The 57671-nt window shown below is 32.8% G+C and carries 54 protein-coding genes and 1 other annotated feature (2 of these 55 running past the window's edge); of the genes, 16 read left to right on the forward strand and 38 right to left on the reverse strand.

The features are described from left to right. The 11 genes from EDD66_RS18855 to EDD66_RS06260 form a co-directional block, all read right to left on the reverse strand. Nucleotides 1–111 carry the beginning of an aldolase/citrate lyase family protein gene (locus tag EDD66_RS18855; RefSeq protein WP_330510883.1) on the reverse strand. 1338 nt of this gene lie to the left of the window's left edge, so the window shows 111 of its 1449 coding nt (coding positions 1–111); it begins with the start codon at nt 109–111; the stop codon falls past the left edge of the window. A 136-nt stretch (nt 112–247) separates the two neighbouring features. Next, nucleotides 248–2080: a polysaccharide biosynthesis protein gene (locus tag EDD66_RS06215; protein WP_123608696.1), complete on the reverse strand. Its 1833-nt coding sequence runs from the start codon at nt 2078–2080 to the stop codon at nt 248–250. A gap of 12 nt (nt 2081–2092) precedes the next feature. Further along, entirely contained in the window at nt 2093–2815 is a 723-nt protein-coding gene (locus tag EDD66_RS06220) for a tyrosine-protein phosphatase (RefSeq protein ID WP_123608697.1), read from the reverse strand. Then, on the reverse strand, nt 2808–4211 hold the full coding sequence (locus EDD66_RS06225; RefSeq protein WP_170164265.1) for a polysaccharide biosynthesis tyrosine autokinase: 1404 nt from the start codon (nt 4209–4211) through the stop codon (nt 2808–2810). The genes EDD66_RS06220 and EDD66_RS06225 overlap by 8 nt, the downstream gene beginning before the upstream one ends. A 170-nt stretch (nt 4212–4381) precedes the next feature. Then, on the reverse strand, nt 4382–5689 hold the full coding sequence (locus EDD66_RS06230; RefSeq protein ID WP_123608699.1) for an MATE family efflux transporter: 1308 nt from the start codon (nt 5687–5689) through the stop codon (nt 4382–4384). Between the two features lie 214 nt (nt 5690–5903). Beyond that, nucleotides 5904–6593 (reverse strand): hypothetical protein, encoded by a 690-nt coding sequence (locus EDD66_RS06235; RefSeq protein WP_123608700.1) that lies wholly within the window; start codon nt 6591–6593, stop codon nt 5904–5906. A gap of 43 nt (nt 6594–6636) precedes the next feature. Continuing rightward, a complete protein-coding gene (locus EDD66_RS06240) occupies nt 6637–7275 on the reverse strand; it encodes an NAD(P)H-dependent oxidoreductase (RefSeq protein WP_123608701.1) in 639 nt (212 codons plus the stop codon). Then, entirely contained in the window at nt 7272–7775 is a 504-nt protein-coding gene (locus EDD66_RS06245; RefSeq protein ID WP_123608702.1) for a flavodoxin family protein, read from the reverse strand. Before EDD66_RS06245 ends, EDD66_RS06240 begins: the two co-directional genes overlap by 4 nt. 162 nt (nt 7776–7937) lie before the next feature. Continuing rightward, the gene (locus EDD66_RS06250; RefSeq protein ID WP_123608703.1) at nt 7938–8855 is read right to left on the reverse strand and encodes a DMT family transporter; all 918 of its coding nucleotides are present in this window, start codon (nt 8853–8855) and stop codon (nt 7938–7940) included. A gap of 212 nt (nt 8856–9067) precedes the next feature. Then, nucleotides 9068–9496, reverse strand: coding sequence for an Hsp20/alpha crystallin family protein (locus EDD66_RS06255; protein WP_123608704.1), 429 nt, complete (start codon nt 9494–9496; stop codon nt 9068–9070). A gap of 321 nt (nt 9497–9817) precedes the next feature. Beyond that, nucleotides 9818–10147 carry a LysM peptidoglycan-binding domain-containing protein gene (locus tag EDD66_RS06260; protein WP_170164266.1) on the reverse strand — a complete coding sequence of 110 codons (330 nt, stop codon included), beginning with the start codon at nt 10145–10147 and terminating at the stop codon, nt 9818–9820. A 244-nt stretch (nt 10148–10391) separates the two neighbouring features. Between EDD66_RS06260 and lexA the strand changes: the two genes are divergently transcribed. Next, nucleotides 10392–11009 carry a transcriptional repressor LexA gene (gene lexA / locus EDD66_RS06265; protein WP_123608706.1) on the forward strand — a complete coding sequence of 206 codons (618 nt, stop codon included), beginning with the start codon at nt 10392–10394 and terminating at the stop codon, nt 11007–11009. Between the two features lie 85 nt (nt 11010–11094). On the opposite strand, the gene rsfS is transcribed toward lexA, so the two are convergent. From rsfS to rplU, 8 genes are all read right to left on the reverse strand, one after another. Further along, nucleotides 11095–11451: a ribosome silencing factor gene (gene rsfS / locus EDD66_RS06270; protein ID WP_123608707.1), complete on the reverse strand. Its 357-nt coding sequence runs from the start codon at nt 11449–11451 to the stop codon at nt 11095–11097. A gap of 19 nt (nt 11452–11470) precedes the next feature. Beyond that, on the reverse strand, nt 11471–12052 hold the full coding sequence (gene yqeK, locus EDD66_RS06275) for a bis(5'-nucleosyl)-tetraphosphatase (symmetrical) YqeK (protein ID WP_123608708.1): 582 nt from the start codon (nt 12050–12052) through the stop codon (nt 11471–11473). A gap of 35 nt (nt 12053–12087) precedes the next feature. Further along, nucleotides 12088–12702, reverse strand: coding sequence for a nicotinate-nucleotide adenylyltransferase (gene nadD, locus EDD66_RS06280; RefSeq protein ID WP_123608709.1), 615 nt, complete (start codon nt 12700–12702; stop codon nt 12088–12090). 10 nt (nt 12703–12712) lie between these two features. Then, nucleotides 12713–13000, reverse strand: a complete 288-nt coding sequence (gene yhbY, locus EDD66_RS06285; RefSeq protein WP_123608710.1) for a ribosome assembly RNA-binding protein YhbY — start codon at nt 12998–13000, stop codon at nt 12713–12715. A gap of 117 nt (nt 13001–13117) precedes the next feature. After that, on the reverse strand, nt 13118–14404 hold the full coding sequence (obgE, locus tag EDD66_RS06290) for a GTPase ObgE (RefSeq protein WP_123608711.1): 1287 nt from the start codon (nt 14402–14404) through the stop codon (nt 13118–13120). 294 nt (nt 14405–14698) lie between these two features. Continuing rightward, entirely contained in the window at nt 14699–14986 is a 288-nt protein-coding gene (gene rpmA, locus EDD66_RS06295; protein ID WP_123608712.1) for a 50S ribosomal protein L27, read from the reverse strand. 44 nt (nt 14987–15030) lie between these two features. Beyond that, nucleotides 15031–15351, reverse strand: coding sequence for a ribosomal-processing cysteine protease Prp (locus EDD66_RS06300; protein ID WP_123608713.1), 321 nt, complete (start codon nt 15349–15351; stop codon nt 15031–15033). A 12-nt stretch (nt 15352–15363) separates the two neighbouring features. Beyond that, nucleotides 15364–15672 (reverse strand): 50S ribosomal protein L21, encoded by a 309-nt coding sequence (rplU, locus tag EDD66_RS06305; RefSeq protein WP_123608714.1) that lies wholly within the window; start codon nt 15670–15672, stop codon nt 15364–15366. A gap of 228 nt (nt 15673–15900) precedes the next feature. On the opposite strand from rplU, the gene EDD66_RS06310 reads away from it, so the two are divergent. Beyond that, nucleotides 15901–16266: a desulfoferrodoxin family protein gene (locus EDD66_RS06310; protein ID WP_408632103.1), complete on the forward strand. Its 366-nt coding sequence runs from the start codon at nt 15901–15903 to the stop codon at nt 16264–16266. A 208-nt stretch (nt 16267–16474) separates the two neighbouring features. Further along, entirely contained in the window at nt 16475–17713 is a 1239-nt protein-coding gene (locus EDD66_RS06315) for an alanyl-tRNA editing protein (RefSeq protein WP_123608716.1), read from the forward strand. Between the two features lie 143 nt (nt 17714–17856). On the opposite strand, the gene ybaK is transcribed toward EDD66_RS06315, so the two are convergent. The 6 genes from ybaK to EDD66_RS06345 all read right to left on the reverse strand — a co-directional run bounded on the left by ybaK (nt 17857) and on the right by EDD66_RS06345 (nt 25443). Further along, on the reverse strand, nt 17857–18336 hold the full coding sequence (ybaK, locus tag EDD66_RS06320) for a Cys-tRNA(Pro) deacylase (protein ID WP_243115313.1): 480 nt from the start codon (nt 18334–18336) through the stop codon (nt 17857–17859). Between the two features lie 6 nt (nt 18337–18342). After that, complete coding sequence (locus EDD66_RS06325) at nt 18343–19536, reverse strand: ribonuclease E/G (RefSeq protein ID WP_123608717.1); 1194 nt, start codon at nt 19534–19536, stop codon at nt 18343–18345. Beyond that, nucleotides 19537–20313, reverse strand: a complete 777-nt coding sequence (locus tag EDD66_RS06330; protein ID WP_123608718.1) for a TIGR03936 family radical SAM-associated protein — start codon at nt 20311–20313, stop codon at nt 19537–19539. It abuts the gene before it with no gap. After that, nucleotides 20291–22165, reverse strand: coding sequence for a TIGR03960 family B12-binding radical SAM protein (locus EDD66_RS06335; RefSeq protein WP_123608719.1), 1875 nt, complete (start codon nt 22163–22165; stop codon nt 20291–20293). The genes EDD66_RS06330 and EDD66_RS06335 overlap by 23 nt, the downstream gene beginning before the upstream one ends. 222 nt (nt 22166–22387) lie before the next feature. After that, nucleotides 22388–24535 (reverse strand): polyphosphate kinase 1, encoded by a 2148-nt coding sequence (ppk1, locus tag EDD66_RS06340; RefSeq protein ID WP_243115314.1) that lies wholly within the window; start codon nt 24533–24535, stop codon nt 22388–22390. A 2-nt stretch (nt 24536–24537) separates the two neighbouring features. After that, nucleotides 24538–25443, reverse strand: a complete 906-nt coding sequence (locus tag EDD66_RS06345) for a Ppx/GppA phosphatase family protein (RefSeq protein WP_123608720.1) — start codon at nt 25441–25443, stop codon at nt 24538–24540. Between the two features lie 214 nt (nt 25444–25657). On the opposite strand from EDD66_RS06345, the gene EDD66_RS06350 reads away from it, so the two are divergent. After that, a complete protein-coding gene (locus tag EDD66_RS06350) occupies nt 25658–25840 on the forward strand; it encodes a DUF6472 family protein (RefSeq protein ID WP_123608721.1) in 183 nt (60 codons plus the stop codon). A gap of 38 nt (nt 25841–25878) precedes the next feature. Here the strand turns inward: EDD66_RS06350 and EDD66_RS06355 are convergent, their stop codons facing one another. Together EDD66_RS06355 and EDD66_RS06360 are read right to left on the reverse strand one after the other, a co-directional pair. After that, nucleotides 25879–27933, reverse strand: coding sequence for a thioredoxin domain-containing protein (locus EDD66_RS06355; RefSeq protein ID WP_123608722.1), 2055 nt, complete (start codon nt 27931–27933; stop codon nt 25879–25881). A 175-nt stretch (nt 27934–28108) separates the two neighbouring features. After that, nucleotides 28109–29740, reverse strand: coding sequence for an alkaline phosphatase (locus EDD66_RS06360; RefSeq protein ID WP_123608723.1), 1632 nt, complete (start codon nt 29738–29740; stop codon nt 28109–28111). 322 nt (nt 29741–30062) lie between these two features. Here EDD66_RS06360 and EDD66_RS06365 point away from each other — a divergent pair, with 322 nt between their 5' ends. Continuing rightward, a complete protein-coding gene (locus EDD66_RS06365; RefSeq protein ID WP_123608724.1) occupies nt 30063–30539 on the forward strand; it encodes a hypothetical protein in 477 nt (158 codons plus the stop codon). 210 nt (nt 30540–30749) lie between these two features. Then, a complete protein-coding gene (locus EDD66_RS06370; RefSeq protein WP_330510894.1) occupies nt 30750–30926 on the forward strand; it encodes a VOC family protein in 177 nt (58 codons plus the stop codon). 119 nt (nt 30927–31045) lie between these two features. Here EDD66_RS06370 and EDD66_RS06375 read toward each other — a convergent pair whose 3' ends face one another. Then, nucleotides 31046–31918 (reverse strand): AraC family transcriptional regulator, encoded by an 873-nt coding sequence (locus EDD66_RS06375; RefSeq protein WP_123608725.1) that lies wholly within the window; start codon nt 31916–31918, stop codon nt 31046–31048. A gap of 269 nt (nt 31919–32187) precedes the next feature. Between EDD66_RS06375 and EDD66_RS06380 the strand changes: the two genes are divergently transcribed. The 4 genes from EDD66_RS06380 to EDD66_RS06395 all read left to right on the forward strand — a co-directional run bounded on the left by EDD66_RS06380 (nt 32188) and on the right by EDD66_RS06395 (nt 35212). Continuing rightward, nucleotides 32188–32634 (forward strand): MarR family winged helix-turn-helix transcriptional regulator, encoded by a 447-nt coding sequence (locus tag EDD66_RS06380; RefSeq protein WP_123608726.1) that lies wholly within the window; start codon nt 32188–32190, stop codon nt 32632–32634. Nucleotide 32635: 1 nt separating this feature from the next. Continuing rightward, the gene (locus EDD66_RS06385; RefSeq protein WP_123608727.1) at nt 32636–34012 is read left to right on the forward strand and encodes an MATE family efflux transporter; all 1377 of its coding nucleotides are present in this window, start codon (nt 32636–32638) and stop codon (nt 34010–34012) included. After that, nucleotides 33996–34502, forward strand: a complete 507-nt coding sequence (locus tag EDD66_RS06390) for a GAF domain-containing protein (RefSeq protein WP_123608728.1) — start codon at nt 33996–33998, stop codon at nt 34500–34502. Before EDD66_RS06385 ends, EDD66_RS06390 begins: the two co-directional genes overlap by 17 nt. Nucleotides 34503–34609: 107 nt before the next feature. Beyond that, nucleotides 34610–35212, forward strand: coding sequence for an FMN-dependent NADH-azoreductase (locus EDD66_RS06395; protein ID WP_123608729.1), 603 nt, complete (start codon nt 34610–34612; stop codon nt 35210–35212). Nucleotides 35213–35374: 162 nt separating this feature from the next. On the opposite strand, the gene EDD66_RS06400 is transcribed toward EDD66_RS06395, so the two are convergent. After that, entirely contained in the window at nt 35375–35914 is a 540-nt protein-coding gene (locus tag EDD66_RS06400) for a hypothetical protein (RefSeq protein ID WP_123608730.1), read from the reverse strand. Between the two features lie 228 nt (nt 35915–36142). Here EDD66_RS06400 and tyrS point away from each other — a divergent pair, with 228 nt between their 5' ends. Then, nucleotides 36143–37378, forward strand: coding sequence for a tyrosine--tRNA ligase (tyrS, locus tag EDD66_RS06405; RefSeq protein WP_123608731.1), 1236 nt, complete (start codon nt 36143–36145; stop codon nt 37376–37378). Between the two features lie 46 nt (nt 37379–37424). Then, nucleotides 37425–38234, forward strand: a complete 810-nt coding sequence (locus EDD66_RS06410; RefSeq protein ID WP_123608732.1) for a hypothetical protein — start codon at nt 37425–37427, stop codon at nt 38232–38234. 94 nt (nt 38235–38328) lie between these two features. On the opposite strand, the gene xylB is transcribed toward EDD66_RS06410, so the two are convergent. From xylB to EDD66_RS06455, 9 genes are all read right to left on the reverse strand, one after another. Next, nucleotides 38329–39798: a xylulokinase gene (xylB, locus tag EDD66_RS06415; RefSeq protein WP_123608733.1), complete on the reverse strand. Its 1470-nt coding sequence runs from the start codon at nt 39796–39798 to the stop codon at nt 38329–38331. A 23-nt stretch (nt 39799–39821) separates the two neighbouring features. Further along, nucleotides 39822–40862: an NAD(P)-dependent alcohol dehydrogenase gene (locus EDD66_RS06420; RefSeq protein WP_123608734.1), complete on the reverse strand. Its 1041-nt coding sequence runs from the start codon at nt 40860–40862 to the stop codon at nt 39822–39824. Between the two features lie 96 nt (nt 40863–40958). Next, nucleotides 40959–41948: a sugar ABC transporter substrate-binding protein gene (locus EDD66_RS06425; protein WP_123608735.1), complete on the reverse strand. Its 990-nt coding sequence runs from the start codon at nt 41946–41948 to the stop codon at nt 40959–40961. Nucleotides 41949–42004: 56 nt separating this feature from the next. After that, a complete protein-coding gene (locus EDD66_RS06430; RefSeq protein ID WP_123608736.1) occupies nt 42005–42988 on the reverse strand; it encodes an ABC transporter permease in 984 nt (327 codons plus the stop codon). A 12-nt stretch (nt 42989–43000) separates the two neighbouring features. Beyond that, nucleotides 43001–44494, reverse strand: coding sequence for a sugar ABC transporter ATP-binding protein (locus EDD66_RS06435; protein WP_123608737.1), 1494 nt, complete (start codon nt 44492–44494; stop codon nt 43001–43003). 281 nt (nt 44495–44775) lie between these two features. Beyond that, a complete protein-coding gene (locus tag EDD66_RS06440) occupies nt 44776–46362 on the reverse strand; it encodes a response regulator transcription factor (protein ID WP_123608738.1) in 1587 nt (528 codons plus the stop codon). Between the two features lie 24 nt (nt 46363–46386). Then, a complete protein-coding gene (locus EDD66_RS06445) occupies nt 46387–48114 on the reverse strand; it encodes a sensor histidine kinase (protein WP_123608739.1) in 1728 nt (575 codons plus the stop codon). 13 nt (nt 48115–48127) lie between these two features. After that, nucleotides 48128–49606 (reverse strand): extracellular solute-binding protein, encoded by a 1479-nt coding sequence (locus EDD66_RS06450; protein ID WP_123608740.1) that lies wholly within the window; start codon nt 49604–49606, stop codon nt 48128–48130. Nucleotides 49607–49897: 291 nt separating this feature from the next. Then, complete coding sequence (locus EDD66_RS06455; RefSeq protein ID WP_123608741.1) at nt 49898–53116, reverse strand: DEAD/DEAH box helicase; 3219 nt, start codon at nt 53114–53116, stop codon at nt 49898–49900. A 202-nt stretch (nt 53117–53318) separates the two neighbouring features. Between EDD66_RS06455 and EDD66_RS06460 the strand changes: the two genes are divergently transcribed. The 4 genes from EDD66_RS06460 to EDD66_RS06475 form a co-directional block, all read left to right on the forward strand. Continuing rightward, nucleotides 53319–54992, forward strand: a complete 1674-nt coding sequence (locus EDD66_RS06460; RefSeq protein ID WP_123608742.1) for a SulP family inorganic anion transporter — start codon at nt 53319–53321, stop codon at nt 54990–54992. A gap of 67 nt (nt 54993–55059) precedes the next feature. Then, nucleotides 55060–55297, forward strand: a binding site (T-box leader). 119 nt (nt 55298–55416) lie between these two features. Next, entirely contained in the window at nt 55417–56466 is a 1050-nt protein-coding gene (locus tag EDD66_RS06465; protein WP_243115315.1) for an ABC transporter substrate-binding protein, read from the forward strand. 16 nt (nt 56467–56482) lie between these two features. Beyond that, nucleotides 56483–57394, forward strand: a complete 912-nt coding sequence (locus EDD66_RS06470) for an ABC transporter permease (RefSeq protein ID WP_170164267.1) — start codon at nt 56483–56485, stop codon at nt 57392–57394. Beyond that, on the forward strand, nt 57372–57671 hold the 5' end (the start) of the coding sequence (locus tag EDD66_RS06475; protein WP_123608743.1) for an ABC transporter ATP-binding protein. The gene runs 474 nt beyond the window's last position; 300 of the gene's 774 nt are visible here — the first part of the coding sequence; its start codon is at nt 57372–57374; the stop codon falls past the right edge of the window. Before EDD66_RS06470 ends, EDD66_RS06475 begins: the two co-directional genes overlap by 23 nt.

The following is a 57671-nucleotide window of genomic DNA, read 5'->3' on the forward strand; positions in this document are numbered from 1 at the left end:
TGATTCTAATCGGACAGCAATCGAAATAACTACGAAAAGTGGAAGTAAAATGACCAATCCCAATAAAGAAAATATAATATCAAAGTATCTCTTTATTCTTTTATATTCCATAATATAAGAGAACTCCTCTCATGTCGTCATAGTTTTAATATATGAAAGGTTTTTTATTTAGTACCTGATTTGATTATTCCAGATTTTGATTATAATGAAAAAGGACTGTCATAATTTTGAGACAGTCCTTTTAATACTATAATAATTTAAATGTTGGAACGGTATTTATTAAAGCCTGTTGGATGATTTCTATATTCTTTGTTTCCAGAGCAGTTCTTAAAACTTCCATTTTTCTTTCGATAACATCGGATGAGATGGCTTCATGTTTTTCGATAAATATCTTTGCATTTTCTGTTTCGGAGAGCTCATCTTTCTTCATTAAGAGTTCTTCATTTAATTTTTCTCCCTGCCGTATCCCAATTTCTTTTATAGGTATTTGTGTATAAGGAATATACCCCATGATCTTTATTAAATTCTCCGCTAAAGTTAAAATATTCACCGGCTGCCCCATATCCAAAACATAAGTTTCTGATTGTGATTTCATGGAGCAGGCTCTCAAGACAAGCTGAGCTGCTTCTGGTATGGTCATAAAGTAACGATATGCTCTTTTATCAGTTATTGTTACAGGTCCTCCCTGCTCAATCTGTCGTTTAAATAAAGGAATCACGGAACCATTAGAACCTAAAACATTACCAAAACGGACGGTGACATAATTTGTGCTGCTGATATTTTTCATACTCTGAACTATCATTTCGCAAAATCTTTTACTAGCGCCCATCATACTTGTTGGATTGACCGCTTTGTCCGTAGAAATAAGGACAAATTTCTCGACTTTAAAACGATTTGCTGCCTGAACAGTATTGTATGTTCCAAAGATATTGTTTTTTATGGCTTCATCCGGACTATCTTCCATAAATGGAACATGCTTATGAGCTGCAGCATGAAAAACAATTTCTGGTTGATACCGTTCAAATAAAAGTTCTAATTTTTCCTTATCCTGAACGGATGCGATTTCTACCGTTAAATTTAATGTTTCTTTATATTTGGCGATTAATTCCTGTTGGATTTCATATGCATTATTTTCATAGTTATCAATAATGATCAGATGAGCAGGATGAGTTTTTGCAATCTGTCTGCATAGTTCGGAACCAATGGATCCGCCGCCACCTGTTACCACGATTATTTTATTGTTAAGATACGAATTTATTTCTGACTCGTCAAAAGAAACGGATTCTCTTCCAAGGAGTTCATTCACGTTAAATTCACGAGCTGAAGATAATAAATTTGAACCGTTTTGAAGTATTGATATTAAGTCTGGAAGTACTTTCACTGCTATATTAGATTTTGAAACAATTTCCAGGATTTCGTTTTTTCTCTCCTCTGTAAGAGATGGTATGGCAATGATTACTTCCCTTACCTGAGTATTTTGAATTAATTCATTGAATTTATCAATAGGACCAGATACTTTCACTCCTCTGATCTTCTTCCCTATCTTATCTAAATCATCGTCAAAAAAGCAATGAACATGATAATCGGATTTGGTATTATAAATTATTTCATTTAATAATAGTACACCTGCACTTCCTGCACCGATAATGGCTAACGGCAATTTTGTTTTTGAAATGCGGAATAGATATACCCGGTATTTTCTATAAATGAAACGTATTAATAACATCAAAAGTATTGAAACTGCACAGGAAGCTACGGAAAAAATCAGTGTTGTCTTATACATGAAAAGTATGTTATTTATTAAGGTGTAAAACAAATATCCGGCTAATACACCCAGCATTAATTTTACATATTCACCACTTTCAGCATATTTCCATATATTTTGATAACTTCTTAAAAGAAATTGGCATATTGAAATACTTAATATAAGTAAAATCATATGTGTGAAAAATATATTCATACTCTGATTATTAATATTGCTACCATTTGGTATTAAATAATAGAGGATAAAACAGGTTATAAATATAATTAAAATATCTATGATAAAAATAATTTGAGTTCGAAATTTTTTAGTAATCATTTATTCACTTCCTTAAAATCCTCGATGACCTATTCTATTTCTGACTTCGGTTCCTTTTATAACGCATTCTGCCTTATGTTGCAATTCAGAACAATAATTTTTTCCTAATTTTTGCTCTATAATATCAAATGCAACTGTATAAATGGGAGGTCTGTATGTCATATTATGACAGTCACTCCCTAATACATCTATTAAGTCTTTTTTGATATAATGAAGTGCTTTTCTTCTATTTTTTTTCTCTATGATCGTATTCGTATTTATCTGGATAACGCATCCCAAATCAATTAATTTTTTAATTTGTTTTTTATGGTTCCAAAGTGGTCTATATCTTTCTATATGGGCAATAATAGGAATAATATTGTAATAACCCATTAATTTTTCAATCATATTGAAATCGTGGTCTTCCCAATGCTTATCATATGGAAATTCTAAAAGCAGATATTTTGTATTATTAATACATAGCTGGCTTAAATCTGGATATTGAAATAAAAAATCATGAAACATTGTCTCGCTGCCAACATATAATTTGATTTTTGAATCCTTCAATAAATGAAATGATTTGGTTCTCATATTTAGAAATTCTTCCAGGGTATTTCGGGTAGGATCAAAATGAGGAGAACAAACGGCAGAAGTAACCTGTTGTAAATATAAACACTCCGTCATTTTTATTGCTTCTGTCAAATCTTTCGCACCATCATCTATATACGGCAAAATATGAGTATGAATATCAATCATTGCTATCACCATACTGATAGTAATAATATTTTGACTTCTTTGTCTGGTTGATTGAGACGCCATTAATAACAAATCCCAGTATATTTCCCTGTGATAATCGGAATTTTTCTAAGGCATTAGATACATTAGGGTGTGATGTAACCCCTTCTCTTACAACAATTATCAAACCATCAGATAATTTAACTAAACTTAAGGAATCTGATAGAACATTAACTGGCGGAGTATCAAATATGATATAATCATAATCTTTTTCAAGGACATTAATTAGTTCTTCCATGTGGCTGCTGGATAAAAGCTCAGATGGATTTGGAGAGATCGAGCCTATGGTAATTATATTTAAATTCTCATAGGAAGTTTTCCGAATAACATTTGTCAATTCAGCCATACCCGATAAAACATCACTTAATCCTGGTTTATATTTTAAATTGAAATAGTTGTGTATCTTACCTTTTCTTAAATCACAGTCTATTAATAATACTTTTGAACCGGTTTGTGATATTGTAATCCCTAAATTAATACTGGTGGTACTTTTGCCTTCCTCAGGAACCGGACTGCTTACAATAATTTTTTTGCACTGATCTTTCAACAATGTAAATCTTAAATTTGTCCTCAAAGATTTATAAGATTCAGTAATGATAAATTTAGAATTATCCATAAGCTCTCGCTCTGTCTTTGAAAACTTCTTATATTTTAATAAAAATGGGAAATATCTTTTATATAATTGCTTCTCCTTATACCCATTAAAATTAGGGATTTCTCCAAGTACTGGTAATTGATAATTTGTTATCAGTTCTTCTTTCTCTTTTATATTCACATCAAAAATTTCCCATAAAAATGAAAAAATAATTGAAAGAACGAGCCCCAGCATTCCACCAATCAATGTATTCTTTAAAATATTTGGACTGGAAGGTTTTGTTGGTACACTTACCGGATCAACTACGCTTATCTGTGCAGACGGCTTAATACTCTTAATTAGTTGAGGCGCGATTCTTTGCATTGTTTCAACTAAAGTATAAGAGTCTCTTGCACTGCTGGATGTAACACTAATTTGAAATATTTCAGTATTATTGATTGTTTTAATTGTAGTCATATGTTTAAGTTCATTGATTGAATAATTAAGATTGCTTTCTTCCTGTATATCATGATAGAAAACATTTGTATTTAAAAAATTAATATATGTTGTAACAACTTTTTGTGCATAATTCAACTCATTTAAATTCAATGAAGCTTCTGTATCATCTGGAATGACGTATAGCTGTACATAAGCTGTATACGAAGGATTTATTATATATCTACTAAATATGAAGGATATTAATAATCCAGCAAATAAACAAAGAATAATCCATATTAACCTTTTTAATATTAATTTTATAATTTCTTTTACTGTAAACTCCATTCTGCAAGTCCTCCAATATCGCATTTATTCATATTCCATATCTTATAGTTATAATATGTCGATAAAATAGTTAAGTGCTAATGAGATTTAAAACAGAATAACAAAAAGCTTCCATTATGAAATCGGAATAATTTCATAATGGAAGCTTTCCTTAGTATAAAATAATACAATTATTTTCTTATAAATAATTTTCCCATATTCCATAATGTAATGAAACAGGTAATGAATTCTGTACATGCAAAAGCCAGCCAGACACCATTCATTTTAAAGAAATATGATAATATGAAAGCAAAAGGGACGATGGCAAAGAGGCCTCTTGTTAATGATATCATTAATGCACTCATTGGTTTTTCAACGGAACTTAAAAATGCTGTTAATACAACATTAAATCCGGCAAAAAAGAAACCAATAAAATAGAAACGAAGTCCTCTTGAAGCAAAATCTGATAAAGCAGAGATATTATCTTTATTAAAGATAGATGCAAGTTCCCCGTTAAATATAAATACAAAAATATACATAACTATTGACAGAATCATGGTTAAAATAATTGTATACCGTAATATTTTTTGTATGAGAATATGATCTCTTATCCCATGATATTTACTGACCAAAGGCTGTATTCCCTGCGCTATTCCTGTAAATATGGCAATTGCCACCAGTGCAAGATTGGCTACTATTCCATAGGCAGCGATTCCTATATTGCCTTCTATATTTAATATAAGGAGATTAAATACAATTAAGACAACACCTGAAGATACTTCTGTAACAAAAGCTGAAAGACCAAGTTGAAATATATCTGACACTCTGGATAACTGGAATTTACATTTGATAAAATGAAATTGATTTTGTTTTTTGATCATGTGAGTGGTCAATATTAAAATACTAATGATTGGCGCAAGACCAGTTGCAAACGCTGCCCCAAACATCCCCATATTTAATGGGAATATAAAGATATAATCAAGTACGATATTTGAGAAACTGCCTATTAACATGCCTGCCATTGATAATTTGGGGCTGCCGTCATTCCGAACAAAGGCAACCAGTATATTATTCAGTAAAAAAAAAGGAGCAAAGCAAAATATGGTTTTAATATAGACGTTAGTCATGGCAAATATATTATCACTGGCACCTAACAAGCGGCTCAGGTAGGAGGAACCAAATACTCCCAGTACAAGGAACAGGAAACCTGATATGAAACCAAGAAGTATTCCGTGAGTAAAAGCTATATTTGCTTTCTCTTCTTCTTTTTGTGCTCTTAATATGGAATATCTGGTTGCACTGCCGATTCCTATCATTAATCCGGTTCCGCTAATGAAGCTGTAGACAGATATAGCAATATTAAGTGCAGTCAGACCATCTGCTCCAAGACCATTTGACACGAAAAATGTATCAGCGAGAATATAACAGGATAGGCCGATCATCCCTAATACATTCGAGATTACGTACTTTAAAAATGTGAATAATACTGTGTTTTTCATAAGTTGTCCTCCAAGCCAATAAAAAAGTGCCCATACACCATCCCTACTAAGACCTACAGGAATGGGTCTGAACACTTATAATTCTCATTACCCGGTGGCAATGAGATAAGTTTTAATATTATTTTAGAAGTATACCATAAATACTATTTTTATTCAATATTAGAATGTTACATTTTGTATGATTCCGATAGTTTTGAGCATTATATGAAACATTTTATATTCCATGGTGAATTAATTGAACAGAATCCTCGCTATTATATAATTCATATTTTACATCTTCCCAGTAATACTTAGACTCCATAATCTGGTCAAATGTTTTATTATTCTGTAACTCTAATTTGATTTGTTTTTTAATAGTTATTTTATTTCCAAAAGTCTGATAATTTTCTTCCAATTCATAATATTCAATACCAGTATATTTTTGAAGTGATTTAGGTGGAAATACTCTGACTGCAAATTCATTTTTACTTCGTCCATAGTCAATTAACTCTAATTCTATGTTTAGATACATGGAATTATCTATTGCAAAAATTGAGAATTCTTCTTCTTTTATATCCATTGTCTTTAAGCCATTATTTCTTAACCAATAATAACTTGTTATAGTTGTATCTAAAATAGAGTTCGTTACTGGTGTGATGATTATAAAATAGATCAATAGAATGCCTATTTTATTTCTATATTTATACCTTTCTAATTGGAAGAGTCCTCGAAAGCTTATAATAATAAGGATCAATGGTACAAGTCCTGCCAGATGAAGATAGCCGCTATTAAAATATATTGGTCTTATGATATACTGAATAATAGAGTAAGAATCATGAGGAAGTCTATGTGTTATGATTGATATTATAAATAATAGGCTCAAGTACTTATAGAATTTCTTATTTTCTTTGCTTACTGTATTCATCCCCTTTCATTGATACTTAAGAATTAAATCATAAGATGGAATGTTATAATTGACGGAACAGATCCTTTACCTTTAGGCCATTGGCTTTAATCTGGTCTCGCCAGCCCTTGTTCCCACCTAAGATATATAAAAATCTTGGAAAATTTGGAGTTACAAATATATCATTATCAGATTTGTAATCTAATATATTCTTTACTAATTTATGCAATGCATTACCCAGATTCTTTTTAGGACCATGTCCAAGAGGAATATTTTTGATTGAGATCAACATACCACCTCCGCCTACTCCAATCCCCTGTCCCCAGGACAGTCCGGATTTCGTGGACCAATTTCTTAATATCTCAATTGCAACTTCATTTTGGCTCCCTTCGAAAAAACCACAATTTATTACTCCATAAACTTTTATATTTTGGGGTCCCTTGGAACAAAAAAACTCCTGGAGGGATTTTAAACAGTATAATAAATTGGAAGGTATTCCATCTACATATAAAGGAAATGCAAAAACCAGTGCATCATAACGATATAATTCTTCTTTTACATTTTCATTGATCTGTGGTTTATATAATTCGTATGTATCAACCTCGGCATTTTTATCAGTTAATAGTGACTTCAATATTTTCAGTAATTCACCAGAAACACTATCCTTAACTTTGGGACTTCCATTTATAAAAGCTATTCTCATATTGATTCCCCTCCCATATCTTCTATGCTATTATAAAATGAGACGGAATGTTCTAACGCATTAAAATTAATTGCATTTGCATTTATTAGCTTGGTAGCTGTTTCTTTCTCCTCTGAAGTAATATCACTGCCATAAAACCACGCTTTTAATTTTATCCTATCCTTATATCTAAGTTTATGATGCATTTTACCCTTACGGATAACGAAATATGGATGAATAAAAGATATTCCTCTATCTAATACATTTTTAGTGAAATCACTAAAACCTCCATAGAAACACTCACTAATAATATGCATCTCATTACATTTGGATAATAGTTTACCTATATTTCCATATTCATCACGAAGAACACAGCTGCCAGGTGTTTTGATCCAACATCCGAAACAACCGATACAATTCTGAATTGGAGCATTATTAGAGATCACTAAAATATCTTTTGTTATATTGGGAAACAATCTCGTAAATTCTTCTTTGGGTAAATCATGTATTAATAATTTCAATTTATAGGCATCCTTTCTTCTATTTATTATATTCATCCATACAGTAATATAAAAAATGTTTACAAAATTTAACTTTCATTATTATACCACATTATGCCATTATATGTAACTTATATAATAAAACCTCTCAAACTTTCAATTTTGAGAGGCTTTGTAGTAATATTAATCCAGTTCTACTTTATTTAGCTTTTCCACTTTTATATTTCCCTTCATTCCGGCAACTATTACACCTACAAGTATGAAAAGGGCACCAAGTATTCCCATAATTGTAATTTTTTCATCAAGTATAATACCGGCGGCAATCATTGTTACAAAAGGATTCACATATATGTAATTATTCGTTGTTATAATTCCAATTTTTTTAGTGGCAATGTTCCAGGCTACATAGCAGATACCACTTCCTAAAACACCTAAGAAAATCAAACTAAATAGAAAGGAAGGAGTCGTAATTTGTTTAAAGGGAAATGGAGCGCCTTCCAGGAATAATAGGGGAAAGGTTGTGATAAGTGAATAAAAAACTACTTTGCGTGTTAAGTAAACAGAATCATATTGCTTTACATTTTTCTTTAAAATTACGGAATAGATTGCCCAGCTAAGTGCTGCGCCAAAAGATAGAATATCTCCCAAAGGATTTAACTGTAGTACTACTGTCCCATTAAAAACAACAAAAGCAACTCCGATAAATGCAATCATGGATCCCAATATTACTTTATTATTTACTTTCTCATCTTTTGTATAGAAATGAGCTAAGATCGCGGTTAATAAGGGTGCTACAGATAAGAGTATACTTACATTTGATACAAGGGTTATTGTAAGTGCCTGATTTTCACATAAAAAATATATGGTTGTCCCGGTAATGGCAAGAGAAAGAAAGACAAGCTCTTCTTTCCAGGTGGTTTTCTGGATTTTATGATTTAAAATAAATAGAGTGATATAAGCTATAATAAATCTCATAATCATAACCTGAAGGGGCGTAAATTCCTCTAATAATAATTTACTTGCTATAAATGTAGTTCCCCATATAATGATAGTTACTGTGGCTAAAATATGTCCTATTAATTTTTCTGATGTGGTTTTCATTTTATGATTCTTCTTTCATTGTGATTTAAAATTCATTATACTATGTATTTATTAACGTTTCTAGTAAAATTAGCAAAAAATATAAAAAGGATTGGTTGGAAAATAAGTATCTAAAGTGCAGATAAAAATAAACTATATATTTCGTTTTAAGAAATATATAGTTTATTTAAGCTATCCTGTCTTTGGTTTATAAAGGTACATCATAAATTAAACTATTCTATTGTGATATATTTTTTATCTTCAATTTCTGGAATATTAGTCATCTTAGGTATTTCTAATTTAAGCACTCCATTTGAAAAATTTGCTTTAATTTCTTCTTCAGTAATTTTGTCTCCCACATAAAAACTTCTTCGGCATGTTCCGCTGTAACGTTCTCTGCGTATATAGTTTCCGTTCTTATCATTCTCTTCTTTTTCTTCATTATGGGAAGCCTCAATTGTTAAATAACCATCTTTTAATTCAGCTTTAATATCTTCCTTTGCATATCCGGGAAGTTCAATTTCTAATTGATATTTATCACCTAGCTCCTGAACATCCGTATTCATTATTCTGTTGTTGTTCATAAATTTAAATGGAGTTGTAAATGTGTCATTAAAGAAATCCTCGAAAAAGTTCTTTTCAAAAATACTTGGTACTAACATGATTCATTCCTCCTTGTTTGATTCATTAAATAGTTATTAGTTATATCTGCTATATAAGTAATATAACAGATATAACTAGCAATGTCAATAGGTGAGTGCTGATTTTTTTAAAAATGTTATATATGTCATTAAGGATTGTAATCAAAAAGATATTGCAAATTAAAATATAAATTGAAAAAACTCCAAAGAAATGAATCATATATCAGATCTTCAGAGTTTTTTCGTCTTTTGATTATAGGTAGTATATATAAATTAAGGTACAAGCAAATATAGTAATAACTTATGTAAAATAAATTAATGATTCAAGCTCCCGCTCTATATTCACAATTCTACATAATGGGGAATGATAAGATATTGATCTTCATGAATGGTATCTGATGTAAGACCGTTACATTCTTTTATTTCTTGTATATATTCATTACGATCGGAATATTCTTCTGTCATATATTGGCCTGCAATGCTCCAAAGAGAATCCCCTTTTTTGATCAAAACACTAGTGACTGTTTTCGTTCTATTATTATCACCGGCATTCACAACTATCTTTTTAGGAAATATAAATATAAGTAAAGCTATAATGGTTATTATAGTTACTGTGATTATTAATGCAATTCTTTTCATGAGTAATGAATTTCTATAAACTCTTCTATTCATAATAATTCCTCCTATAAATACGAACACATATTCCGAACAAATGTTTATGCTTGAATTATATCGAACAAATATTCTGTTGTCAATACTTTTTTTAAATAAAACAGAACATTTGTTAGCAAACATTCGTTTGCATTTAAAAAAGCTTTATGGTATAATAATCACGATAGACAGATTAGTCCGTAATGCTGCATGGCATAATCTGCATTAATGAGTTAAGAATCAATTAGAATGGAGGCGTAATTCAATGGGCTATGGCAAAATCAGTGCAAAGCAAAAAGAGATACTTGAATATTTAAAATCAGAGATATTGAATAAAGGATATCCACCTGCAGTTCGTGAAATATGTGAGGCTGTTCATCTGAAATCTACTTCATCAGTACACTCTCATCTGGAAACATTAGAAAAGAATGGCTACATAAGGAGAGATCCAACAAAACCCAGAGCAATTGAGATTATGGATGATGAATTTAATTTAACACGACGTGAAATTGTGAATGTTCCAATCATAGGAACAGTTACTGCCGGTCAGCCCATCCTTGCAGTAGAAAATTTAGATGGCTACTTTCCTATGCTATCAGAATTTATGCCTAATAAAGAAACTTTTATGTTAAAAGTTAAAGGGGACAGTATGATTAACGTTGGGATTTTTGATGGGGATAAGATTCTTGTAGAAAAACAGCCAACGGCAGAGAATGGCGAAATTGTAGTAGCATTGGTTGATGATTCCGTTACGGTTAAGACTTTTTATAAAGAAAAAGGATATTTTAGACTTCAACCTGAGAATGACTCAATGGACCCAATTATTGTTACAGAACTTAATATCTTAGGTAAAGTAATTGGTTTGTTTAGAATGTTTCAATAGTTAGCTAAAATTAAATAAATAAAAAAACTCTATGCAATGACTGATCAGAAATCTGAATTATTGCATAGAGTTTTTTCTATTTATTTTAATCTTCTAATTGTTCTCTGGATATGGTCTTTCCATCTCTCCAGATTCTTTCTAAATCATAGAATAAACGATCTTCTTTTGAAAATACATGGATAATGATATCACCATAATCCATTAAAATCCAACTAGATGTGTTAATTCCTTCAATACGTTTCGGTTCATATCCGTTTCTTCCTAAAACACTATCAACAGAATCGACTAAAGCAGTTACCTGTGAAGCATTTGTACCATTGGCAATAATAAAATAATCCGCAATAATTGAGATATCACCAATTTCAATAACTCTTATATCCTCACCTTTTTTTTCACTTAATGCGTCGTATGCTAATTTTGTCATTATTTTTGATGTACTCATTGTTGCTCTCCTTTATTTCTTAATGGGTATTTAAGTATTTATAATATTCAAAAGCCTTCTTGGTTCTAGGGTCAATTTCCCTTGTACTTTCTTTTTGGAGGAAATTTAATGTACTTTCTAATATAAGATAAGTTGCTTCATCCAGGCTATCATAAGATATTTTCCGGATTTTTTTTAATCCGTGAATCCTTTTTCTGGATGGTTCAATATAATCAGCCACGTAAACAATTTTTTCTAAAAGCGTCATATCAGGTTTTCCCGTTGTATGATAAGTAATTGCATCTATAATATCTTTATCACTAATATTATATACATTCTCAGCAAAAAATGCACCTAATTTAGCATGTAACAGAAATGCACTTTTTTCTTCTGTTTCTGTTACAGGAATGAAATTCTTCCTGCAAAGTGTAAGCATTTCCTCATCAGGCATATATTTTGCACAATCATGTAAAAGTCCGGCGATTTGTGCTTTTTGGATATCACATCCATATCTCATGGCAAGATTTGCACAGGTATATTGCACTCCCAATGAGTGTATAAATCTTTTTGGCGGTAGAATATATTTTAATTTTTCTTGAAGCTCTATTATACTGTATTCCATAAAAATTATTCCTTTATATGATACCTTTACCTATATTAAGTACGGTATAAATTATTCTCATAAATATAGTCTTCCACTGGTTTAGGAACATAATTACAAATTGAATGATGATTTTTAATACATTCCCTGATATGTCTTGATGAAATATCAATTGGAGGCATTTCTATTAGTTCAATATTTGTATTATAGGTACTATTAAGATACTGAATCCGTTCTGTAATATTCTCATTAGATAGAGTATTGCGGGATGCCACAATAATTTTTGCCATCTCCATAATTCTTGCAGGTTCAAGCCAGTCTTCTAATTCGAATAAACTATCTGCACCAAGAATAAAGTAGAACATTTTATCTTTTTCAGTTTTGGTCAGATAATCTAATGTATCTACTGTATAAGTGGTTCCTCCCCGTTCCAATTCTAAGGTAGATAGAACAAAATCAGGGATATCTGAGATTGCAAGGGAAACCATATCCACCCTATGTTTATCAGATATAATAGTTTTAAGTTCTTTATGAGGTGGATTCTTAGATGGCATGAAAAGTATCTGATCTAATTTAAATTGTTCATAAGCTCTGGCAGCCAGTGCTAAATGTCCGTTGTGAATTGGATTAAATGTACCACCCATGATACCAATTTTCTTTAAGTTTTCCATAACTTAACCTCTATGGTAGAATAATTTTCTTTTTCTCTTTCGATTCTCTATATAATATAATTTTTTTCCCTATCACTTGTACTACTTCTGAATTTGTTCGTTCAGCAACCATACCCGCTATCTCTTTTGGATCGTCCATACAATTTTTTAAAACACTTATTTTTACCAATTCCCTGGCTTCAAGTGCATCGTTGATCCCTTTTGTGATTTCAGGAGTCAGGCTGGATTTTCCTACTTGATAAATAGCATCTATATTCATAGCTAAACCTTTCAGATAGGCTCTTTGTTTACTTGTCATTCTATAGTCTCCTTAATACATTGATTTACAAAATTATAAATCATTGCAATTTATAATTTAACAGACTCGAGAAATTCTGTGAATTTCCCTCGTTGACTATTATAAATAATTTTTCAATTATTTATAATAGTCAAATTGTAATTCATACATTTTAACAGTATCCCCTTCTTCAATTCCTAAAGCTTCTAATTCATCCAGAATATTATTTTCCTTTAAGAAACGTTGAAAGAATTCAAACCCTTTTTCTGAATCAAGATTTGTATAACCAAGCATACGCTCAATTCTAGGGCCTTCTACTGTAAATTCGTGATCTCCTGTTTTTTCAACAGTATACGGTTCATTTGCATAATCTACTTCTTCAGGGAAGTATTCTCTTTCAAATACTATAGGTGTAGAATCTAATTTTGATAACATATCATGAACATGATATAAAAGTTCCTTCACACCTTTGCCGCTAACAGCAGATATTGGGAAAACTTTGATACCCATTGGTTCAAATTCTTCTCTTAATAGCTCCATGGTAGTTTCTTCATATTCACCATAGAATACGTCAATTTTATTTGCTGCGATTACCTGGGGTCTATTTGCTAACTCGGGATTATAAGCTACTAATTCTGAATTGATTTTCTTGATATCATCAATGGGATCTCTGCCTTCCGTGGATGCTGCATCAACCATATGAATAATAACTTTCGTTCTCTCAATATGTTTTAAGAATTCATGTCCAAGACCAACTCCTTCAGAAGCGCCCTCAATCAGACCAGGAATATCAGCGATTACAAATCCATCTGTACCTTCAAGGTCAACTACTCCCAGGTTTGGATTTAATGTTGTAAAATGATAATTTGCTATCTTAGGTTTGGCATTGGTTACTCTTGAAAGAAATGTAGATTTGCCTACATTAGGGAATCCAACCAGACCCACATCTGCAATAACCTTCAATTCAAGGATAACATGCATCTCCCTGGCTGGTTTTCCAGGTTGGGCATATTTAGGTACTTGCATTGTTGGCGTCGCATAATGTTGATTTCCTTTTCCGCCACGCCCGCCTTTTAAGACAACTTCTCTTTTATTATCATGGGACATATCAGTAATTACTTTACCGGTTTCAGCTTCTTTTACAACGGTTCCTGGTGGAACCTTAACAACCAGGTCAGAGCCATCACTACCGTGACAATTTCTCTTTCCACCGTTTTGCCCATCTTCTGCACAGTATTTTCTAATATGTCTGAATTCATTTAATGTATTAATTCCTTCATCGACTTCAAAAATCAAGTCGCCGCCACGTCCTCCATCACCGCCATCCGGTCCTCCGGCTGGTACAAATATTTCTCTTCGAAAACTCACATGGCCATCGCCACCTTTTCCCGATCTTATATATATTTTTGCACTATCTGCAAACATTTTATCACCTCTTATTTCTTAGTTTAAAAACTGAAGTAATTTATTTTATTATTATTTAGAATTTACAATATATTAAGTATTATCCACTAAGTAATATTTAATATATTGTAAATTCAATAAATTTTAATACAAACATTTTTAATATCATAATACAAAAAATAAATTGCTTCAACCTTTAAACATTAATACTTATAAAAAATGGAAATACATTTGTGAAATTTTAAAGCCCCAAATCCAAAAGTATTAGAATTTGGGGCTTGAATACATTCGATAAAAAGAAAACTTTCTATTGCATTATTTAGCTTCAACAGGGTATACAGAAGCTTGCTTCTTATCTCTACCCTTTCTTTCAAATCTTACAACACCGTCAACTAAAGCGAATAAAGTATCATCGCCACCACGTCCAACATTAACGCCTGGGTGAATCTTAGTTCCACGTTGTCTATAAAGAATATTACCAGCTAAAACAAATTGTCCGTCAGCTCTTTTCGCACCTAATCTCTTAGATTCAGAATCTCTACCGTTCTTAGTAGAACCAACACCTTTTTTATGAGCGAAAAATTGAAGGTTCATCTTTAACATAGCCTTACACCTCCTTGAGTGCACATTTACAAAATAAAAATATTCTATAATGTTAGTTTGATATAATCATGTCCATAATCTTCGGCAATTCCTTGTAAACCAAGGACCAAAGATTTTAGTAATAAAATTGATTCATTACTGATTCTGGTTAAAACATTAAATTCTATTAATCCACTTTCTTCATCCATAATCAAATCGAATTTATCAGAAGTAAATGTCTCAATGGAATTAATAGTATTTATGACTAGAACTGAAACAGCTGCACATACTATGTCTTGACCTTTATTGGCAAAACCTGCATGACCAGAACTCTTAAAGCCTGTATAAACACCATCTGCATTCTTGTAAATAGATATATTAATCATATCTCTACCTGATTATGCGTTAATTTTTTCAATTTTAACTTGAGTATAAGCTTGTCTATGACCGTTTTTCTTGTGATATCCAGATTTTCTCTTGTATCTATAAACGATAACTTTTTTACCTTTACCGTCTTTTACAGCTGTTGCTGTAACAGTCGCATTAGCTACTGTAGGATTACCTACTACTAATTCACCATTATTCACTACAAGAACTTGATCAAATGTAACAGTTTCTCCAGCTTCTACACCAAGCTTTTCAACATTAATGATATCGCCTTCGGCTACTTTGTACTGTTTACCACCTGTTGCTATAATTGCGTACATATGGCACCTCCTATTATCATTACTCGCCAACTTTGGTGTCTGATTTCCTAAAGAAATGCAGAACTTTAGAACCTCGTTGTGCGGCACACTAGGTAATACTAGCATGTTTGTTTTAATTTGTCAATATTATATATTATAATTATAATGAAAGTATAAGTAAATTTATATTTCTTATACTATTACAGCAGTGAATAAAAAACTAAAGTAAAAAGGAGTGTTACTATGGCAATTAAATTTTTTATTAGTAGAGGCACTGATACTATCGTTGAAGTAGTACAGGGGGATGATAAAAATTTCAGCGAAGAATCCATGGCTGAAATTGTACCTAATACAAGTGAAGGCGCCGGTGAAAAACATCTTCCTGTGATCACAGTATCTGGAGATATGGTTACTGTTGAAGTTGGCAGTGTGGAACATCCAATGACGGAAGAACATTATATTCAATGGATCTATTTAGAAACCAAATGTGGTGGACAGATAAAATATCTTAAACCAGATGATGATCCAAGAGCAGAGTTTACTTTAATTGACGATGAAGTAATATCCGCTTATGAGTATTGCAATATTCACGGATTATGGCAATCAGTTTTATAATAATTCATTATATAAGTCTGGAAGCTATAAAAACCAGATAAAATTAATAAATATATCCTTTAAAAAGAGATGTTTCAAATTTATATTGAACTTCTCTTTTTTCTATTCTCAATACTAAAGAAATCCGTTATAATATTCTGTGATACAGCTCCAAAAGATGTAGCAGCTTCCTAAGTGTTAAGGAATAAAATAAGAAAGAGGATATAAAATGAATACTTATGAAAATACCAAAAGATTATATTATATGGATAGTCATATGGCTAAGTTTGAAGGCAGGGTTTTAGATTGTATAAAAAAGGATGGATCATATCTTGTGGTTCTGGACCAAACTGCATTCTTTCCGGAAGGGGGAGGGCAATCTTCTGATAAAGGTGAATTTAAAACAGCCTCTTCTTCTATCGCTATGGAAGTAATAGATGTGCAGGAGGATAACGATATTATATACCACACAGTGACAGAGCCAATAGAAATCGGAACTGCTGTGACAGGATATATTGATTTTGATAGCAGATTTCAAGCTATGCAGCATCACTCAGGGGAACATATTGTATCTGGATTGGTTCATAATGAATTTGGATATGACAATGTAGGGTTTCATATGGGAAGTGATGCGATAACCATGGATTTTAATGGGATATTAAAAGAAGAAGACATTAGAAAGATTGAGTACCTTGCCAATGAAGCAGTCTATAAAAATGTCCCTATTATTGAAACGTATCCATCGACAAAAGAGTTAAAGGAATTAGACTATAGAAGTAAAAAGGAATTAACTGGTCAGGTGCGAATTGTTTCTATACCAGATTCCATAGACAGAGATGGCAATATATCAACGTCATATTATGATGTGTGTGCCTGTTGTGCTCCTCATGTATATCGTACCGGAGAAATTGGAATCATAAAATTAATTTCTTATATGAAATATAAAGGTGGGACCAGGGTAAGTATGTTGTGTGGTTTTAAAGCACTTGAAGATTATAATAAGAAAGAAAGTAATGTTCTTTCCATCTCTTCTCTTCTATCTGCAAAACCTTATGAAGTCGCAGATGGGGTAAAACGTATTACTGATGAAGTGAATTCATTAAGAGGAATCATCTCTGGCTTACAGGGACAATTACTGGAATATAAAGCAAAAGAAATTCCGGATAGTTCTAAAGACATCTGCTTATTTGATAATGATATTGATTCTGGTAATCTACGAAGATACTGCAATATCATTATGGAGCGCTGTTCTGGCATTGTCATTATATTTACTGGTTCTGATGAAGCTGGTTATAAATATATTATTGGCAGTAAAACAGAAGATGTCAGAAATATTGGAAAAGAATTAAATGAAGCTTTTGGTGGACGTGGTGGTGGATCAAAAGATATGGTACAAGGTTCTGTTGTTGGAAATCAGGAAGATATCAAAGAATTCATAATGAAAAAAATAGATTTATCTGATGACTAGTAACTGAAACACTCCCGCTTTTAAAGTGGGAGTGTTTCATTCATCAAATTCATGATATCCTTCTTTATATAATCTAAAAAGAAATTTTCAAAATATTTTTGTTTGCTCTTAAAGTATTTCTTTCTTCAATATAAATTGCATTCTTATTCCGTCAAATCACATTCTATAGCTTCAATAAATTTAATCAAATCCTCTGGATTACAGATCATCTGACATCCTCTGACACCTGCGCTTACACTGATTTCATCAAAAAGGATGGCTGATTCATCAATATAGGTAGGATATTTCTTCTTCATACCAATTGGAGAACAACCACCACGAATATAACCTGTGAGTGGTAAGAGTTCTTTCACATGGATCATTTCTATCTTTTTATCCCCTACAAGGACAGCAGCTTTCTTTAGATCTAATTCTTCATTTACCGGGATGCAAAACACGAGAATCCCTTTCTTCTCTCCTCTTGCAATCAGGGTTTTAAATACCTGTTCTGCCGGCATATTAATCTGTATTGCCACATGTTCTCCTGCAAGATTCTCTTCATCCACTTCATATTCCATTGTTCGATATTCTATCCTAGCCTGGTCTAATAGACGCATAGCGTTGGTTTTCATTGGCTTTGACATAATTACTTAACCTCTTAAATTATATTGCTCAAGTAAAGGCTTGCGAACCTTTTTGCGTGTGACTTCAACTAAATCCAAGGCTGTCATATCAACTACAACTGTTTTAATGGGATCTTTACTTAAAAGAATCCGCAATTCTTTCATTAATATGGCTTTATTATTATTATCTTCCATATTAATAAAATCGATAATAATGATCCCGGAGATGTTACGTAGTCTTAGTTGTTTTGCTATTTCTTTGGCAGCCTCCAGGTTGATTTTAAGAAAAGTTTCTTCTGCTTTCTTTTTCCCGGCAATTGCTTTGCTGGTATTTACATCAATAACAGTTAACGCTTCCGTGGGCTGAATGATCAGATTTCCACCGGATTTAAGCCAAACCTTTTCCCTTAAAGCATTTTCGAGTCGACTGTCTACGCTGTATAAGTTACTAAGACTAAGCAATGGGTCCTCATATATCTGAAGTTTATTCAAGTCTTCTTTTTGAAAGCTATTCAGATAGTCCTGAATTTGTTCAAAGATTTTTTTATCATCGGTAATAATTTTATCAATCTGTTCAGAATATCCATCCCGGATTTCGCAGATATAATTTTCAGGTGTTGCATAAATCAAAGAAAAACGGGACTTATGAATTCCATATTCCTTAATATCCTGGTAGAGAGAAACAAGGGTATTGATTTCTCCACGAATGAATTCTTCCCTGGCGCCAGAGGAGTTGGTACGAATGATAAAACCGTAAGCCGGATTTTTATATTCTCCAACAATATTTTTTAGTCTGGTCTTTTCCGTTTCCTGATTGATTTTATTAGAAGTTCCAATCATAGTTTTTCCATGAGTTAAGACAACATATTTCCCAGTGAAATTAAGATTGCAGGTAACCACCGGAGCTTTTGTTTTTACTCCCTCCTTGCTTACCTGGACAATAATTTCATCTCCAATATTTATCTTGTCATTATTCTTCACATTACAAAAGATCGGGTGCTCATTCTCCTCTAAAGAGAGATAACACATCACACCCTCTGCAATTTCAACAAAGGCAGCATTAATATTCTTAACAATATTTTTTACCTTACCTACATAGATATTACCAAGAATACTTAATCTGCTGGTATCGTCTACATTTACCTGTATCATATCCTTCTCATCATATAGAGCAGATATGATTCTATTCTTTTGCCTTGTTATAATTAGTTTATAACCCATTTATAAAACCTCGGTTCCTAAATCATTCAGTGATACTAATCTTCTTTCTTCTTCTGTTCCTATATCCCCATATACTTCTAATCTGTGATATTGGAATGCATATTCATTAAATACAATTCCTGCATACTGGCAAAAGGCATCCATAACAAGTTCTGGTTTAATATTGGTTACACTTCCTGTTGCAAGCTGTAAATATACAACAGTACCGTTCTCATAGACATCGGCAACAGAGGCTGCTTCATTATCATTACGCCCGGTTTTTTTGAAAAATTCAGTCTTTTTAAAAGCAGTTTGATAAATAAAAGGTTTGATATCCATCATTGTTTCACTCTTCTTTGTTTTCTTAAGAATTGTGATAGTATCCTGTGATATAAAATCAGAAAATCTTCCTTCAAAATCATCTGTAAATTCATAACCATCTTTAAGAGAAATTAGATAGTCTGCAGCAGCCACAATTGACATTGCATTCTTAGAATCATCAGATAATTCCTTGAAACTTAAAATATTAAATCCCTCAGACATAACAGCATTAATTTGTTTTATCATCTCTTTAGAGGAATCACTACTGCTTAACTGCACATCAAGATATTCAGAGTCACTGGTTAAGCCAACACCAAGTGGTGCTGCAAATGATATTATTTGATGAGGACTATATCCCTTGGAATATTCAACATTAATTCCGCATCTTCGGAATGCTTTTTGAAAATATCTCATTACATCAAGATGCCCAATAAATTTCATGGATCCGGATTTGCTAAATTTGATTCTGGCTTTCATAGCAGACACCTCCTTCAAAAACTTTTGCACCACAATTTGCACAGGCCTGTCTACAATTTGGTGTTACTTTTTCACCTTTGGCACGTTTGTATTCTCTTAACAGGAATTCCTTGGTTACACCAACATCAATGTATTCCCACGGGAATATTTCCTCTTCACTACGTTCTCTACAAGTGTAGAATAATGGATCAATCCCATTGTTTTCAAAGGCTTTTATCCATTCTTCATATTTAAAATGTTCTGACCAGGAATCATATAAACATCCAGCTTTGTAAGCATCATAGATAATTTTACTGATCTTACGGTCTCCTCTTGCAAGAACCCCTTCCAACATTGTGAGTTCTACTTCATGCCAGTTATATTTAATACTCTTATAGTTAATCTGTTCTTTCATCTTACGGTTCAGGAAACGCTGTTTCTCTAAAAATTCTTCACTGGAATCCATTCTTGCCCATTGAAATGGGGTAAATGGCTTTGGAACAAAGAAAGAGGTACTTGATACGATACTTACTCTTCCATTCCTTGTTTCTTTCGGCATATTTTTATAATATTCTCTCGCGATCTTATCGGAAAGAATTGCAATTCCTTCAATATCTTCCTCTGTTTCTGTCGGGAGTCCTAACATAAAATATAGTTTAACACGGTTCCAGCCTGCATAGAATGCTTCTAAGGCTCCTCCAAGGATGGCTTCTTCTGTTAATCCTTTATTGATAACATCACGAAGTCTTTGAGAACCAGCTTCCGGAGCAAAGGTCAGACTACTTTTCTTTACATCCTGTACTTTACTCATTACATCAAGAGAAAATGCATCAATACGTAAGGAAGGCAATGATATATTGACTCCTTTAGAGCGGAATTCATCAATTAAAAAATAAGTTAGTTCTTTTAGCTTAGAGTAATCACTGGAGCTTAGAGAACTGAGTGAAATTTCTTCATGTCCGGTAGATTTTAGCATCTTTCTGGCATATTCTTTTAATATTTCAACATCTCTTTCCCTTACCGGACGATAAATCATACCTGCCTGGCAGAAACGACACCCGCGGATACATCCTCTTTGGATCTCAAGAACGACTCTGTCCTGAGTTGCTTTAATATAAGGAACCAAGGGTCTCTCCGGATAATAAGTGTTACTTACATCCATCTCAATCTGCTTTTTGATGGTATCCTTTGCATGATTATTATTCTTTGTAAATGATCTGACTGTGCCATCTTCATTATATGTTACATCATAGAATGCCGGTACATAGATCCCTTCTATTCCGGCCGCTTTTTCTAAGAAGGAAAGCCTGTTTCCACCTTGCTTTTTATTTGCTTTATAAGCATCTAAAAGTTCTGAATATACTGTTTCGCCCTCGCCAATATAGAATAGATCAAAGAAATCAGCAATCGGTTCCGGATTATAAGTACAGGGTCCTCCACCTAATACAATTGGGTCATCCTCACTTCTGTCTTTTGAATAGATTGGAATCTGTGATAATTCCAGAATCTGAAGAATGTTGGTATAACACATTTCATATTGAAGAGTGATACCCAGGAAATCAAATTCTTTAATGGGATCCTGACTTTCTAATGCAAAGAGAGGTATGTTTTTTTCTCTCATAATCTTATCCAGGTCAACCCATGGAGAATATACTCTTTCGCAATAAGTATCTTCTCTGCGGTTAAACATATCATAAAGAATCTGTATACCAAGATGTGACATTCCTATTTCATATACGTCAGGAAAGCACATACAGAACCGTATATCTATTTTATTTAAATCTTTCACGGACATATTTACTTCATTCCCTATATATCTGGCCGGCTTATCGACTTTTAATAATATTTCATCGGATAGTGCAAGTTTTCTCATCTATCTGTTCTCCTATTCTAATAATACCACAACATTCACTTCGTATCATTATAACGAATTGTACCAGTCATTACAATAGATAAAATTCCGGATAGGCTGTAAAGCCAGCTCTTCATTTGTAAATGATAGAAAATTAAAAGGTACAGTACAAAGAAATCTAACCAAGTTTTTGCTTAGATTATCATTTGTTCTATACCTTCATTATCTTAGATTGCCGGCTGCTTATCCGTGCTTTCTTGTTATGGTATTTATAAGTTTTTCCAGAATTCCGGGGTTTTGTTTGGGGCTGGTATTGTCAGTCTGGGTTTTTACAATTTCTTCTATGAAATACTGCTGGCTGTCAAAGGAGTTTTGTCCCGCTGCATCTATTTTTTTATAGGTGCTGTTGCTGCGTAACAGTCTGGCTTTCACATTATCAGTAAACATGATATCTAAGATATGTAAGATTTCATTTCTGATATCTTCATCCAGAATAGGGCACCCTAGTTCAACTCGTCTTGAGGTATTTCTGGTCATCATATCGGCAGAAGAAATATACATTTTCATATTGGCATCATCTCTGTTTCCGAAGCAATAAATTCTGGAGTGTTCTAAGAACCTGCCGACTATACTATATACCGTGATATTATCCGTTTTACCGGGAATTTCAGGAAGCAGACAGCATATTCCGCGAATCAGTAATCTTACTTTCACCCCTGCGCAGGATGCTTCAGAAAGTTTATTAATGATCTCTTTATCCGTTAAAGAGTTAGATTTTATTATAATTTCTGCAGCCTGTCCATTCATGGCCTTTTCTATCTCCCGATCCATAAGAGCCAGAACGTTATTTTTAAAAGAATACGGTGCAACTAAAAGATGATTGTAATTTCCTTTTAAATTAGATATGGACATATTCTTAAAGAACTCATTGGCTTCCTGTCCGATCTCCTGGTTGGCTGTAATTAAAGACAGATCCGTATAGAGCTTTGCAGTCTTTTCGTTATAATTGCCGGTACCAATCTGGGTAATATACTGAATTTTATTCTTATCTCTCCTTGTGATAAGACAAATCTTAGAATGTACCTTAAAACCCTCGAAACCATATATCACATTACAGCCGGCATCTTCTAAGCGCTCTGCCCATTCAATATTATTTTTTTCATCAAATCGGGCTTTTAATTCCATCAATACTGTAACTTCTTTATTGTTTTCTGCAGCCGTACACAGGTAATCTATAATCCTGGAATTTCTGGACAGACGATATATGGTTATTTTAATGGATATGACGTTGGTATCCTGAGCGCTTTCTTTTAGCAGATGTAAAAAAGGATCCATCTGATGATAAGGAAAGTGCAATAAAATATCTTTTTTCCAGCATTGACTGGTTATACTTTCCGTGCTTTTTAGATTTGCAGGATACCCTCGTTCAAAAACGGGATAATTTAATTGTTTTTTTAATAAGATCGGTATTTTTTCAAGCAAATCATAGACATAGTTCATCACAAGGGGAGAAGCGCTTGTGAAAATCTGTTCTTTTTTTAAATCCAGCTTATCCAATAAAAAATTAGACAAAGACTTACTAAGATGTCCTTGCACTTCCAAACGTACTGGAGACAACTTGGCCCTTTTTTTCAGGACTTTTTTCATACGTTCCCTGAAATCATCATCTACTTCAAAAATTTCATCTTCAGGACTGATGTCGGCATTTCTGGTAACAGAGATAATAGAAACAGATTCCACTTTATACATTTCGAATATTTTCTGTGTATAGGGAAGAACAATTTTTTCTGTTAAAATATAGCGGGTCTGATTTCCGGGAAGTAATACAAAATCAGGGAGAGACTGAGATATGGGAATTAATCCGAATTTAGTGTTTTCACCGGAAAAAACACATATAATATACAATCCCTTGTTGGTAAGGTGGGGGAATGGATGACGGGAATCAATTACTTGAGGTGACAAAACTGGCAGAATGAAATCTTCGTAATATTTTTTAATGTATTTTTCTTCAAAATTTTCCAGTTCTGATAATTCCAGATTACAAATTTTAAATTCTCTTAATTTATTTTCTACTTGGGAATATATCTTATCTTTTCTTTTATATAATGATACCGTATTCTCAAAGATCCTCTCCATCTGTTCCAGAGGACTCATTCCTGTTTTGTTATCCACATTATCTTTTTCTATCAAAGCAATATCCGTAAGGCTTCCCACTCTTATCATATAAAATTCGTCCAGATTACTGGCAAATATAGATATGAATTTCAATCGCTCATATAGTGGTACCGTTTCATCGTGGGCTTCTTCCAACACTCGTTCGTTAAATTTAAGCCAGGATAATTCCCTGTTCTGCATATATATATTCTCTTGCTCTTTTTCCGGATGTATCATAATTATTCTCCTTTAATGATTTTTTCATAGAGATAACCTTCTCTTATTCCGTATTTGCTGACAGCAATAAATTCTGCATTAAAATAATCCAGAATAGTATCAATAATAATAATTCCTGGAATAATAGTGTGTATCCGGTCTGGTATATTCTGAAGAATCGGGGTGATAGTGGTCTTATGGCTGTTTTTTATAATTTCTAACAGAAGTTTTATATTGCTTCCGTCAATTAAATGGTTGGTTTTTGGAATATTGAATATACTGTTATTCAGCTTTGCGGCCGCTCTCATTGTGCCGCCTACACCACAGATAGTTTCATAAGTTTCAGGTTCAATTTCCAAAGTCTTAAGGTTCTCCAAAACAGTTCGTTTTATTTGTTTTCTCTCATCCTCTTTGGGAATGATTTTTTTAACATGTTTCACATATAAATTTAAGGAACCAATAGGCATACTTTTGGCATATTGTATTTCTTTATTTTTAAATGCAACGATTTCTGTACTTCCACCACCAATATCCACTAAAACACCGGTATTACTGGAAATGTTTTTGGTTGCTCCAATAAAATCAAGAGTTGCTTCTTCTTCGCCGGATAAAAGTTCCACAGAAAGAGAGGTGGATTCCTTTATGATTTTTATTACTTCTTTGGTGTTGACTATATTTCTTAAAGATGCAGTAGCAAATACATATACATTTTCTTCGTTTACCAAAAGGTTTTTTAAGATTTCCTGATAATCTTTCAGTATACTTATAGCACGTTCGATGCCATCTTTATTTAGAATATCATTTGTTATATAATTGACTAAACCGGCCATAGTCTTTCTTTCAAATATTGAATCTGCTTTCTCACCCTCCACTTCATAAACGCATAATCTTATTGTATTAGAACCTAAATCTACTATTGCATATTTCATAAGTAATAACCTCACTTTTTATTAATTTAATATAGTATATAAATTTAATATTAGGTTGCTGTAAAAGTATTGTGAATATTTTGTAAAAACCATACTTTTATGTTATATTATGTAATTTTCTTTCATCTATTCCAAACTTGTCCAAATTTTATAGTGGTTTTCCTGGGTAATTTGATATACAATTATTGATATGGGATTGTTTAAGGAGGTCTTTATGAGCAGTAAAACTAATTGCGAAAGCTGCATGAACTATATTTATGATGAAGAATATGATTGTTATGAATGCAATGTATCTTTAGATGAAGATGAAATGGGACGTTTTTTAGGAGATTCTTATTATAATTGTCCCCATTTTCAATATAATGATGAATATAAGATTGTTAGGAAACAGATATAAATAATACAGATGATTAAAAATTCAATTAACAGAGCAATTTATGCTCTGTTAATTGAATCATATAAACTCTCAAATTCATGAAAAGGTGCCTTACAAGCATGATTTTCACAAATATAAATTGTTGTCATATTATCTTTTGTCTGATATTCTTTTGTAAATCCGGCGATTTCGTTGAGTATTCTCTCGTTATCCGGCTCTTTTACCATGATCACAGTATTAGGTAAGAAGAATTTCTGGCGTATCTTTAATATTTTTTCTTTTTCTGTCTGGTCCTTTATAACAATGATTATTTCCTTAGAAGGATATAATACCTGAATCAATCCAATTAAAGAATAACTATAAGCGGATGGGTAATCACTAATTACACCTGATATATATTTTAACTGTAAAGAAGCATAGTCTTCATATTTCGATTCACCGGTAAGTTTTGCGATTCTTAATAGATCAAATGCCGCTACTGAATTTCCGGAAGGGATTGCTCCATCATAAACTTCTTTCGGACGGAATATCAGCTGTTCTGAATCTTTCGCATATAAATAAAATCCACCCTTTTCCTTGTCAAAGAATAAGAGAATCATTTTATTTGTATAATCTATAGCTTCCTTCAGATAATCTGCTTGATATGTTGCATCATACATCTCAAGCAATGACCAGATAAAGAAAGCATAATCATCAATATGCCCAACACCGGAAGAATCTCCTTCCCGAAAACGTACCTTTAATCTTCCATCTTCTGTGCTTAAATACATTCTGGTAAATTGAACCGCCCTGTCTGCAGCAGACCTGTATTGTTCCTTTCCAAGAATTTGATAGCCTTTGGCAAAAGCACATGTCATAAGAGCATTCCATGAGGTTAATATCTTATCATCTTTATGCAATTTGGTTCGCGTAAGACGGTAATCATATAACTTTTTGCTTAGGCTTTGTATTCTCTGATTCTCTTTATCATACTCATTATTCATGATTAGATTGGGAATGCTGTTTCCTTCGAAGTTTCCTTCTATAGTGATATCAAAATAATCATTATAATAGTTCCCATCCTCTTGACCTAAGATTTTAATGGTTTCTTCAGGAGTAAAAACATAGTATTTACCTTCAATCCCTTCGCTATCTGCATCCTGGGCACAGAAAAATCCACCTTCTTCATAGGTCAGCTCTTTTAAAACATAATCAAATATTTTCACGGCCACTTTTTTATACAGGTCTCTTCTGGTTAATTGGTAGGTTTCTAGATAAGTCATTGCAAGCAATGCATTATCATATAACATTTTCTCGAAATGAGGTATGAGCCATTTCCCATCTGTAGAATATCTTGAGAATCCAAAACCTATATGATCAAAGATGCCCCCTTTATACATTTGTTCCAAGGTTTTCTCAACCATTTGTAACGCCTGTTTATCCTTTTCAAAATATGCAAATCTAAGTAAGAACATTAGGTTATGGGGTGTTGGAAATTTGGGAGCATTATGAAAACCGCCATAGTAATTATCAAAACTATGTTCAAACTGTCTCTTGGCTTTCTTGATTAAATCTTTGGATACCTTACCTTCTATTTTCGAATCAGAAAAATCCCGATTTCTAATGTGGTCCACAATATTTTCACTTGAACTAATCAGTACATCCTTATTTTCCTTCCACTGTTTGGATATAGCATCCAATAAGTCCATAAGTCCAGTCATGCCATATTTTGAAGTCTTAGGGAAATATGTTCCTGCATAAAATGGTTTTTGCTCAGGTGTCATAACAATGGTAAGGGGCCATCCACCATGTCCGGTTAAAGCTTGACATACTCCCATATAAATTGCATCAATATCTGGTCTTTCTTCTTTATCTACTTTAATTGAAACAAAATTCCCATTCAATACCCCTGCAATTTCCTCATCTTCAAAGGATTCTCTTTCCATGACATGGCACCAGTGACAAGTACTATATCCTATAGAAAGAAAGATTGGTTTATTTTCTTTTTTTGCCTTTTTGAATGCTTCTTCTCCCCAGGGATACCAATTAACCGGATTATATGCATGTTGAAGAAGATAAGGAGATTTTTCTTTGGCTAATTTATTGGGATAATGGGTCTTCATATCTGCTATCATTTTTTCACTCCTTTTTGTTATAAATCTCTGTTTCATTATTATGCCTATAAAGGTTGTGAAATATTGATTTTAAATATAATGATATTTTTGAATCAATAATTAACAGTATCTAAAAAAATTAAGGGCACAGACTAATGTCCAATGCCCATAACACATATATTTATTTCTATATTGATTATTTCACTAAATCTACAGCACTTTGTGGAACATATGTATTTATTCCATTATATACAACTACACCATCCAGGAGCGTTTTTTCGCCGTTTACATAAGCTATATTCTTATTTACCGGCATTTTTACTTCAACTGCCCCTTTATTAACAATCAGAACAGGATTTGTCTCATCTGCAGTATCCAGTTTTACAGCAGCTCCTTTTGCAACATAAGCATCTTCCGCTTTAACAAAAAGTTTTTTAGTCGTTTCGTTTAAATTAAGCCCCATGGCTTTTGCCATATATAGAGCAATATCTGCATTTTCTACTGTGCCAGTTAATTGATCAATGCTTTCAGGTGCATATACATATAGTGTTACATCTTCTCCCGTATGGCCTTTTGTGGTGAAACCTATATTTGCTCTTTTAGCTATTATTGGTCCTACAGTATAGTTCATGCTGGCATCAGCGGTGTTTTTGATTGCCTTTATTTCTGCTTTAGAAAGATCAGTAATTCCAAAATAGTTCTTCATAACTGCTTCAACATTTGAACGCTCTTTATTTAGTTTAGAGCCAATCCCCTCACCTGTCAAAGTAGCTTTTTTTAATGGATCAATAAATGAAGAAAGTGGTGTGGTATCATAGGTATTATCTGTTGAACTGGCACCAATGGTTATTCCACTATTACCATGATCCGTTGCTGATATTACAAGAGTATTTCCGTCATTTTTAGCAAAATCTAATGCTACTCCAACTGCTTTGTCAAAGGCAAGGATATCCGAAATCATTCCTATTGGATCATTTGCATGGGCTGCCCAGTCTATTTTGCTGCCTTCTACCATTAAGAAAAATCCATCTTGATCTTTAGATAATAAATCGATTGCTTTTTTAGTCATTTCCCCAAGGGAAGGCTCCTTACTTGGATTACGGTCAAAATCATAGGATAAAGCAGATGGTGCAAACATAGCCCATAGCTTTCCTGATGTTACATCATGAAATTCTACAGGTGTAGAAGCATATCGATATTCCTTTTTGATCACAGAGAGCAAATCTTCTTTGTCTCCCCTTAATTCACTTGTGAAAAATTTTTCGCCTCCACCTATGACTACATCTAAGTTTTGATATACTTGTTGTTCTGAAATGGAATCATAATTTTTTCTGCTTGGATCATGAGCAGTAAAATCTGCAGGTGTCGCATGCATGATTTCGCTGGTAGCTATGATGCCAGTTGCTTTTCCATTAAGCTTGGCAGCTTCAAGAATACTCGCAACGGGTTTTCTTTTGTCTGATGAACGAATGGGATTTAAACCGGGCATAGTATTTTCATCAGGAAGAACACCCACAAACCCTGTATGAGATTTAAATCCTGTTGCCATAGCGGTTCCTGCTGGTGCAGAATCAGCAATTGGTGCATCTGCTGAATAAGTTCTTACAAGTCCGGAGGCCATACTGTCTAAATTAAGTTCCTCGCCACCGTTATACCATCTTGCTAACGTTAATCCACCGGTACTCATACCATCTGGTATTAATAAAATAACATTTTTCACTTCTTTTTCTACTTTGACGTTATCAATAGTCGCGGCACAAACATCTCCTGTGATTGAAAAGGCTAAAGCTACAACGAGTATACCACTAATTATCTTTTTTAATTTCATGTGACATCTCCTTTACTGGATTTTATATTACATATTGATAATATAGGAACTTTGTTAAGATGGAATTATATGGGTATTAAATCGTTGTAAAATATAATTATCTTCCATTTTTAATTTATTGAAGACCTATAATGGTATGACTTAAACAGAGCAGGGATTTTTAATATCACAAATAAACATGCATAAAAATATATGATTCGTTTATTATATATTTAAAATCTCTAATAATTTCATAAAAATGCAATTATTAGTTGTTTTTTGGAATCTTTTCATTGCTTTTTACAAAATTTAGAATTATAATTTATTATAGGAGGTAGATGATATGTTGGGGATTTTAAAGGGTATATTTAAGACAAATAGTCAACAAAATATAGAGGTTGAAATGGATGAGGATAATCTATTGGACTTTTATAAAAAGAAAAGTCTGCCTGATGATAAATTAAAGGAACTGGTGAAAACAAGTTCTAATCTAAATTATGAATATGATCCCATTGATTCGGATATTTATAGATGCTTCATAGCTTATCAATATGGTATTTCTAATAATGTAAATGTCTCTACAAAATTTCAAAAGATTGAAGACCGAATATCCAATATATGCTCTGCCAAAGGTGGAAAATACTATAGAACTCCTGCAAAATCTGCAAAATTTGCTATCATATTTAATTCCAAGGATATTAATTATAATTCAATTAAAGGGTTGATTGATGAAGGTTATAAAGTTACTACTTTTGAAAATGCTTTAAAATATTTTAAATTAGATCATTTGTGGGATATGAATTCCACTAAAAAGTACTAAGAATTATCCTTGTAGTATCATTTTATATATGATAGGTGGGAAAAGTCATATATTAAGAGAGCTGATTCAGAGTAATTTCTGAGCCGGCTCTCTTTATTATGCCATTCTGAATTTGATATTATATCAATTGTTGTTCGTAAATACTTAGTATGGTAAGATTGAATTTAGTTATATTATAAAAACGATTTTACAGAAAGCAGGGGGATAATAATGATACAATCAATAGTACATATAGCTTTAGTTGTTAAAGACTATGATGAAGCAATCGAATTCTATACTAAGAAGCTGCATTTCCAATTAATTGAAGATATCTATCAACCGGAACAGGACGTATGGTTGCAGTGTTTAAAGATCTATACGGAAATTTGTGGGATCTGCTTGAATTAAAGGAAGAACATCCAATTGCAAAGAGAATGAAATAAGAGTAGAGATTATCAATAAAAAATGGGACCGGGTGTTTAATAATTTAAACACCCGGTCCCATTGACAAGCAATTTAATTTTTTCTTATCTTTTCTTAACAGGTACCCATATCTCACTTTTATAAGTTGGGGAAGTAACATCCTTGCTCTCATTCCATAAGATTTCCGGTCCTTCTACCAATTCATACCCAGATGACGGAAACCATTCAGAATAAATACGTCCCCAAATATCCTGTAGGGTTTCAGGAAATGGTCCAATTGATTCAAATATTGCCCATGTTGACGGAGCAACTTCAAGTTTTGAAAATATATCGGGGCATTCCATTGTGGTTGCCACACCAATATAATGATCAAGTTCTCCTTTCTCTTCCATTCTTCCTTCGGAAAAATTAGTTGATGCACTTAAAATTCCTATCGGTTCAATATTGGATAGTTCTTTTAATTTAAGGATCTTCTCTTCATCCAGACTTTGATACATTGAGGCAATCTCTGGATTTACCCCATTAAATATGATTGGTACTCTCTTCATAATTCCTATAATACTAAATGCTTCTTTTTCTACAATACGATAATTCATTTCATTTCCTCCTCTGATAGATAATTGAAAGGCCATACGGGGATAGGCTTTTAATGATTGTTTATTTGATCTGGCTTCTGATGGAGTCATTCCATGTAAATTATAAAAAGCCCTTGTAAATGAATCTGGAGAACTGTAACCATATTTCATTCCTATATCAATTACTTTTATATCGCTTCCAATCAGTTCAAAAGCTGCCAGTGTAAGGCGCCTGCGCCTTATATATTCTGACAGGCTCACACCTGCCAAAAAAGAAAATATTCTTTGAAAGTGATATTCTGAACAGTATGCCAAACTTGCTACTTTTTTCATATCAATCTCATCCGTAAGATTTTCTTCGACATAATTAAGCGCTTCATTCATTCTCATTATTGAATCCATGTTATAACCTCCTTTCACCAACAGATTAACATAATAAAATAAGTTACACCCCACATATCTTGTTCAGATATGCAGGATTTCTTATTAGCTATTATAATTTTATATCATTAAGATGAACAATTCTATAAAAATTATTGCACTTCCTTTTCTATTATCCTGAATGATTAAAATATATAAAACAACCAATACTAATTATAAAACAAATCATAGTTGACATATCAACTATGGGTGATTATAATAGTTGATATGTCAACTAAGGAGGAAAATTGATGAAAAAAAGTATTGGCAGATTAATATCGATATTGCATCGGCAGGCTCAGATTTACATAAACCATGCTTTAAAAGATTATAATATTACGTCGGCAGAACATTCCTTCCTTCTATATTTATGGAAAAATGATGGTGCAAATCAAGATGAAATGTCAGTTTTTTTATATATTGATAAAGCTGCAACTGCCCGCGCCATAAAGTCTCTGGAGGAAAAAGGATATGTTATAAAAGATAAAGATTCCAATGATAAAAGATTTAACAGAGTTTATCTTTCGGATAAAGCTAAAATGAATATTGAAGATATTGCTAAACGTGTTAGCAACTGGAGTAATATTATATCTGAAGGTTTGGATGAAAATACGAAAGAATATATTTATTCAATTTTAGAGAATATGGTAGAAAAAGTAGAACATACAGATTTAAAGAAAGTACTGGAGGAAAAGTAACATGGAATATATAAATCCATTAGGAGAAGAAAAAGTTTCAAAATTATTAATAAAGTTTTCTGTTCCGGCAATTGTTGGAATGATGATAAATGCATTATATAATATTGTTGACAGAATCTATATCGGAAATGCAAAAGATTTGGGGACAAACGGTATTGCAGGAATTACAATCGGTTTCCCGATTATGATAATACTTTTAGCGATTGGTATCTTATTTGGTGTTGGGGGAGCTACACTGTTTTCAATGCGATTGGGACAGAAAAAACCGGAAGAAGCAGAAAAAGCTCTTGGAAATTCATTATTTTTATTAATTGCATCCGGTGTTATTATTACAATCTTTGGTTCCATCTTCTTAGAACCATTACTTGTGCTATTTGGAGCAAGTAAAGAGGTCCTTCCATATTCTGTTGAATATATGCGGATTATCTTATTTGGTGCTGTGTTTCAAGTAGTAAGCATGGGGATAAATAATTTCATTCGAGCAGATGGCAATCCAAAACTTGCTATGTATACGATGTTTTTAGGAGCTGGTACCAATATACTCTTAGATCCTATTTTTATTTTTGTATTTAAGATGGGTATGGCTGGCGCTGCACTTGCTACGATTCTGTCCCAATTGTTTTCTGCCATTTGGGTTGTCTCTTATTTTTTAGGTAAGCATAGTAATCATAAACTAAAATCAGAAAATATGAAACCTCATATGAATACGATTGTAAAGATTACTTCTTTGGGTATACCCGGTTTTGCCATGCAGGTTGCCAATAGCTTATTAAATGCCATATTAAACAGAGGCCTTAGACAATATGGTGGAGATATTGCTGTTACCGGTATGGGGGTAATTAATAGTGTACAAACGATTCTTTTTATGCCTGTAATTGGACTGAATCAAGGTGTACAGCCTATTGTGAGCTTTAATTTTGGTGCGAAAAAGTTTGAACGTGTAAAGACTGCGGTAAAGCAAGCCATTCTGGTTGCTACTATTATCGTTGTAGTAGGATATGTTGTTATGAGAATTTTTCCTACACAGCTGATTTCATTATTTAATAGAGATGAAGAATTGCTGGCATTTGGTAAAACAGCATTAATATCCTGGATGTTATTTATGCCGGTTGTGGGTTTTCAAGTAATTGCATCTAATTTCTTTCAAGCCATTGGAAGATCTAATTCAGCAATGTTTTTGACCCTTTCAAGACAGGTTATCTTTTTAATACCGGCACTGATTATATTCCCTCAAATATGGGGTATTACCGGGCTTATGTACTCTGCGGCTTTTGCTGATTTCTTTTCAACGTTAATCACAGGAATATGGTTTTATTTTGGAATTAAGAATATTGATAAATATGGGTTAAAGGAGATTAAAAATGCACCAGCTCAATGATTTATATCCTGAGGATAAAAAAGAATGCTATAAACTATTGCATTCCCAGCTTAAGGCTTTATTAGACAATGAAATAAATGTAATTCCTAATTTAAGTAATACTTCTGCTTTGTTAAATGGGGCATTAAAAGACATTAACTGGGTGGGATTTTACTTAATACATAATGAAGAACTCCTACTTGGACCTTTTCAGGGGAAACCAGCATGTATTCATATTAAAATCGGAAAAGGGGTATGTGGTACGGCTGTATTTAAAAATGAAGTACAGGTAGTTAAAGATGTTCATGAATTTTCAGGACATATTCCCTGTGATAGCGCATCAAAATCTGAAATAGTAATACCAATTCATTTTAGTGAAAAAGTTATTGGTGTACTTGATATCGATAGTCCTGTTTTAAATCGTTTTGATGAAATGGATAAAGAAGGTTTGGAAGAATTGGTAAAACTTTTGGAACATGGATGCAATTGGACAAATTTTAAAATGGGATAAGTTTTTGAATTCATATAACATATAAACCTAGGAGACTGATCCCAGAATACTTTTGTAAGGAATGGGTAAATTAAATTGTAATTACAAAGCAAATGGAGGTTTGATATATGAGTATAGTATTATATATAAAAGCAAATGCAAAACCTGAAGATCAATCCAGAACTTATAAAGTTTCAGATCAATTTATAGAAACATATAAATCTACCCATCCAAACGACAATATAATTACCCTTGATCTTTATAAAGAAGGCATTCATTTCCTTACTGGTAATGACTTGGGAATCATAAATGTTTCAGAATATGGTCAGAATAGAGACCATCCAATTTTAAAATATGCCTATCAGTTTGCAGAGGCTGATAAATATGTAATTGCGGAACCTATGTGGAATCTCAGCATACCCGCAATCCTAAAAGCATATATTGATTACATTTGCATTACCGGGATCACTTTTAAATATACGGAAAATGGACCGGTTGGAATGTGTCATGGAAAAAAAGCAATCAATATTGTTGCAAGAGGCGGTGCTTATTCTGATGGAGGTCAGGATTTTGAAATGGGCGATAGATATTTAAGAACATTATTTGGTTTTTTAGGTATTACTGATTTCAGAACAATTGCACTTGAAATGCTTGATGTCATGGGACAAGATGTGGAAGGGATTGTTAAAGGTGCAATTCAAAACGCAGTTGAAATTGCTAAAAACTTTTAAGACTATTTTTGACTTTTGAGATTTGCCGTAGGATTCTGGAGACCTACGGCTCTTTTCTTGTCTTAATTCTTGTTCATGAAGTACTTAAACAATTTTAAAAGGCTGCCTTAAACGCAGCCTTTAATACTCCTTGAATATCTTTCGGGATGATGATTATCGTCTCTATTCTTCTATATTTAAAACATCTTCTGTCTTATCTTCAGGAACATCTTCCTCTGGCACATCTTCCTCAGTATCATTATCAGCTGATTCTTCAACCTGTGTCTTATTTTCTGAATTTTCTGCATTCTCTGCATCCTGCACATCTTCTTCTATTATGTTATCTTCATTCTTCTTCTCATTATTGGCTTCTTCTTTTTTATCACCGTTAAATATTTTATCAGCATATCCTTTTGCCATATTATAAAGATTATTTGAATGAAGCATTTTAGATATCTGGTTACTGCTAAAATGTTTATAAGTTATTTCCAGTTTATCTACAAAGATGACGCTCAACAGGATCACTGCAGCAATTACTAATCTTATTACAAAGAATTTAGCCTTTAGAACATCCTCTCCCATTTTAGAATTATCCGCCCTTGGACTTCGGAGTACCTTATAATTTGAAGAATATGTATTATCATCAGCTATACTTCTGTTACAACTCTCCCTTGCTCTTTTTATTAATTCTGATCGATTTGTCATGGAATTATCATCTATCATCAATACTACTCCTTTCGTTCTATTTCTTAGAATTTTAGAATCATGAATATCTATTATAATATATGGATAAGCTATTCAATTTATTACTAAGGTTTGCATATACTATAATATTTTTGACGCCAACTATATATGAATAGACGTTGAAAAATATTATTGTTTCATATATAATGGGTATATTCGTACAAGTATTAAGATAAGCTTGTATTTATTATAAGGAGGAGTACATTTATGTCTACAAATGTATATGACATACTATTAGAACGTGGTTTTATAGAACAAACTACCCATGAACAAGAAATTAAAGAATTGTTAAGTAAGGAGAAAGTTACCTTTTATATAGGTTTTGATGCGACTGCTGATAGTTTAACGGCTGGACATTTTCTTACCGTTATGGCAATGATGCATATGCAAAGAGCTGGTCACAGACCAATCGCCCTGTTAGGTGGTGGAACCACTATGATAGGGGATCCATCGGGTAAATCTGATATGCGTTCCATTATGACCAAAGAAACAATTCAACACAATGCAGATTGTTTTTATAAACAATTATCCAGATTTATCGATTTTGATAATGATAAAGCGATTATTGCCAATAATGCTGACTGGCTTCTTAATTTAAATTATGTTGAGTTCTTAAGAGAAGTTGGTGTTCATTTTTCAGTAAATAAAATGCTTACTGCAGAATGCTATAAGCAAAGAATGGAAAAAGGTCTTACATTTTTCGAATTTAACTATATGATTATGCAGTCCTATGACTTCTTAAAGTTAAATCAATTATATGACTGTACTTTACAATTAGGTGGTAACGATCAATGGTCAAATATTCTTGGGGGTGTTGATTTAATTCGTCGTAAAGAGCAAAAACCTGCATATGGTTTAACATTTAAACTTCTTACTACCAGCGAAGGTATTAAGATGGGTAAAACTATGAAAGGGGCTCTGTGGCTTGACCCTGAAAAGACTTCACCATATGAATTCTTCCAATACTGGAGAAATATTGAAGATGTAAAAGTTGAAGAATGTCTTGGTTTACTTACCTTCCTGCCTATGGATGAAGTAAGAAGGCTTGGAGCTTTAAAAGATGCTGAAATCAATCATGCGAAAGAAGTTTTAGCTTATGAAATTACTAAAATTGTTCATGGAGAAGAAGAAGCAATTAAGGCCAGAGAGGCAGCCCGTTCTTTATTCGGCGGCAATATGAAAACAGAAGATATTCCTACTACTACTTATTCTGAGCAACAATTTAATGAAGGAATTGACTTAATCACTTTATTAGTAGATGGAAAACTTGCGACATCAAGATCAGATGCCAGAAGGACCATCGTTCAAGGTGGTGTAACAGTCAACGATGAAAAAGTTACAGAATTCGATCGTATTTTTTCAACAAAAGATTTTAATGAAGATAATGCATTATTGATTAAAAAAGGTAAGAAAGCTTATCATTTATACAAAATAGCTGACTAATTAATTTTAATTGATTAAAATAATTTAAAAATGGGGGGCTGAACTTATGCCATGGTGTCCAGATTGTAAAATGGAATATCAGGAAGGAATGAAAACATGCGCTGATTGTGGCAGGGAACTTGTGGAGCATCTTGACGATCCTAAAGCGACTGAATATACTGAATTAGTAGATATGCTGGAGGAAGATGCTGCAACAAGATTAACTGATTTTTTAGAATTTTCAGGGATCCGCAATGTTACTTCTGAATATTTTGAGGAAACTTCTACATGGAAAATCTCAGTAAATAGCGAAGATATAAAAGAAGCACTTAAATTATACAAAGCTTTTTTAACTGCCGAAACAAGTGAAGAGGAAAAATTAGAATATCTACAGAGTGCGAAAGAAGAATCTTATAAGACTCATACTTATGTAAAAAAAGAAGAAAAATATAATGATTTTAAATCTTCCGTTACTGTATTTATTCCATTTGGTATTTTAGGAATTGTATTTTTAATATTAAATGTAGTCGGTGTGCTTCACTTTATCAGCAGTACGTTTCAAATAGTTGTTTTAGGCTTGTGCTTTATCGCATTCATCTACGTGGGTGTCACTTCTATATTCAGGCTGAAATCTCTAAAAGAAGAGATCATGGAAGAACACGACAATACATCTTCTATTACAGAATGGATGAAGGATAATATTACGGAGGAAGTGCTTTCAGAAGTAACAGATGAAAATAATTCTGACGAGATTAATTACATCCATCGTACTGATAAGATGAAAGAAATGATTCTTGAGCAATTCGGTAATATGGACGAGAACTTTGTTGACCAGCTGATTGAAGATTATTATAATGAATATTTAGACCCTAAGTAAAGAGAAAAGACAACTAACGGACATTAGAACTGTTAGTTGTCTTTTTTTGTGACTTGAATGTTGGGAGGACTATTATCTATATTTAAGTGCTTTTCTAAATGATTTCTTCAAATAAATCCTTTACGCAAGGATAAATCTTGGCAAATTTCCGATACTTTTCATCGTATTTTTCCACTAACTGAGGATTTGGTTCAATCGTTTCTACTATTTTTACTAATTTAGAAGCTGCTTCTTCTACTGTTTTATATTTTGAGTCGGCAACGGCTGCAAGAATAGCGGCACCGTATCCCGGACCTTCTTCAGATTCAATAACATCCACTTTTAGTCCCAATATATTTGCAATCATTGATTTCCATAAAGAACTTTTGGCTCCGCCGCCGCATATTTTAGTTCTTTCAATAGAAATGCCTAATGATTTTGCTATCTCAAATGAATCACGAATGGCAAAAGCTACACCTTCTAATACTGCCTGAGTCATATCCGCTCTTGTGGAATCCATTGTCAATCCAATAAAAGTTCCTCTGGCATTTGGGTTATTATGTGGGGAACGTTCACCCATAAGGTATGGTAAAAAGTAAACATTATTTTCACCTAATCCTGATATCTTATTCTGTTCACTCTTATAATCATTGGTCCCAATAATTTCATCCATCCACCATTTATTACAGGATGCAGCACTTAACATACATCCCATTAGATGATAGTGACCATCCCCATGGGCAAAAGCATGTAATCCATTATTGGCATCAACGCTGAATTTTTCACTTGATATAAAGATTGTTCCAGAAGTGCCTAGTGAAATATTACACATTCCATCTCCTACGGTTCCAGTGCCCACTGCAGCTGCTGCATTATCACTTGCCCCTGCTACAATTTTAACACTTTCAGGAAAGCCAAGTTCATCAGCGATCCAGGGAAGTATAGTGCCTACTGTTTCATAACTTTCATAAAGGCTTGGAACCTGATCTGCAGTTATTCCACAGATATGTAACATTTGTTGTGACCAGCATTTATTTTTAACATCCAATAAAAGCATTCCAGATGCATCTGACATATCAGTGCAGTGGACTCCTGATAGTTTATACGCCAAATAGTCTTTAGGCAGCATAATTTTCCTGATTTTTTTAAAATTTTCCGGTTCGTTCTCTTTTACCCATAATATTTTTGGAGCGGTAAATCCGGCAAATGCAATATTTCCTGTATATCTTGAAAGATTTGATTGCCCTATGACATTATTTAAATATTCTGTTTCTTTTTTGGAGCGGCCATCATTCCAAAGAATTGCAGGGCGAATTACTCTATCATCTTCATCTAAAATAACCAGACCATGCATTTGGCCTCCAAAACTAATACCGCCAATTAAATTTTTATCATAGCCTTTCGTTAATTCTCTCAAGCCTGCCAGGGTTTCGTTCCACCAATCATCAGGATTTTGCTCAGACCAGCCTGGATTAGGGAAATATAATGGGTATTCTTTGGATACGATCTTCTCAATCTTACCATCCTGGTTCATTAATAATAATTTAACTGCAGAAGTACCTAAATCAATTCCTATATACAACATATCTTTTCCTCCTATAAAAGGATTTAATTTATTTTGATTACAGCCTTTACCACATCATTTTTATTATTTATAACAAATTGAAATGCTTCTTCCGTATTTTCAAAGTTAAATTCATGAGTAACAATGCCGGATACATCAATAATTCCTTTGCTGATGGCATTGATTGCTTTTGGATATATATTTCTGTAGCGGAATACAGATTTAATAGTTGCTTCTTTATTCATTATTTTAGCGAAATTGAATTCAATATTGTCATTTGCGGCCAATCCTACTAATACTATAGTTCCGCCTCTTTTTACCATGTATGGTGACTGTTTTATGGTTATCTCACTTCCGGCTGTTTCAATAATGATATCTGCTCCTGCACCATTTGTAATTTCATTCATTTTCTTAACAGGATCTTCTTCTCTCCCATTTATGACTCTGGTAGCTCCTAATTTCATAGCATAATCCAATCTTTTTTGCATAATATCCACAACTGTAATATCTGTTGCTCCATATGCTTTACATGCAAGCAGGGTTACTAATCCAATGCATCCGGCACCCAGGATAACTACCGAATCACCAAGCTTAACTTCTCCCTGGGCTGCAGCGTGCAGACCCACCGCTAAGGGCTCTACTAATGCTCCTTCTTTTGTAGTAATATTGTCAGGTAATTTAAAACACATATTTGCAGGAAAGGCAATATAATCCATTAAACTTCCATGATATGGAGGGGTTGCTAAAAATTCAACATCCGGGCATAGATTATATTTTCCTGATTTACAAAACTCACACTGACCACAAGTGCAACCAGGTTCCAATGCAACCTTATCCCCAATTTTTAATGTATCTACTAAACTGCCAACTTCAACAATTGTTCCGGCACATTCATGGCCTAAAATAAAATCTCCATTTACAATAAAATCACCTATTGCGCCATGTTCTAAATAATGAACATCTGATCCGCAGATTCCGACATACTCTAATTTAACAAGAACTTCCGTATCTTTAATTTTGGGAACATCAATATCTCTCATTTCCATTTTGTTTAGTCCTGTCATATAAACTGCTCTATTCTTCATATATCTAATCTCCTTTTTGCTATAATTTTAAGTTTGAAACGGGGATAATCCCCGTTTCAAATGGATTGTTAATAGTTACAATCATTATGAATACAATTATTTCTGGATCAAACCTCTGTCTTTGTACATTTTTACATAGTCTGCAACATTTTCTTTATTAATAAGAGGAGCATCAATATCTGTATCAATTTGTTTTTCTTCACCTGTTAATAATTTATGAACTGTTTCTAAATTAAGCTTTGCTAAATCAATTGCAGATTGTAAACAGGTTGATGTCATTGTACCTGCCTCTATTAAAAGCATAGCTTCTGCAGTACCGTCTACACCATAAGATAATATATCTTTAAATTCCTCTTTTCCTGCTACTACTTCTAAAGCTCCGGCTGCCATATTATCATTCATAGAGATGATAGCATCAATTTGATTATTTGAGATGATCCAATCTTCCATATATTGAACTGCTTCGTCCTTATTCCAGTTAGCAATTTGCTCCCCTACAATTTCAACATCTGGTCTCTTATCAAAAAATTCTGCCTGCCATGCTTTTCTTCTTTCATCTGCATGGAAATTACCGGATGGGCCGTTTAATACAACAACTTTTGCATTTTGAGGTACCTGTTCAAGGGCTGCCTGTGCATTAACAGCTGCCTGTGCATATGGATCTGCATCTACAGATGAAGCTCCTTCAATTCCATCAATACGGGCATTTGTTGTAATTGCAACAATACCGGCTGCCACAATCTTTTCTACATAAGGTCTTTGAGCTTCCCCGTTATTTGGTTGTACAATAATAGCATCATATTTACTAGTGATTGCATTTTCTATTGCGGCATTTTCTTTTTCGTCATCTGCCTGACCGTCAAATACATCTAATGTAATATCATCATATTCTTCTGCGGCTGCCATCATTTCATTGGCCAGCCATGCGGCAAATGAATCTGATTGTGCTCTTGCGATATAAGCAACTCTGTATCCGTCTTTTCCTTTATCTTCTGTTTTCGTAGTTCCATTTGCTGATCCACATCCGGTTAATAAAGCTGCTACCATTGAAATCCCAACCAATACACTAACTAATTTTCTTTTCATAATTTTTACCTTCCTCACTTTTCTTTTTTTGTTTTATTTGTTAAGAGATCTTCTTTCTAATTTGAAACAACTTTTTCCTTCTCCTCTACTAAAACTACCTTTGTTGTTTTCTTTGTCTTAGAATGAATATCCCAAATAACCGCTAAAGCAATAATTACACCTTTTACAATTTGTTGGACATAGGAATCAATTCCAATCAAATTCATAATGTTATTTAAGCATCCAATAATAAAGGCACCTGTTAATGTACCCATAGTGGTACCAATACCACCGGAAAAGCTTGTACCGCCTACGATTGCTGCTGTTAACCCTTCCATTTCATAGCCTACAGCACCATTCGGAAGTCCGGCATTGACACGTGACATAAATAAAACGCCTGCAATACCAACCAGAATACCATTAATAATAAAAACCTTATATTTATTCAGTTTTACATTGATTCCTGATGCAACGGCCGCTTCTTCGTTTCCTCCAATTGCATAGAGGGAACGGCCAAGCCTTGTATGCCTCAACAGATACCATATAATGATGGTTATTATTATTAGAAAGATTATGGAGACTGGTATGGGACCTATATTTCCCTGGCCAAATACTACATAATTATCTAGTTGAAGAATGTTCTGTCCTTTAGTGAATAATAAAGCAATACCTCTTGCTACTGTCTGCATTGCTAATGTCGCAATAAAGGGTGGTGCTTTAAATGATGTAACCATGATGGCATTTATTATATTGCAGACAACTGCTACTATCACTGCCACCAAAAGTGCAATTATTAATGAACCCGAGGATTTATAGACACTTACTGATAACACGCCGGATAGGGCCAGAACTGCACCAGCAGATAAATCCAGCATTCCGCTGACGATTAATAACATTTCTCCATATGCTAAAATAGCTGCTACGGACAATTGTTTTATAATATTTGTAATATTTCCTGTAGATAAAAAATTCTCATTTAATAAACTACAAATAATGATCATTACAAATAAAACGATAAATATGGAGTATTTCTCCATTACCCGATTGTTTCTGAATTTCATTGTTCCCGCCTCCTATATTGTACTTGTTGCATATTTCATAATTGATTCTTGGCAAAATTCACTTTTTTGTAATTCACCGGTAATTTTCCCTTGATTCATAACGTAAATTCTGTCACACATTCCAATCAGTTCCGGAAGCTCTGAAGAAACCATGATTACTGCTCTATTTTGTTTTGCCATTTCAGACATAAGTTTATAAATTTCAAATTTAGCTCCAACATCAATACCTCTTGTTGGTTCATCCAATATTAATATGTCTGGATTTCTCAACATCCATTTTGCTAATAAAACTTTTTGCTGGTTACCTCCGCTTAAGGATTGAATGGGAGTTTCTAATGAAGGAGTCTTTACATTCATCTTGCTAAAATATTCTCCCACAATTTTACGCTCTTCCCGTTCATGTGCATAACCTCCATATATTATTTTTTCCAATATGGAAATACTTGCATTTTCCATGACACTCCGTATTGGGATGATTCCGTATCTTCTGCGGTCTTCCGTCAACATGACCATTTTATTCTTAATGCTGTCTTTTACACTTTTTATCTCAACTTTCTGTCCGTCTTTCATAATATGACCGGAGGTTATTGGGTCCAGACCAAAGATCGCTCTCATTACTTCTGTTCTCCCGGCGCCGACTAATCCTGCAAATCCAATAATTTCTCCTTTACTTACATGGAAATTAATATTTTTAAACACCCCTGTACTACATAAATCTTTGATTTCTAATAGTTTATCTCCTAACTTGATTTCTTCTTTTGGATAAACATTTTCTATCTTTCTGCCAACCATTAAAGCAATTACTTTATCCATATCCAAATCGCTGGCTCTGTGGCTTTCTACTACAGTCCCATCTCTAAATATTGTGATATCATCAGCAATCTGAAAAACTTCATCTAATTTATGGGAAATGTAAACAATACTGACTCCTTGAGATTTTAGTACTTCTATCTTTTTAAATAAAATATCTACTTCCCGCTGAGTAATTGCAGATGTTGGTTCATCCATTACTATAATTTCAGCTTTATTATTAATGGCCTTTATAATCTCTAACATCTGTATGTCTGAAACTGTCAGAGTTTTTAATTTTTGATCAGGCTTGTAAGGCAGCCCTTCTGCACTTAAAAATTCTATTGTTTTCTTTCTTAATAATTTCCAGTCAACCTTTCCATACTTTGTGACTGGAAGCCTTCCTAAGAACAAATTTTCTTCTATTGACATTTCCGGAACATAATTTAATTCCTGGGCAATCATTGCAATTCCATAACTTCTTGCATGAATTGGATTTAAAATCTTAACAGGTTTTTCATCTATAAAAATCTGCCCTGTATCTGGTTTATAAATCCCATTTATTATTTTCATCAATGTAGATTTGCCAGCCCCATTTTCACCACATAATGCATGAACTGTTCCCTTTCTTACCGAAAAGTCTATCTTGTTAAGTGCTTTGACACCAGGAAAAGACTTTTCAATTTGAGAAACCCGTAATTTAATGTTTGGCTCCATACTTCTCCTCTCTTTCTGCTGTGATACTTAGTGCAATTCCTTTATCTGCATTAACTATAACAAAAAAGAAAATTTCTCATAAGAAAGAAACTTTCTATTCTTTTGCATAATTTTGCTTAATAAATTGTTAAAATTTAGATTATGAAAAATATTGCTATGGATTTGTATTATTTTGTGATGGAATAATCCTCGTAACTATAAAGTACAAAAAAAGACCAGACAAACCGCTATATAAAAATTAGGTTTGTCTGGTCCTTTTTTTACTGCCAGGCCAGTTGCCATCATGAACTTTCTTTTAGATATTTACTTCGATATTCTGTTACCGTCATTCCGGTATATTTTTTAAAGGTTTTAGTAAAATACTGCTGATCGTTAAAACCAACCTGATCATAGATCTGACTTACAGTTTTCTGTGGATTCTTTAATATTTGTTTTGCTTTTTCAATCCTTATATTATTTAGATAGGATGTAAAATTTATTTTCATTTCCTTTTTGAAAATATTGGAGAAATAGAATTTAGAAATACCAACAAAACCTGCAATTTCTTCCAATGAAATCTTATTATAATAGTTATCATTAATATAATCAACGGCTTTACTTATTAATAAATCCGTATTACCAATTCTACTATCTAATATAACATCTATAAAATTTATTATGAACTGATCCAGAACATTCATTAACTGGTCAATATCAGAAGCATCCATGGCATCTTTTTGGGCAGTAAACATATTCTCTTCCATATCATGATAATCTTCAAATTTTTTTAATATATCATTAATTAAGTGAGCAACTGCCAATTTAGCCTTAAATGAATTGTTTTCTCTGAAAATGAATAATTCTTTTATCTCCTCCAGTACATGTGTAATTTCATCTTTCTTTCCATCTTCAATAAAATCAAATAATTTGCTGATGGTTACTTTATCAAAATTGAATTCATCTTTTTTATCCTTAGATTCTTCTGCCCAAAATAAATGTTGATTATCCGGAATAAAAAATAAACGATCTGCAGCTTCCATTAACCAGTTTATAAATTCTCTTGATACTTCTATTGTGTTTGTGATTGGTGTACTTGCACTTTTAAATGTAATATTAAAATATTGTTTAATAGTATCTCGAATCATTACTATATCACGATTTAGTTTTATTTCATTGAGATTATTACCAATTAAAAAACAGGTAATAGATTTCCCGAATTGTTTGGTGATACATTTTATATTTTCTTCACTATATTTATTTGTAATTAACTCCATACATGCATATATGATCTTACCTGTTTGTTCAGATGAGTTCATATCATTCAGAGCGGTATTAAAATCTAATTGAAGAAAACAGTATCCCTTTGAATTCAAATCTATATTACTTTCAAGAAATGCTTCTTTTACTTCATCTATTGTTTTTTTTGAATTTAGTAATAATCCAAGGAGATATCCCGTATTCTTGCTATTAGCCGGATTGACATCATGGATAGAAGAATTCTTTAATTCTTTGGAATCTAATACTTTCTTTTTATTTATCATAATATCCAAAATTTCTTTATCTTCAATCTCCGCTTTTAAAATATAATCAGATATATTGAATTTCATAGCTTCCCTGGCATATTCAAATTCATCATGGCAGGTTAATAATATGATTTCCGTATCTTTATTATTTTCCTTGATTTTTTTTACCAGCCAGAGGCCATCTTTTTTGGGCATCTTAATATCTGTTATGACCAGATCCGGTTTAAGGGCAAGATATTTTTCATATGCCGATTGACCATTTCCAGCTTCCGCCACGATTTCATAACCAATATCTTCCCAATTTATTAAAGATTTCAATCCAATCCTTACAAGCACCTCATCGTCTACAATCATAACCTTATACATTTCAGTTTCCCCCAGACAACATCTTTACGTATTATTTGGAATTCGTATGATAACTTTAGTTCCTTTTCCAATATTTGATTTGATAAATATTCCGTAATCGTCTCCAAAATACATTTTTATTCTTTGGTTTACATTATTTAAACCAACTTTACTAAACTTATTAATATTTTTTTCGTATTTGAATATATTTTCTAATGTTTTATCATCAATGCCAGGCCCATTATCTTCTATAATAATTTCTATATCACCATCCACATCCTGAGTAAAAATATCAATCTTTAACGTAGCCTCATTTTCTTCATCTTCATATCCGTATATTAAAGAATTTTCTACAATTGGCTGCAAAATTAATTTAGGCAGGTTAAGATTTTTATGTTCTTCTTTAATGTTATAATTTATTTCAAATGACTGATTAAATCGGAGTCTTTGAATTAAAATATAATTTTCTATATAGTCAATTTCCTCTTTTAAAGTGATTTTATTCTTATCCAGACTAATACTTACTCTTAATAATCTTACTAATGCAACAATTGCATCACTGATACTGCTTTCATTTTTAATTTTAGCCATCCACCGTATCGTATTTAATGTGTTATATAAAAAATGAGGATTGATTTGAGCATGAAGAACTTCTAATTCCAGCTCGTTCTTATTTCTTTCTGCAGATACAACTTCCTCCATCAGATATTCGATTTTTGTAACCATATGATTAAAACTCGTACCTAGTTCATCTAATTCATTATTCACATTGGTATCTACTTTAACTTTAAGATTACCTCCTTCGATTTCTTTCATCTGCATGATCATTCTTGTAATAGGCTGAGTGATATTTTTAGAGTATAAAAAGGCTAATAATAACATAAAGCTTAAAAGTAATAAACTTCCCACTAATGTAAATAATTGAATGGCATTCACTTCTTTATACAGAATACTCTGTGGTATTATTTTTACAATCCTCCAATTATTATGATTCAAACTGGAATAAATGGCCACATAGTCTTTTCCGTCTTCTTTATAATCAATATACCCTGTTGAGGTATCATCAAAAATGGTTTTCATATAGTTATTCCATCTGGATATTGTTTTATGATCTCCATTTGTACTGCTGATCACTTTCCCGTCTAGATCAAATATTAATACTTCGCTGCTTTCTTCCTTGATATTACTATATATTTCTCTAACAACGCTGTCATCCAGCATAATGCTCATGTAACCTAATTCATCCAGGGAACTCACATCAATTATTTTTCTTCCCATGATAAAATAGTTCTTTTTTACATTCCCTGATAATATTTGAACTTCTTGTTCCCTTGTTGGAAACCAGACAATTTCACCAGAGGTTCTATCTAATTCCTCTATTGGAATGCTATTGATTCCGGCTTTCAAATTCGCTCCAACGTAATTATATTCCAAAGATGTTATGGTATATATCCCTTCAATGTTAAAGCTGGAATTAAAATAACTATTTAAAATAGATACAAATTGCTGCCTTTTCCCTTCTTTTATCAACTGGAGCAATTCGTGATTCATTAAAATTGAATTAGACATATTTTCAACATCCCGTAATGTATAATCAATATTATCTGCAGTAGCCTGTACGGATTGTTTGGCCGATTCACTATAACGCTCCACAATTATTTTCTTGATACCCTGGAATAAGATCAAAAATAGGATTAAAGGAACAATAACAAAAATAGAGGTAGCCCTCATAAGCTGATATCTAAAACTTTTTTTCTTTCTTTTCCTGTTCATTTGTACCGCCTTACTATTGATCTGCACTTACCTTATTCCACTGTGCCTGTATATTTTCGATTACCTTTTCCTGATTTAATTCACCACTTACCATTTTGTATAAATTATCTGTCATTATTGTTTCGAAATCATATCCTATTTTCATTTTAGGCCTATAATAAGCATTGGATTTATTTTGTGCTTTAATTACAGAAGAAGTATTTGGAAAACTAACAATATATTTTGCTTCGATTAAATTATGCAGATCTGATCTGGTAGGAGTATTCCCACCCTTTTCTTCCAGAAATGTTTTCATTTGTATTTGTGGAGAAGTGGCCCATACAATAAACAGCCAGGCGGCCATCTTTTTTTCTTCACTTATATTTCCATTGATTCCGATACCGGAACCACCATATATATTTGCACTTCGCTCACTGCCATAGGGCAGCAAACTATATCCGACCTTTCCGGCAACCTTGGATTCGCTCTCATTTTCTACAGCTGCAGCATTTTCATCCCAATTTATCATCATTGCAACTTCGCCTTCTTTAAAAGAATCTTTAATATTTGTCCAATTCCAATCTGTCTTTCCATCATTGTTTAAAATTGCAAGTTCATGATATATATCAAGAGCCTTTTGAAATGCCGGTGTATTTACATGAATACTGGATCCTTTTTCTATACCCAGACTATTAATATTGGCATCAGTAAAATAATCTCCACCATAAGCCCTAAAAATGTTTGAAAAGGATACGTAAATAGAATTGTGATCTGCCGTCATGGAAAGACTTCCGTGTTTTATTTCTGATTTCGGAACATTGTTTGAAATCCACTGGGAAACTTCCATGTATTTTTCCCATGTAAAAGTTCTGGCACCTGGAACTGGATTATATCCTAATTCTTCATTCATTTGATCTTTATATTTATCAAAAATGTCTTTTCGATAAAACAGGATCATAGTTGTAGAATCAAAGGGAATTGCTCTTAACTTTTCATCATTCATAAAGTAGGAACAGATTTCAAGATGTTCTTTTTGGAAACTATCCAGACCACCTACAATATGGGGTAAACGTTCATCTTTCTGATATTTATATAAATCTTCCAAACTATCTGAAAACCGGTTTAAGGTTTGATATGGATCAACATAGATCAATTCATATTGTTCTGTCTGGGCAATGAATTCCATATTTATTTTTTCTACTAATGTATTAAACTCCATGGTCTTAAAATTTACTTGTATTCCAGTGACTTCTGTAAACTTATTGCATTCTTTTGACAGGATTTTAGCATTAATATTGTCTTCAACTATAAAATCCAGCACGGTTCCTTCCCATTGTCTCCAATTAAAATCAGAAGGTACTTCTATATTACCGAATACATTTTTTTTATCTCCAAACAACTCCAATTTCGTTGTATTGGCTTTCTCTTCTTTGATACTGCTACAGCTGCTCAGCAAAGATATTATTAGTAGGCCGACAACAAATTTTACATATTTTTTTCTTGTAAGATTCATGTTCCCTCCTTTAGTACAATGAATACTTTAATATTCGCTCGGAATCTATGAATTATAATTGTAAGTTTATATAATTTTTTATGTTGCCTGTGAATCGTTTTAGATGTTTTTACTAAGTAAAATCTGACTTCTATTATTATACTAACATATTATTTGGAATTTTCAACAAAAAGAACAGGATTTCAATTGTAAATTCTATACAATTCATACATTATAAAAAACAGATGTGATTGGCAATAATCAAAAAAAGCCAGTAATATGTTGGTTCAAACATACTATTGGCTCTAGTCTTTAATCATTAATATCAAAAATATCCTGTAACTCTTCCTTACTTAATTTATTAATAAAGACTTCTTTTGATTGGATAATGGATTCAGATAATTCTCTTTTCTTCTCCTGAAGTTTAAAGATTTTCTCTTCTATGGTTCCTTTACTTAATAGTTTTATTACATGAACTGCATTGGTCTGTCCGATCCGGTAAGCCCTATCCGTTGCTTGCTCTTCTACTGCCGGATTCCACCAGGGATCATAATGTATTACTGTATCTGCTCCTGTTAAATTCAGTCCGGTTCCGCCGGCTTTTAAAGAGATTAAGAATATACTTCCTTCTCCTTCATTAAATCTTTTTACATAATCATTTCTGGTTTCAATTGGCGTTGAACCTTCCAGATAAAAATAGGAAATGTCCCGCAGATTTAATTCTTCTTCAATAATCTTTAACATTGAAGTAAATTGGGAAAAGATAAGAATTCTATGATCATTACTTAATGCCTCCGGTATCAGTTCCATAAGAAGCTCCAGCTTTCCGCTTCCGCCTTTATAATTATCGATAAATGTAGATGGGTGACAACAAATCTGCCTTAATCTTGTAAGTGCGGCAAGGATCTGCATCTGGTTTTTTTGAAATGTATTATCTTTAATTTTGCTGCTTAATTCTTCTTTAATTTCGTCCATATAAGAAAGATAAATTTTACGCTGCTGTTCTGTAAGGTCTGTAACCATTTTAGTTTCAAATTTTTCGGGTAATTCTTTTAATACTTCCTTTTTCATACGTCTTAATATAAATGGATGAATCCGTTTGCCTAAATCCTCCAGAACCCGTGTATCTTCCTTCATGATTGGTTTCTCAAAACGATTGGAAAACTTAATATGACTGAATAGATAATTAGGCATAATATAATCAAAGATAGACCATAACTCTGACAAAGAGTTTTCAATGGGGGTACCGGTAAGTGCAAATCTATGGGATGCAACTATTTTTTTTACTGATTTTGCATTCAGAGAATTTGGATTCTTAATATATTGTGCTTCGTCAATGAACATGGTATCAAATAATACTTTCTCATAATGCTCAATATCTCTTCTTATTAATGGATAGGAAGTAATCAAAACATTTACATTTTTATAATCATCGATCATTGCTTTTCTATCTTCAGGAGTACCTGATACAATAATTGTTTTTAACATTGGAGCAAATTTCTCGATTTCTGACTGCCAGTTGTAGACCAAAGAAGACGGGCAGACAATAAGGTGAGGCTTCTCTTTGCCTGCCAAAGCGCAAGAAGCAATATAAACAATGGCCTGCAATGTTTTACCAAGGCCCATGTCATCAGCTAAAATACCTCCCAGATTATTTAAGGACAAAGTCTTTAACCATTTATATCCTGTGATCTGATAAGGTCTAAGATTTGCATTGATCTCAGATGGAACCTGAAAAGAACTCTCTTTGGGATTCATGATGGCATGAATAAAATCGTCGTATTCCTTATCCTTATTTACATTGATGTCTTCTTTGCCTGAGAGATAAGAATTTAAATAAACTGCTGAACTTTTTGACAGTCTGATCTTATCCTCTTTCATATCTTTGGAAGATAAATTAAGATGCTCCATAATATCCAGCATCTGATTAATATTTTTATCATTAATATTAATAAAGTCGCCATTTTTTAAGCGGAAATATTTCTTCTTTAAACGAATGGATTGAAAGATATCTTTTAACTCTTCTTTAGGTATATTATCATAATCAAATTCAATCTCTAACAAATCAATTTCAGAGCTCACTCTTACATTCGTACTCAATGTACTTGGTTTATTGATTTTGATCTTACGAAATTCTTCTGAATAATATAGCTCACAAATATTTGACAGTTCATTAATATTACCGGAAAGCAATTCATAGATACTCTTATCATCTCTCATAATATAACAATTCTTATAAGGTTCAAAATTTAATCGTTCCAGTGTATCAAATATTTGATTTTCTTTATTCATTTGTCTTATGATAATTAGTTTATTCGCATCAATTGGTTCCAATGGATTAAATTCAAAATCATCATATTGAAATTTTATATCTGCTTTTATGCTGGCCTTGTATTGGTCCAAAAATATCTTAACTTTTAAGTCGCTTGTAATATATTGATCCTTAAGATTACTTGGGATATCAATATTCATTGTTTCATGAATTTTAGGCAGAACACGTTCCAGGAATTTATTCTTATATTCTCCTTTAAAAATTAAAGGCTCTTTATTCTTCCCAAGATTATTATAAAAAGGAACATAATTTTTTATAAATATTTTATTGGGATTATATAATACATGGGCACAATATAATAATTCTCCATTCTCAGCCACCGGAATAACATTTTCTTTCCCGTTATAATCCAGTGTAATAGAATCTTCATCAATATTCAGCTGATACTTAATCTTAGGATTGTCTGGTACAAAAGTGATTTCTTCCAGCATTTTACCATAAAGTTCAAGATTAAATTTTCCTCCTGCTGTAAGAGACAATAATTTAAGCAGCATGTTCTGCGTAAAGATCATTTGATTTTTGGAAAATAAATTAGAATAATAAACTTTTCCAAGGGATTCCTGTATCTCAAAAATTTCTAAAAAATAATCAAGTATTCCTTTGGAAACCGGATCAAATCTGCTTTCTCCGGCTACATAATTAAAGTTTTTACCCAATGTAATATTATTATGATTTGCAATGTCAGTAAGAAACTTTTTTATACTTTGCACTTTGTATAATTTGGTACTTCCCACTTGAAAAGATACATATGCTTTTCCGGTATTCTTCTTTAAAATATTTGGAATTTGAATATTCAGTTCCAGATGAAAAATTTCACCAAAATTGTTTAATAAGTCATCCTTATCAAAATATTCAAGAATATTATAAATCTTCTTTTCTTCCGGGTCAGATGGCACTACTTCATCACTTTTTTTGTTGTAGTCATATAAAAATAGCAAAGTAGCAACTACATGTTTACAAGCACCATTATATTTCACACTGGCAGGACAATTACAGTGATATGAAAAGTTGCCATCATCTTTTACATCAATGGTAACACCATAATCAGATTTTCCATGAACGATTGCATGGTATTGTTTATTCTGTTTTGACCAGGCTACATTTAATATGGCTTTATTATTATAATAACGTAATCCTCTGGAATACACGGCATCATTGATTGCTATTTTTCTGATGGATGCTCTGGATAATTGAATCATACCCACCTCTCCTTTTTATTTAAATCCATTCATCTATATAAATTTATTATCTGAATTTTTGGTATCTTTTAATTATAACATAATTAAAAGATTTTGTGTATTATTTCAAATACATTCTTGAAATATCTTCAAATTGGGAATAAGATTAACGATGGACTGTTATTACAAATGACTTATATAATTGGAGGAACAAAGGAACAATATGGATAAATTAAAACCAAAGCTTTTTTCTGTAATGAAAAATTATACGAAAGAACAATTTATGAAAGATGTGGTTGCGGGAATCATAGTTGCAATCATAGCATTGCCTTTATCAATTGCACTCGCCATTGCGTCCGGAGTCAATCCGGAAAGAGGATTGTATACTGCTATTATAGCAGGCTTCTTTATCTCTTTTCTTGGAGGGAGCAGAATTCAAATAGGCGGTCCTACCGCGGCATTTGTTGTTATTATTTATAGTATCATCCAGGAATATGGTTTTGATGGTTTAGTGATTGCAACCATATTATCTGGTATTATTTTAATTATTATGGGGTTATTAAGATTTGGAAGTTTAATAAAATTTATTCCTTATACCATAACAACAGGGTTTACTTCCGGGATTGCAATAGGTATTCTGGCCGGACAGATAAAAGATTTCTTTGGGCTTGACATGGGTCCTGTTCCGTCGGAATTTATTGAAAAAATAAAAGTATATGCTCTGAATATACATAGTATTAATCTCTCAGCTTTATTTATTGGTTCTATATCTATAATTACCTTAATATTTTGGCCTAAGATCACAGATAAAATACCAGGTTCTTTAATAGCAATTATTGTATCTACTTTATTAGTAAAATTTTTAAAATTAGATGTAAATACCATTGGCAGTGTTTATGGGGAATTATCTTCTGATTTTCCATCCTTTCATATTCCAGCGATGGAATTTAAAACGATTTCCCGTTTAATTCAGCCTGCATTTACCATAGCAATACTTGCCGGAATTGAATCTTTGCTATCCTGTGTAGTATCCGATGGTATGATAGGAAGCAGGCACCGCTCAAATATGGAACTCATTGCTCAAGGTTTCGGTAATATTTTTTCTGGTTTATTTGGCGGCATTCCTGCTACCGGAGCGATTGCACGGACTGCAGCAAATGCCAAAAACGGAGGACGTACTCCAATTTCCGGCATTGTTCATTCCATAACTTTATTATTAATTCTTTTAATATTCATGCCTTTTGCAGCTCTTATTCCTATGCCGGCCTTAGCAGCTGTGTTAATCATAGTGGCTTATAATATGAGTGAATGGAGAGAATTTATTGAGCTAATTAAGACTTCACCAAAAAGCGATATTATTGTTCTGATTCTTACATTCTTACTTACTGTAGTGTTTGATCTGGTAATCGCCATTGAGGTTGGGATTGTTGTCTCAGCCTTCCTTTTCATGAAACGTATGTCTGAGGTAACTGAAGTGAATGGCTGGAAATATATTGAGGATATGACAGATGAAGATGATATTCAGGATTCAGAAAATATTAAATATAAGAAAGTTCCAAAGAATACTCTTGTTTATGAAATTAATGGTCCTATGTTCTTTGGTGCCGCTGATAAATTTATGGATATCACTGCCAACGAAAAACGTAATAAAAATGTTGTGATTATAAGAATGAGAAGTGTACCTGCAATGGATGCTACGGCACTGAATACATTAAAGAAAATTTATAAGACATGTAAGAAAAAAGGAATCATCTTATTATTCTCACATGTACAGGAACAACCAATGCAGGTTATGACAAAGGCTGGTTTTACTGAAATGGTCGGCTTTGATAACTTTTTACCTCATACGGATGATGCTCTTCTTCTCGCAGAAGAAATAAGAATAAAGAATAGATAATTATAAAAATTTGTTGTTGACAAATCCTTCTAAAGATAATAGAATAAATAGCAACAATCATAAGTAATTGAAACCGTTGAGAAAGACGAGTACATGTAGAAACTAACCTACAGAGAGTGACATAGGCTGAGAGTGTCGCAGTTAAGACTAGATGGAATGGACTTTTGAGGGCAGACCGAAATTATAGTAGGCTCTGATGGGAACTCAACCCATTATCAATGAGATCATGTAATAGCATGAACAGAGGTGGGCGTTTTATACGTCAATTTGGGTGGTACCGCAGGATTTTAACTCTTGTCCCTTTTATGTAAGGGATGGGAGTTTTTTTAATATAAAAAACGACGAATACTATTAATCATTCGAAACCGATCCCTAAAAGATACAATACAAACACTATTAATCTGTAAAACAGGGAGGAATCATTATGAAATTAAAAAAACTATCAAATCTTCTATTAGTATCAGCACTGGCATTTACAATGTTTACTGGATGCGGTAAACAGGAACCTAATACGAACCAAAATGAATCTGAAAATAGTACAACTGAAAATATCAGCGATGACGGGAAAATGTATACCATTGGCATCTCTCAAATTGCTCCTCATGGTTCATTAGACAATTGCAGGGAAGGTTTTATTGCCGGTCTTGCAGAAGCAGGATTTGTTGAAGGTAAAAATTTAACCATTGATTTTCAGAATGCAAACGGTGAGGTTTCAAATGCCAGTATGATTTCAGATACTTTTGTATCTAAGAATTATGACTTGATCTGCGGAATTGCTACCCCAACTGCAATGGCGGCTTATAATTCTGCGATTGACACTGATATCCCGGTAATCTTTACCGCAGTTTCAGATCCGGTAGCCGCTGAATTAGTAAAGACTTTAGAAGCGCCTGGGACAAATAGCACAGGAACTTCCGATGCTCTTCCACTGGAGGCACAAATGCAGATGATTCGTGGATTTATGCCGGATGCCAAAAAAATTGGGATCCTGTATACAACCAGTGAAGTTAATTCTCTTACTCATTTAGAACAATTTAAAGAACTTGCCCCAAAATATGGTTTTACTATAGAAGCGGTTGGTGTAAATAATTCATCTGATATTCCATTGGCAGTTGATACTCTTCTTGGTAAAGTAGATGTAATTAATAATTTTACAGATAATAATGTTGTGAATAACTTAGATACAGTAGTCAGCAAAGCAGCTGAAAAAGGAATTCCGGTTTTCGGTTCTGAAGAAGAACAAGTAAAGAAAGGCTGTGTCGCTGCCCAAAACATCAACTACTTTGAACTGGGGAAAGTAACAGGTAAAATGGCAGCCGAGGTATTGAATGGAGCAGATCCAAGTACAATGCCTGTCCAGGTCATCTCTGATGCTGTTCCGGTAGCCAATCAGGAAGCGATGGATATGTTTGGATTGACCATACCTGAAGAATATAAAGATTCTGTAACTTATTTAGAGGCATCTGCCAAATAGCAAATGAGGAATGAATATGGAAACTATACTATCATTATTAAAGACCATCCTTGAGCAAGGATTTATTTATGGAATATTAGCTCTTGGTATCTATATAACTTATGAAATACTTGATTATCCGGATTTATCAGTAGATGGTACTTTCCCATTGGGTGCAGCAATTACGGTAGCTTTCATCCTAAATGGCGTGGATCCGTGGATAGCCATTATAATCTCCTTCCTTGGAGGAGCACTTGCAGGATTGGCAACCGGTATATTTCATGTTGTATTTGGCATTAAAGACCTTTTATCAGGCATCTTAACCATGACGGCCCTCTACTCTATAAATCTAAAAATAGCTGGGAGAGCCAATGTACCTATCACCAATGAGACCAGAATATTTAATAGTGGAATTACTGAATATATCCCAGAGAGCTTAGCTAATTATAAAACATTAATTATAATCTTTATATGCGTAATAATCATTAAAAAGCTATTAGACTTATATCTTAAGACTAAGTCAGGGCTTCTTCTGCGTGCAACAGGTGACAATCCCGGAATGGTTACTCTTCTGGCAAAGAATCATGGTTACATGAAGATTATTGGTCTTATGATCTGTAATGGATTAGCTGCAGTGGGTGGCAGCATATTGGCCCAGCAGCAGAGATATTTTGATTCAACTATGGGAACCGGTATGCTGGTAATGGGTCTTGCATCTGTTATTATAGGAAGGTCTATTTTTAAGAAAAGCAAATTTATGAAAGCTACTACAATGGTTCTTATCGGTTCTGTTATATATAAAACATGTTTAGCGGTTGCCATATATTATGGAGTGAATCCAAATGATCTGAAACTCCTTATGACAATTCTATTCCTTATAGTTTTAATCTCTAATGATGCAATTGGGAAAGGAGGCTTTAAAAAATATGTTAGAGCTTCAAAAAATTAATAAAACCTTTCATAAAGGTACCGTCAATGAATCTGTTTTGTTCAGAGATTTTAACTTAACTGTAGAAAAAGATAATTTTATCTCTATTATTGGAAGCAATGGTTCAGGTAAGTCCACTTTACTTAATGTAATCTGCGGTACAATACCAGTTGATTCAGGTAAAGTACTGCTTAGAGGCAATGATATTACCAAGATGAAAGATTTTAAACGTTCTGATTTTATTGCCAGAGTTTATCAGGATCCTGCAAAAGGTTCCTGTCCCTCTTTTTCTATCCTG

It is taken from the genome of Mobilisporobacter senegalensis (assembly GCF_003752155.1).
GTDB lineage: Bacteria > Bacillota > Clostridia > Lachnospirales > Lachnospiraceae > Mobilisporobacter > Mobilisporobacter senegalensis.

What these genes read in the sequence shown, in the direction of transcription:
- ybaK (WP_243115313.1), bottom strand. Translation starts at nt 18,336, where the DNA reads ATGTCAAAGCCAATGAAAACCAACGCTATGCGTCTATTAGACCAGGCT.
- EDD66_RS06465 (WP_243115315.1), top strand. Translation starts at nt 55,417, where the DNA reads ATGAAATTAAAAAAACTATCAAATCTTCTATTAGTATCAGCACTGGCA.
- EDD66_RS06335 (WP_123608719.1), bottom strand. Translation starts at nt 22,165, where the DNA reads ATGAGAAAACTTGCACTATCCGATGAAATATTATTAAAAGTCGATAAG.
- EDD66_RS06425 (WP_123608735.1), bottom strand. Translation starts at nt 41,948, where the DNA reads ATGAAAAGAAAATTAGTTAGTGTATTGGTTGGGATTTCAATGGTAGCA.
- EDD66_RS06375 (WP_123608725.1), bottom strand. Translation starts at nt 31,918, where the DNA reads ATGGATTCAATAATGAGAATGAATGAAGCGCTTAATTATGTCGAAGAA.
- EDD66_RS06455 (WP_123608741.1), bottom strand. Translation starts at nt 53,116, where the DNA reads ATGATTCAATTATCCAGAGCATCCATCAGAAAAATAGCAATCAATGAT.
- rsfS (WP_123608707.1), bottom strand. Translation starts at nt 11,451, where the DNA reads ATGAGTACATCAAAAATAATGACAAAATTAGCATACGACGCATTAAGT.
- EDD66_RS06350 (WP_123608721.1), top strand. Translation starts at nt 25,658, where the DNA reads ATGAGCAGTAAAACTAATTGCGAAAGCTGCATGAACTATATTTATGAT.
- EDD66_RS06470 (WP_170164267.1), top strand. Translation starts at nt 56,483, where the DNA reads ATGGAAACTATACTATCATTATTAAAGACCATCCTTGAGCAAGGATTT.
- EDD66_RS06345 (WP_123608720.1), bottom strand. Translation starts at nt 25,443, where the DNA reads ATGAAATATGCAATAGTAGATTTAGGTTCTAATACAATAAGATTATGC.
- EDD66_RS06300 (WP_123608713.1), bottom strand. Translation starts at nt 15,351, where the DNA reads ATGATTAATATATCTATTTACAAGAATGCAGATGGTGTTTATACAGGC.
- EDD66_RS06445 (WP_123608739.1), bottom strand. Translation starts at nt 48,114, where the DNA reads ATGAACAGGAAAAGAAAGAAAAAAAGTTTTAGATATCAGCTTATGAGG.
- EDD66_RS06390 (WP_123608728.1), top strand. Translation starts at nt 33,996, where the DNA reads ATGCACCAGCTCAATGATTTATATCCTGAGGATAAAAAAGAATGCTAT.
- lexA (WP_123608706.1), top strand. Translation starts at nt 10,392, where the DNA reads ATGGGCTATGGCAAAATCAGTGCAAAGCAAAAAGAGATACTTGAATAT.
- yqeK (WP_123608708.1), bottom strand. Translation starts at nt 12,052, where the DNA reads ATGGAATACAGTATAATAGAGCTTCAAGAAAAATTAAAATATATTCTA.
- EDD66_RS06355 (WP_123608722.1), bottom strand. Translation starts at nt 27,933, where the DNA reads ATGATAGCAGATATGAAGACCCATTATCCCAATAAATTAGCCAAAGAA.
- EDD66_RS06395 (WP_123608729.1), top strand. Translation starts at nt 34,610, where the DNA reads ATGAGTATAGTATTATATATAAAAGCAAATGCAAAACCTGAAGATCAA.
- EDD66_RS06435 (WP_123608737.1), bottom strand. Translation starts at nt 44,494, where the DNA reads ATGGAGCCAAACATTAAATTACGGGTTTCTCAAATTGAAAAGTCTTTT.
- rpmA (WP_123608712.1), bottom strand. Translation starts at nt 14,986, where the DNA reads ATGTTAAAGATGAACCTTCAATTTTTCGCTCATAAAAAAGGTGTTGGT.
- EDD66_RS06240 (WP_123608701.1), bottom strand. Translation starts at nt 7,275, where the DNA reads ATGAGAATAGCTTTTATAAATGGAAGTCCCAAAGTTAAGGATAGTGTT.
- EDD66_RS06325 (WP_123608717.1), bottom strand. Translation starts at nt 19,536, where the DNA reads ATGGGTTATAAACTAATTATAACAAGGCAAAAGAATAGAATCATATCT.
- EDD66_RS06400 (WP_123608730.1), bottom strand. Translation starts at nt 35,914, where the DNA reads ATGATAGATGATAATTCCATGACAAATCGATCAGAATTAATAAAAAGA.
- EDD66_RS06450 (WP_123608740.1), bottom strand. Translation starts at nt 49,606, where the DNA reads ATGAATCTTACAAGAAAAAAATATGTAAAATTTGTTGTCGGCCTACTA.
- EDD66_RS06230 (WP_123608699.1), bottom strand. Translation starts at nt 5,689, where the DNA reads ATGAAAAACACAGTATTATTCACATTTTTAAAGTACGTAATCTCGAAT.
- EDD66_RS06235 (WP_123608700.1), bottom strand. Translation starts at nt 6,593, where the DNA reads ATGAATACAGTAAGCAAAGAAAATAAGAAATTCTATAAGTACTTGAGC.
- EDD66_RS06370 (WP_330510894.1), top strand. Translation starts at nt 30,750, where the DNA reads ATGATACAATCAATAGTACATATAGCTTTAGTTGTTAAAGACTATGAT.
- EDD66_RS06315 (WP_123608716.1), top strand. Translation starts at nt 16,475, where the DNA reads ATGAATACTTATGAAAATACCAAAAGATTATATTATATGGATAGTCAT.
- EDD66_RS06420 (WP_123608734.1), bottom strand. Translation starts at nt 40,862, where the DNA reads ATGAAGAATAGAGCAGTTTATATGACAGGACTAAACAAAATGGAAATG.
- EDD66_RS06330 (WP_123608718.1), bottom strand. Translation starts at nt 20,313, where the DNA reads ATGAAAGCCAGAATCAAATTTAGCAAATCCGGATCCATGAAATTTATT.
- EDD66_RS06250 (WP_123608703.1), bottom strand. Translation starts at nt 8,855, where the DNA reads ATGAAAACCACATCAGAAAAATTAATAGGACATATTTTAGCCACAGTA.
- EDD66_RS06220 (WP_123608697.1), bottom strand. Translation starts at nt 2,815, where the DNA reads ATGATTGATATTCATACTCATATTTTGCCGTATATAGATGATGGTGCG.
- EDD66_RS06410 (WP_123608732.1), top strand. Translation starts at nt 37,425, where the DNA reads ATGCCATGGTGTCCAGATTGTAAAATGGAATATCAGGAAGGAATGAAA.
- EDD66_RS06460 (WP_123608742.1), top strand. Translation starts at nt 53,319, where the DNA reads ATGGATAAATTAAAACCAAAGCTTTTTTCTGTAATGAAAAATTATACG.
- EDD66_RS06360 (WP_123608723.1), bottom strand. Translation starts at nt 29,740, where the DNA reads ATGAAATTAAAAAAGATAATTAGTGGTATACTCGTTGTAGCTTTAGCC.
- ppk1 (WP_243115314.1), bottom strand. Translation starts at nt 24,535, where the DNA reads ATGATACATCCGGAAAAAGAGCAAGAGAATATATATATGCAGAACAGG.
- yhbY (WP_123608710.1), bottom strand. Translation starts at nt 13,000, where the DNA reads ATGACAAGTAAACAAAGAGCCTATCTGAAAGGTTTAGCTATGAATATA.
- EDD66_RS06365 (WP_123608724.1), top strand. Translation starts at nt 30,063, where the DNA reads ATGTTGGGGATTTTAAAGGGTATATTTAAGACAAATAGTCAACAAAAT.
- xylB (WP_123608733.1), bottom strand. Translation starts at nt 39,798, where the DNA reads ATGTTGTATATAGGAATTGATTTAGGTACTTCTGCAGTTAAATTATTA.
- EDD66_RS06430 (WP_123608736.1), bottom strand. Translation starts at nt 42,988, where the DNA reads ATGAAATTCAGAAACAATCGGGTAATGGAGAAATACTCCATATTTATC.
- tyrS (WP_123608731.1), top strand. Translation starts at nt 36,143, where the DNA reads ATGTCTACAAATGTATATGACATACTATTAGAACGTGGTTTTATAGAA.
- EDD66_RS06380 (WP_123608726.1), top strand. Translation starts at nt 32,188, where the DNA reads ATGAAAAAAAGTATTGGCAGATTAATATCGATATTGCATCGGCAGGCT.
- EDD66_RS06215 (WP_123608696.1), bottom strand. Translation starts at nt 2,080, where the DNA reads ATGATTACTAAAAAATTTCGAACTCAAATTATTTTTATCATAGATATT.
- EDD66_RS06255 (WP_123608704.1), bottom strand. Translation starts at nt 9,496, where the DNA reads ATGTTAGTACCAAGTATTTTTGAAAAGAACTTTTTCGAGGATTTCTTT.
- obgE (WP_123608711.1), bottom strand. Translation starts at nt 14,404, where the DNA reads ATGTTTGCAGATAGTGCAAAAATATATATAAGATCGGGAAAAGGTGGC.
- EDD66_RS06225 (WP_170164265.1), bottom strand. Translation starts at nt 4,211, where the DNA reads ATGGAGTTTACAGTAAAAGAAATTATAAAATTAATATTAAAAAGGTTA.
- rplU (WP_123608714.1), bottom strand. Translation starts at nt 15,672, where the DNA reads ATGTACGCAATTATAGCAACAGGTGGTAAACAGTACAAAGTAGCCGAA.
- EDD66_RS06440 (WP_123608738.1), bottom strand. Translation starts at nt 46,362, where the DNA reads ATGTATAAGGTTATGATTGTAGACGATGAGGTGCTTGTAAGGATTGGA.
- EDD66_RS06260 (WP_170164266.1), bottom strand. Translation starts at nt 10,147, where the DNA reads ATGAATAGAAGAGTTTATAGAAATTCATTACTCATGAAAAGAATTGCA.
- EDD66_RS06385 (WP_123608727.1), top strand. Translation starts at nt 32,636, where the DNA reads ATGGAATATATAAATCCATTAGGAGAAGAAAAAGTTTCAAAATTATTA.
- nadD (WP_123608709.1), bottom strand. Translation starts at nt 12,702, where the DNA reads ATGGAAAACTTAAAGAAAATTGGTATCATGGGTGGTACATTTAATCCA.